The following is a 57,671-nucleotide window of genomic DNA, read 5'->3' as shown; positions in this document are numbered from 1 at the left end:
TTTGTTTGATTTGCCAGTTTATTGATCTCATTGTAAACCTCACTCATGCTATAGCCGCTTGAGATATTCGCACTAATTTGTGCGGTATTAACCCGATTGTATCTAAAGAGACTACTTTGTCTAACATCTGGGGTCACCTTGATTAAGTTTGACAATGGCACCATTAACCCTGAATCACTTGGCACATAGATCTTACTTAAGCTACCAAAGCTAGATAAATCTTTAAGATTCATTTGCACCAGAACTTGATAGCTTTTCTCATCGGTTTTAACATCAGTAATATGCTTACCACTCATCAAAATACTAAATGTATCGGCGATGTTTTGCGAGTCGACCCCAATATTTGCCGCTAATTTGCGTTGAAACTTCACATTATAAACAACATTATCAAACTTCAGACCATTGTTAACATTATTAAGTCCTGGGTAATTCATGAGTTTCTTGGTTAGGCTATCCGCCGCTTTAACCAAATGATCAATTGATCCGACATTATGCAAATAAATGATCACATCAGAGCCATCAGCATCAGGTCCAAAACTCACAGGATCTGGGATGTTCATACTGACTTTGATGCCAGGGATCTGCTGAGCCTCAGCGAGTAATTTGTCAATAACTGTCTGAGTTGGTACTTTACGTTTATCACCCCATGGTTGCATTGTGACAAAGTTATTGCCATTGCCTGAGAATACATATTCGGCATTGTTCAAAATATAAGGGTTATTATCATAAACACGCTGACTTAACATATTCATATAGTAATTGGTATAATCAAGTGCTGCACTAGGCGGAGAAGTAATTGTCGCCTCAAAATATCCAATATCCTCTTTGGGAATAAATGACTGAGGCACGACTTTAAACAACATAAAACACAAAACACCCAAAGCAACGAGTAATGCTACCACCCAATATTTTGCCTTTAACACAAAGTTTAATACTTTGGCATAAGCAGCATTTAACTTATCAAATGCATGATTAAGCATCAGCTCAATTTTAGTCTCTTTTTCCCGTGATTTAAGAATATAGGCACACATCATGGGGGACAAGGTCAATGCGACAAAACCTGAGATTAAAACGGACCCCGCTAAAGTAAACGCAAACTCTCTAAAAATAGTCGCACTAAAACCTGATAAAAAGCCAATCGGTGCGTAAACTGCTGCAAGTGTTAACGTCATCGCAATCACTGAAAATCCAATCTCCGCTGAGCCTTGTACGGCTGCATCAAAAGGCTTCTTGCCCATTTCAATATGTCTATGAACGTTCTCAAGCACAACAATGGCATCATCAACCACCAAACCAATCGCAAGAATAATTGCTAAAAGTGTGACAACATTGATACTAAACCCACATAGTAACATGACACCAAAGGCACCGATAACACAAACAGGGATGGTTAAGATCGGAATTAGTGCAGCACGGATACTACCCAAGAATACAAACACCACCAACATCACCAAAATAATTGCTTCAAGCAAGGTATCATAACCATCAACAATAGATTTTTGCAAAAAGGTTGATTGATCATAAACCACTTTGACTTCCATGCCTTTTGGTAGCTGCTTGGCAACGCGTTTGAGCTCTTCTTTGGCAAGGTTTGCCACCGTAATTGGGTTGGCGTTATCCGTCGGTCTTAGCTGCACACTTATGGCATTTTGCCCATTAATCAACATAGGCGAGTCGCTTAAACTGGCATTACCTAGATCCACTTTCGCAATGTCTTTTAAATAAACCGGCGCACTGCCACTATCTTTAACAACAAGGTTTTTAAATTGATCTGCGGTGGTCAAATCAGTATCTGAACTAATGGAGAAATTACGATACTTGCCGCGAACGCTACCACCTGAAAAGCTAATATTGTTACTATTTAAGGTGCTTTGCACATCCGAAACAGTAATACCAAGCGCTGCCATTTTTTGTGGGTTAAGCCAAATTCGCATCGCGTAATCACTGGCACCATAGACCCACACAGCCCCCATGCCTGGAATGGATTGAAAAATTGGAACAATATTCTTTTGCACATAGTCACGTATTTGTGCTGATGTTAGATTTTTATCTAACACACCTAAGTTAACCACAGGACGCTCAACGCCTCCTTGAGTGACACTGGGCGCATTAATATCAGCAGGCAGTTTTTGCGATATAATACTTGAGATATTATCACGCACCTGCCCCATGACATTAGTCATATCAGCATCATCGGCAAAGGTTAAGTTGATTTTGCTACTGCCATAAGAGCTTGATGAAGTCATCTTGACCAAACCATCAATATTGTACAGTGCATCTTCCACCGGTACTGTAACATCATTTTTCATCAATGTCGGCGAGGCACCTGAGTATGAAATTGAGACTTGTGCAATTTTCTGTTGAATCTTAGGGAAATAACGAATCTCAAGATAGCTAAAGCCAACGATACCTAAGACGATAATCATCAAACTTAGAACAACCGCAAAAACGGGTCTCTCAATACATATCTTAGAAAGCTTCATGCGTTACTTACTTCCATTATTACTATTATTACTATGAGTGTCTGTCTGATCGTTAATCCCAAAGCCACTTTTCGGATCAATATTGATATTTAATTCTTTTTGTAATTTATCAAAGCTTGGTGGTGGCAAATCAGAAATGCTAATTTTAGCGCCATCAGTAAGCTTAAACCCACCTATGGTCACTACTTTTTGCCCTTCTTTTAAGCCTTTTGTTATCTGCGTCCAGCCACTGCGCACCATACCAATATCTATTTGCACCATTTTAACCGTGTTATCAGGGTTGACCACATAGACAAAGGATCCTTGCTGATTCGTCTGAATCGCCATATCTGGTAATGCCAAAATCGCTTGTTTATCCTTTAGGATTTGTGAAACCGACATAAACATCCCAGGAGACAATAAATAATCATCATTATTGACCTCAGCTTCAATCTCAAGTGTGCCACTTTTGCTATCTACCGTTGGCGAGATATAGTTAACAACACCTTTGAATATTTTCTTTGGATACGTTTCAGTAGAAAGCTCAACCTCATTACCAATCGCCACTTTTGGCTTAAGGTCTGCCGGAATCGCAAAACGTATCTTTAATGGATTCTCCTGTGTCAACTGCACAACGGCCGTACCTGCTGCCACATACGCACCAACATCAAACTTATAAATCCCAAGCACGCCAGTAAATGGTGCTTGTAGTTTATCATGCGCGACAACCGTTTTTTGTTGATCAACATCGGCTTGTGCTTGCTGCAAATCCGCATATTTCTGGTCAATATCTTCTTTAGAAATCGCTCCTGATTGCTCCAATAACTTGACGCGCGAATAAGTTTGCTTAGCTAAATCTAGCTTTGCCTGTAATGAGCTTAAGGTTGCCATATCTTGCTGATCATCTAAAGCTGCAACCGTTTCACCTTTTAAGACCCTGTCACCGTTTTTAAAATATTTCTCTTTTAACTTACCACTATTATCAAAGCTTAAATCAACTTGTTTTAACGCATAGATATTACCCACTGCAGTAATCGTCTCTGGCACATTAATCTTCCTAACCTCACCGACATTAACCGCCGTAGGTTTGACCACTTGCTCCTTATCTGCTGCATAAGCAGACTGATGCAGACTCATCAATGGTACAGCTAAAGCCATCATCAACGTAGTGATCTTTACTGTTTTTACTGTTTTTGAAATGTGATATTTATTATTTTCATTGTTGTTGTTCATAGGCTCACTTGTCATGGAATGTGTTAAGTCATAAGCTAATTTGATTATAGCCACTGCTTTTATTATGTCTAATAAACTATGATCTTTTATTATCACCAAATTATAATCGATCTAAAATATACTCAATACGCTCTTCCTTGGTCATTGACTCATTAAGCACTGGTTTGATAAGCTCATGACGTTTTGCCAAACCAACTTGGTTCGCAATTTGAATATTAAGACCAGGACGTGCATTTAACTCAAGCATCAGTGGTCCATGATCTTTATCTAACACCAAGTCAACACCCAAATAACCCAAATTGGTCATATCATAACTGGCACTGGCAATCTCTAAACATTTCTGCCAATGTGGCACAGTAATCCCCTCAATCTCGTGTAAGGTATCTGGGTGGTGTGTGATAATTTCATTATGCCAAACCCCATGCAGTGTCAAACCAGTTTTTAAATCAACACCAGCACCAATTGCACCTTGATGTAGGTTTGCTTTGCCACTTGATTGTTGTGTTGGTAAACGCACCATTGCCATTACTGGAAAGCCTTTAATGAGAATAATGCGAATATCTGGTACTCCTTGGTAGGCAACCTTGGCAAAGGTTGGATCAAACTGAATCAAATACTCAATCATCGCTTTATCAGGACGGCCACCAAGTGAATATGCGCCACTTAATGTGGTTGAGGTATGGTAGCGCAACTGATCTAGCGTCATTAGTTTACCATTTGCCAAACGGTAACGATTATTAATAAAGTGCGTAATGACAAGAATGCCCTCACCACCGGCACCTTGTGCAGGCTTTATCACAAATTGATGACGATCGCCTAAAATCGATTGTAGATTTTTATTATCATGCTCTGAACCAATTACGCCATAAAGCTCAGGTACATTAATATCATGCTCAAGTGCTAAGGATTTGCTCTTGAGTTTATCATCAACCAATGGGTAGTATTTGCGATCATTATATGCTTGGATATAACCAACATTGCGATTATTAATCCCCAATACACCTGCTTGTTTTAGTGCACGCCATTTACTAATCCACCACATTTACTGCTCACCTTTGTCTGCTTTTCCTTGTTGCTGATCATTAATCTTCTGCGCCAATGCTTCAAAACGATAAAGCTCAGTCAAACGGTAGCCACGATAACGTCCAATCAATAACATCACAGCCATCACGACTAACAAAAGCCCGGGGAAAGTGAAAAACCAATACTCTAAATAAGCATTAAATATAAAGATATAACAGATCGTTGCAGCAAATAGACTACCAATGGCAATCTTAATTGCTTCAGTACCACCACGCTCTTCCCAAACGATCGATAAACGCTCTATCGACATGGTTAAAATAACCATTGGGAATAAGGTGATTGATAAACCTTGTGATAGTTCCATTTTATGCATTGCAATACTGATAAGCGCCATAATAAGCACAACAACACACAGAAGCATTCCAAGCCGTGGCACGACCAATAATTGCAATTTCTCAAAATAAGCTCTAAAGCTCAATCCTAAAATGACCACTAATGAAAATAAGATAATCCCCCATACTAGACTGGTATCCTTAAATGCTAAGGCAATCAATACCGGCATAAATGTACCCAATGTTGGCACACCAATAATAATCCGCAAAATCAAAATAATCAGCACACCAAAAGGCACCATCAAGATGATTTTATAAATTTCTTGTGTCTGCGCTGGTAGATTAAGTAACGAAAACTCATAAATATTTTGTTTTACCGTGTCGTTTTTAAGATCTAAATAACGCTCCATCGGGATGCTTTGTTGTGCTGCGATAAAAGATACAAGCTTAACTGTCCCGCCTTGGACATTGACAAAATCGCCATTGCCACTCCACCATGTCATCGCTTTGGTATTAGGGTTATCAATATACTCACCCGTGCTGACATCATATGTGTGCCAATCTTTACCGTAATAAACCTTAATCCACGCTGGCAAGTTTCTAAGATTTAATTTCCCTTCATACTCATAAGGAACCACATGGATAATTAGATTTGGTAAATTAAGCTCAGTTAACAAATAGTTAAGTAATCTTGCCCGTGCTTTTGCTGTTGGTTTACCGTTGGTCATCTCTTGCCAGAAATATAGATTACCATCATCATTGATAAAGTTGATGGCTTGTGCAATCAAGGTTGCTGAATCTGCAGATTTTTCTGCAATCCCTTTTGCCGTAGTTAACAACGTTAATAACCTTTTAGGTTCTAAAATATCTTTTATTTTCTTTTTCTCTTTTTCAAGATCAGGAATAGTGTTTGGTACACTTTGTGCATTACTTGCCACCGTCACATCATAAATTACCGTTTGCTTATGGTTCACCTCACTCTTAGAGAGCACTGCCATACGGTTATTTTTATCCTCTGAACGCAACACAATCTTACCAAAACCTGCTGCATTAATGCTTTCAGCTAGAACATCCGCCTTAACCAAGTTTGGCACCAACAAATTCACCTTAAGTGATGAATCCGTCGTATCTGGCGCAATCTGCAACTCTGCATTAAACTTCCACGTCATATTTTCACCATTTGGCCACCATGAAAGTCCGAGTTTAAAGTGCTGATAAAGACTAAAACCAATACCTGCCACCAACAAAATGATTAGTAATGTAAAAAATTGTTTATTAACCTTGCTCATTGCTTATCCATATCATTTGCATTGCCACTATTTGACGCTTTATCACTAATGTTATTCGCTTTCTGTAGTTTCTTTGATTTGTTATCAGAAACTTCCGTTACATCATTTCTTTGATCATTACTTATTGTTGCTTCTTTTGCTTCTTTCTCCTCTTGCTCTTTTGCCATCTTAGCAAATAACGCTTCACAGGCACTGCCATCCATCGTGAATTTTTGTGCAGGATCGATCACAGCACCTAATTGAATTAATGCTTTTCGCCCTAAAAGTACAGGGTAGTCAAAATGCGTTCTATCGGTTAAGTTAACCTCAATCGTATAGATTTTGCCATCAAAACAAACCGGCATTTCAACCACAGGCCGCTCATCATATTGATCTTTTGTATCTTCACCAGCACGGTTTTTAATCTTCATCTCACGCTTTAACGGCAGATCATAGGCTACCTTTTCGACTTTATCTTTATTGCGCTTGCCCTGCTCTATCGCCTCATGTGTGACATCAAAGCGTACATGCTTCTTACCATCTTTTTCATAGATGTGGATATTGGTGGCTGAAATCGATGAAACACCAGCTCCTGTATCTAACTTGGCATCTAAGAGTGTTTTGCTTGGTAAAATATACACATTTTCAACATAACCATAACCTGTTTTTATATTTGCCATCGCTGTACTCGTCATTAATATGATTGATAAAGCTAAGTGTTTGATGATCTTATTTGCCTTCATTTGTTTCCCTTTAAAGTTTTATTTACCTTTAGGCAGTAAATTGCTCTGTAGTATAGTTATAAACTTGTTATTATGCCAATGGATATGCTATTAACTATAAAGCCTAATTATAAAGCGCCCAATAACACCATATTTGTATTAATTGAACCTTAAGAATGATATAAATAACGTGGTTAAACCCCGAAAGAAAGCTTGATTCTTCGATGTCATCTATATATCTTTAACCCTATTTAATGAATATGACCAGATTGAGTCTTTAAGATGTCACCTGGTTAAATAACTTGACGAGCCGTAAGTGAAGTTATTTATAAAAAATTTTTAGTAGTAATTGATAATGAAGAAAAATAAAAATTTAGTCGATTTATTTTCTGGATGCGGTGGCCTTTCATATGGTTTTGAAATGGCAGGATTTAAAAGCATAATTGGTGTCGATATAGATGCTCCTGCTCTTAGAACGTTTGCGTATAATCACCCACATGCTAAAGCTTTGCAGCTAGATTTATCGGACCCTATAAGTATTGAAAAAATCATTTCAGAAATTGATGGGAGAGACGTTGAGGTAATTGTAGCAGGGCCACCCTGTCAAGGGTTTTCTTTAACAGGTACAAGAAATGAGAATGACAAAAGAAATAAACTTTTTTATTCGGTTTTTCAACTTGCAGAACTTATTAAGCCTAAATTTATTGTAATTGAAAATGTACCAGGAATTGCAAATCTTTATAAAGGAAGGGCTAGGCAAGCAATAATTAATGAGTTCAAACGGTTAGGTTACTCTTCATCTGAAAAGTTAATGTTTGCCCCTGACTACGGAATCCCTCAAATAAGAAAAAGAATGTTCTTTGTTGGAGTGCTAGGTGATACTACTTTTGAGTTTCCAAACCCCACTCATGATGAGGAGAGTTATGTTACTTGTAAACAGGCAATTAGTGACCTCCCTCCCTTGCAATTAGAGGTTGGAAGTGAAAAAGTTGCCTACACAATGCAACCCCAAAGCCAATATCAAGAAATAATGCGGAAAGACTCTGAATATCTTCATAATCACGTAGGTACTAGGCACTCTGATTTGGTAGTTTCTGTTATTAGGCAGGTTCCAGAAGGTGGAAATCATAAAGATTTGCCTCCCGGAATCGGAGATTCACGAAAATTTAATGAAGCTTGGACTAGGTATCATAGTAAAAAACCTTCAAAAACAATTGACACAGGCCATAGAAATCACTTTCACTATAAGTGGGATAGAGTTCCTACCGCTCGAGAAAATGCTCGCCTTCAGTCTTTCCCCGATAATTTCCATTTCTTAGGACCGAAGACTCAACAGTACAAACAAATTGGGAATGCTGTTCCTCCATTATTGGGTTTCGTATTAGGGAAACAAATACAAAAAATGGGAAAATGTTAATGTTTAGCACTATTGATCTATTTGCAGGCTGTGGAGGACTTACCGATGGTTTTAAACAGTCAAAAAAATTTGAACTAAAAGCTCTAGTTGAGTGGGACAAGCATGCAGTGCAAACATTAAGACATCGACTTGAAACTAAATGGTACTATCAAGATGTAGAATCAAAAGTGATTCATTTCGACATTCAGAGAACTGATGAGCTAATCAATGGATATAAAAATGATGTTGATTACGGAACTTCCATAGGATTAAATCGCCTTGTTCAAAACCAAAAAGTAGATGTTGTTATAGGCGGGCCTCCTTGTCAGGCTTACTCAGTAGCCGGACGAATTCGTGATGAAAAGGGAATGCATGAAGACTACCGAAATTTTTTATTTGAGTCCTATATTAAAGTAGTTAAACATTTCAGACCAAAGGCCTGTATTTTTGAAAATGTACAAGGCATGCTAAGTGCTTCGCCTGGCGGTGTCTCGATTATTGATAGAGTAACGGAAGCCTTTCATAACGCGGGTTATTATATTTCAACCAACTTACGAGAAAATGCACTTTTTGATACCGCTGACTTTGGGGTCCCTCAAAAAAGGCTAAGAGTTATTATTGTGGCTATTAGTAAGAGAGATTTTTCTGACTATAAAGAAAGAACAGAAAAATTCTATAAACAGCTAAACTCACTAAAATCAAAGACCATAAAAACTGTTTCGGATGCTATTTCTGATCTTCCCGGCTTATACCCTTTAGAAATTATGGAGAAGAGAAAGTCACATATAGCAGCTGAAAGCATTACTCATATCTCAAATCACGAACCTCGCTTTCATAATAAAAGGGATATAAATATTTTCAAATTATTAACCCAAGATATTTGTAATGGGATGAATGAATATATTAACAGTGAAGCATTAAAAAAACTTTATAAAGAACGAACTGGGAAAATGTCAACGGTTCATAAATACCATGTTTTGCGTTTGGATAAACCTAGTAATACAATTCCTGCTCATTTATATAAAGATGGCTTAAGACATATACACCCAGACCCACTTCAAGCACGCAGCATTACAGTTAGAGAAGCTGCAAGGTTACAAACATTTCCTGATGATTTCTTGTTTAAAAGCACCCAAGGGAATAACTATAAAATGATTGGTAACGCAGTCCCCCCATCATTTGCAAAGAAAATAGCATTAGCACTCAGCGAAATATTATAGAAAAGGACATTTTATGGCACAGCTAGTTTGGATTCACAAATTTAATGAGAATGAGTTAGGTCTTGGAAAAAGAGGGTCATTTTGTTTGGTACCAGTCGAAGCAAGAAAAATCTTTTTCCCAGATCAAGACTTTAAAGAAACTCCTGAAATTAACGGAAAAATATCCCTTCTGCTACAAGATGTAAACGAAAGTTGTGATGCTAGTTACACTAAACCACCTTCCAAGACAGAGCACAGGTTGTCACTATCTGGTTTTGCCAAGTATATTGGTGGTCGAGGCTCTAAAAAGTTGATAACCCCTGATGTAATTGGATGTTTTTATCGAAAAGGCAATAGCTTATGTTTTTCCACTGCTCAATCTGGAACTGTTTATGACCAATTACTAAAAGATTTCCCTACTAGAAAGAAGGATAACAATTTAATTACTGAGGTAGAGTTTGAGAGTAATTTAACCACAAAGAACACTTTGAAGACTAATTTATTAATGTCGCTACCAAAACCCTTCCTTCTTCTTGCTGGCATTTCCGGTACAGGCAAGACACGTTTTGTGCGCGAACAAGCTAACGCAACAGGCAATATTGCTGAAACCTATTGCTTGACCCCGGTTCGCCCTGATTGGCATGAGCCCAGTGATTTACTTGGATATATCTCGCGTTTAAACGGAGCTGCTGAGTATATTACCACCGATGTATTGCAGTTTATTGCCAAAGCATGGCGTGCCATTGTAGACAGCGGATTAACTATTGCAGCGCAAAATCAATGTCTGATGGTATCAGGTGATAGTGATGCCCTAAAACACGTACCACCCTATTGGCTATGTTTGGATGAAATGAACTTAGCCCCTGTTGAGCAATATTTCGCTGACTATTTATCGGTACTAGAAACCCGTGAGTGGCGTTGGATTAATGAGGATTTCACCTACAGGAGTGACGCACTATTAAAACCCACTACCATCAACCAAGTGGCTGACCAACACAAACTCCGCAATGAGCTAGGCTTTGCCGCCATTGAGTATGACGCATTATGGCAATTTATTTGCCAATATGGTTTAAGTCTTCCGTTTAATCTCATCGTGGCAGGCACGGTAAATATGGATGAAACGACTCATGGCTTTTCACGCAAAGTGATTGATCGTGCGCTAAGCTTTGATTTTGGTGCATTTTTCCCAAATAACTATGACGACTTTTTTGCGCCAACAAGTTGCAATAAACCTTTGAGTTACCCAGTTTGGTCACAGGCTAATAAAACAGATTTAGCTAATACCTGTGATGTTGATGGCTCAAAAACAATAGCATTTTTGACGGCTGTCAACTCAGCATTGAAAAACACGCCTTTTGAACTTGCTTTTCGTGCGCTTAATGAGCTATTACTTGCCGTTGTCAGCAACCGACCTGAGAAGGAATTAGCCCTCAAAGCCATTTGGGATGACTTTTTAATGTGCAAGGTATTGCCCCGTATTGAAGGTGATAGCGATAAACTAATGACAACAGATGGTGAAACCTTGCTATCTAAATTAAATACAATACTAGCTATTCAATTAGCACCTATCTGGGATGCTAATAAGGACAATGAGAATATGCGCCCTGATTTATATCGCGAGAATGTAGTAGCTGATAACGCAGCGGACGAAGACAAAGTACTGCGCATTCCATGTCGCTCAAATGCCAAGCTTAAGTGGATGGAAAATCGTTTAAAGAGCGCGACATTCACTAGTTTCTGGCCTTAATCATGTTTGACTTTATTGTATACATGCAAGGCCAACATCTAGCAACAGGAGTGCCAAAGAATGCCAGAATTAATACGATTACGAACGCCTGATTTTGAGCTCTCGATATGGACGAATGATATTAGCCATCGGCTTAAGGTTTACCAAAGTACTCTAGCAAATAGAGCAAGCTTAACACCAAATATAAGCGGTCATAACGATGATAAGATCAATGCTATTCACACGGGGAGTAACACTTTAGAACCAAGCTACGTATTGCGGTTTTCTCCAGCGATTGAGTTGGAAAGCCTCAACGTTTATCCAAACATTAAAGATGATCAAAACGACTCTATTAAACAGACAAATAATGCGACAGAAATTGTTAAGAAGTATGCCGAGCTAACATTAAACTCACCACTATTTTTTGAAAATACACACTATCAGTTTGAATGGGTGTTTTTGCGTGAAGTGACTGCTGCATATTTAACACATCGAAGCCAAAGTGTGAATGATGCATTTCAGCTAAAAGCAGCAAGAGGAAGCATACCCGCACGTCTAACTGGCACTATTAATACAGGCAATGATGTAGGCTGGCTACGTTTGCCGCTAACCTTTGAGTGTGATGGTAAATCCCACATTCAATATATTGCATTTGAAGTACTGCCGACTAAAATGCTATTGCATCAAGGTTTATGCGTTATGTACCAAGCTATTGATCAGGTTTACCCACTTTGGCGCTTTAGTTTAGTAGAAAAAACTGAGCAAGCTGCAGCCACTAGCAAGCAACGTGGACATTTTCCTTTAATGTGGCTTGCGAATTTTACAGCATTACGAGCGCGCTTTGAGCAAGGCTTAAATGTGATTTGCACAGCACCCCATAGCCGCCTATTGCCTACCATTAGCAACATCAAAGCTGCAAAATTAAAAGGACGATTACCACATAAATTAGCAACACAGGTAAAGCAAGATTTTGCCAATGGTCACCATGATAAACACTATCAAGTCGAAAAAAAGCAGTTAAGTGTAGACACGCCAGAAAACCGCTTTATTAAAATGGTAGCCAATCACAGCAAACGGCAATTAGCTAAATTTGAAGTTGAATTACGTGAAAGTAACCAAGCACCGGAGAGTCAACGTTTATCTGATTCTTTTTTAAATGAGCTGCATAGCTGGCAACAGCCACTGCAAAAAGTGTTACGCCAAAGTTTTTTAAAAGACGTAAGTCCATACACAGGTTTACGTTCTGAATCGTTAGTACTACAACAAAAAACCGGCTATAGCATGGTGTATCGTGTTTGGCAAGAGCTGAAGTTTTACTTAGATGTATTTGGCAATCACTCTAGCATTTCAATGAAATCAATAGCGGAGATTTATGAGGTTTGGTGCTTTTTGTGCCTTAAACAGATTTTAGAACAAGATCTTAACTTTGGACTCATTGAGAATGGGGCTGCCAAGCTAGAACAGAATAAATTTCTTGAATATCAATTTGAGGAGGATGGCTTTGCTGGTGCTTTTTCTTTTAAGCGTGCTGATGGTGTTACGGCAAGGCTAGCGCATGAGCCTCAATTTACAAAAAAAGGTCGCCCAATACGCTCATATTTGGTAAATCAAGAACCCGATATTGTTTTAGAAGTTACTCTCCCTAAAACAGCAAGTTCAAATGAAGAAAAGAAATTTATCTGGTTATTTGATGCTAAATACCGCATCAAAACCGATAAGAACCGCTTTGATAATCACGAAGATATTGATACTACTGACCATGTACCAGATGATGCTATTAACCAAATGCATCGTTATCGTGACGCATTAATACACTTATCTTACTCACCATCAACACCAAATCAACCAGTGAAAAAAAGCCGCCCTGTGCTTGGCGCTTTTGCATTATATCCAGGCTTTTTCGATCAAACCATAGAGCAAAATCCTTATGCCACTGCGATAGAAGAAATTGGAATCGGTGCATTTGCCCTATTACCTAGTCAAACTGAAAATGATTACTCCGGTCGCCAATGGTTATTGCAGTTTTTGCAAACACAAATTGGTACGCCAACAAAAGAGCAACCTGAGCAAGACAATGCCCTTATGTGCCCTATGGCAAGCATGGTTGAAAGGCTCTATGCTCAAGAAGCAGCGCGCATTCCATATTACGGTATGCGTCAAGTACTCTACCCAGACTTAACGATGACAGCGGCATTGGCTGGACAACATAGCCGTGACAAGGCCTACTTTGAAAGGTTCAAACAAGGATCAGCGCGGTGGTATCACTTGCGACAAAATACCTTTTCACAAAAATTTAAACAGCATATCGCTCAGGAAATCCGCTACTTAGCGCTAGCATCCACCTCTGAAACTCAGAGCTCAAGTAAAGAAATTGAAAGGCTTTGGCCAGTTAAGCACGTAACAGTATTGCCACGTTACCAGATGACGACAGAGCAAACTGGTAAATCATCTAACGCTACTGAGCTATATTATTTATTTGAACTTGGCAAGCCACTGACATTGCAAACCCTAGTGACCAATGTACCGCATCGCCCAATGATAAACTCAATGAAGCTTACCACTTTAACACGCTTGGAGAGCGTAACTAAGTTTGTCGAAGTGGAAAAAGTGTATGAAGAGGCGCTACTCAAGGAGACACCATGAAAATCTTTCATACATCAAGTTGGTATGTAAACCACGAGATAACCAATGGCATTTGCATTAATTGAACCTTAAGAATGGCAACAATATCGATTATGACGACAAATTATTACAGCGTTGAATGCATTTCACGGCATGAGATTGAGCCGATTAAAAAGTCTCGATTTATTGCTCACTTACTGCCTTTAAAAGAGCCTTCTGAGCTTCACAGTTTCCTGCAGCAACTTACCAAAGAATATACCAACGCCAATCATCACTGTTGGGCTTATCATCTCTTTGACAATCAGCAGATTCGTTTTAATGATGATGGCGAGCCTTCAGGTTCTGCTGGCAAGCCCATCCTTAACCACCTTCAAGGCAATAAACTTATTAATGCTGCCATTGTTGTGACACGAATTTTTGGTGGCACCAAGCTTGGCGTAGGCGGCTTAGTACGCGCCTATGGTCAAGCAGCCAGTGAAGTTATTAAAAATAGTCAGCTTGTGAGCTTCACACCAACCAAGAAACTTTCCCTGACCTATCAATACAGAGATACCGCATTAGTTGAGCAAGTACTACACACGCTTAAATTAACACCGATTGATTCGATTTTTGGTAATGACATTACCTTGCACTTCGATATTGCATTATCAAAATGGGATATCACTTATCAAGCACTACTAGAAATGACACAAGGACGAGTAATTATTCATCGATAAATCGCTTTGCATTTCCTCTTTTTTTCTCTACCATGTGACAAATCAATTGAGTTTGAAGCAGCTATGTTATACCCAACTTACGATATTCATAAGTCTTATGATGAAAATTACAACAATGGACCCATGTGTGATTTTACCATCCCCAAGCGCATTCAATTAAAGCCGATTAACTTGTGGGGATATCATATAAACTCACCGATTGGTGTGCCAGCGGGTCCCTTAATTAATGCCGAATATATTAAACTATATGCCCAATTAGGCTTTGATCTGCCGGTGTATAAAACTGTGCGCACACTTGAGCGCAAAGTACATCCGGCACCGAACTGTTTAATGGTTGATAGTCATAAGCAATTAACCATTGATGATATTGGTCAAAGCATTTACCCATTTGATCAAGCACCACAAACACTGCACGAGATTGCCATTACCAACTCTTTTGGTATTCCAAGTAAGTCAATTGCAATCTGGCAAGAAGATATTGCCAAAGCCAATGCGTTTATGGCACCTAATCAACTGATGATCGTCTCATGCGTTGGCACACCTCAGCCAGATCGCAGTTTTATCGATGACTTTGTTCTTTGCGCAGAAAAGGCCGTTGAAGCAGGTGCTAAAGCCATTGAGCTTAATTACTCATGCCCTAATGTTGTTTCTAAAGAAGGCAGTATTTATCAAGATGCTGAGCTTTCAAGCACCATTTCAAAAGCGGTAAAAAAAGCAATCAAGGATGTGCCGCTTATGATCAAGATGGGCTATATCAAAGAAGAAGCCAAAGCATATGATATCATCAAAGCCAATGCGCCTTTTGTTGATGGCATTGCGGCAATTAACACCATTTCAATGCAGGCCAGAAACAAAGATAATACACAAGCACTTCCTGGTGAGGGACGCTTAAATAGTGGCATTTGCGGCAGCATTATTAAAGACCTATCGCTTGAAATGACCAAGCGCATTCATAAGATACGCAAAGAAAATCACTTTGATTTTGTACTTTGTGGTGTGGGCGGCATTGTTTGCCCTGAAGATATTGATGACTATCTAAATGCAGGTGCTGATATTGCCATGAGTGCAACAGGTGCCATGTGGAATCCTTTATTGGCGCATGATTGGCAGCAGTTGCAGACAACAAAGTAGTCGCTAACTCACGCGCTTTTTTCTTTATTCTTCTGACTAAGACTAAATATCCACCCACAAACGCTCAGCTAACGCTTACACAATCAAGATGGGCAGCACTATGGTCATAGCCATTCTTCTTTATTTTTTCTTTTTCTTATTCAAACAATCGTTGCATTCGATATAGAGCACCGAGCTATGCTCAACAAGATTGCCGCCTAGCTCTTCTACCGCTTTGATTTGTCTTGCCTCAATCACATGATCAACAAATTCTTCAACTTTGTGACATTTAACACAGATCATATGATCGTGATGATCATCCGAATCAAGTTCATATACCGCTTGATCTCGCCCCAAATTTAAACGCTGTAACAATCCGGCAGATTCAAACTGTGCCAATACGCGATAAACCGTTGCAATACCGATATCTTCTTCTTTTTCTTTAACAATTCGATAAACATCATCCGCAGACAAGTGACGCTGTTCTGATTCTTCAAAAATACGTAATATTTTCAGTCGTTGCTGCGTGATCTTCAGTCCCGCCTGTTTTAAATCTTCTTTTCCTAATGACATTTGTATATAAGAACTCACTAAATTCGTCAATGCTAGACATTCTAACCTGATCATTTCGATAAATGAAGAAGTCACTCACGTAAAATTTGTAGTTGTTTATATATACCGCTCGTAAATCATTTTGCAGTGTTCAGTGCCGAAGAAGTTTTTGATGCTTTTGGGTGATTATATTGCAGGCAATAGCTAGGACTATTGTCAAAATAGAATCGCTCAAAAGGGCGTAAAATTCAATGGTAGAAATGCTGTGAAATGGTTTGTGGGCGGTATATATTACCAAACAAAAACAGTTGCTTTAAGCGTCTGCCCTCACCCGTGCAGCTTATGCTGCATGAGTTCTCCCACAAGGGAATAGGTTATTTGACGTTGGTTGAGCGTCAGTCGAAGCCATAATGCGTTCGATCTTAACTACAACCCTTCGACTATGCTAAGAGGATGGTTAATACTTTGCACTTTAGAGAAATCAAAGCATCATACTTGCTTTTTTGCATCGTGAATCATTACCATAAGTACCATCTTTAGATAAATTGATAAGACATTTATGCTGAACTACAGAGACTTACGCGAATTTTTAGATCACTTAGAGGAAATGGGTGAGCTAAAACGCATCAAACAAGAAGTATCACCCTTTCTAGAGATAACTGAGATCTCATCACGCGTACTTCGCAACAAAGGACCCGCGCTTTTATTTGAAAACCCAAAAAATCATGACGTGCCAGTATTAACCAACTTATTTGGCACTGAAAAACGCATTGCTTTGGCACTTGGTGCGGACGATGTTAGTCAACTGCGTGAAATTGGTAAACTTTTGGCTTACTTAAAAGAACCTGAGCCACCAAAGGGGCTTAAAGATGCTTGGGATAAAATGCCGATCTTAAAGCAAGTCTTAAAAATGTCACCTAAAGTCATTAAAAATGCACCATGCCGTGAGGTGAGCATCAATAAAGAAGAGATTGATTTTTATCAAATGCCCATACAAACCTGTTGGCCTGGGGATATTGCCCCACTTGTAACATGGGGCTTAACCATCACTAATAGCATTCGCAAAGAGCGTTTAAACCTAGGTATTTATCGCCAACAAGTCATTGGCAAGAACCGCCTTATTATGCGTTGGCTCCATCACCGAGGTGGCGCGCTTGATTACCAAGCTTGGTGCAAAGCCCATCCGCAAACACCTTTTCCGGTATGTGTGGCATTGGGTGCTGATCCCGCGACTACTTTAGGTGCGGTGACACCCATTCCTGATACGCTCTCTGAATATGCTTTTGCCGGATTATTGCGTGGTAGCAAAACCGAGCTCACCTCTTCAATACTTCATGGTGAAGATATTATGGTACCAGCGCATGCTGAGATTATTTTAGAGGGTTTCATATACCCTAATGATGTCGCTGAGGAAGGCCCCTTTGGTGATCACACTGGTTATTATAATGAGGTTGAAAAGTTTCCTGTATTCACAGTTGAGAAAATCACTCATCGCAAAAACCCAATTTATCACAGCACCTACACCGGACGCCCACCAGATGAGCCCGCTATTTTAGGTGTTGCCTTTAATGAGATATTCGTGCCCATTATTCAAAAGCAATTCCCTGAAATTGTTGATTTCTATTTGCCACCTGAAGGTTGTTCCTATCGCTTAGCAGTCGTTAGTATCAAAAAACAATACCCAGGACACGCCAAACGCGTGATGATGGGTGTTTGGTCATTTTTACGTCAATTCATGTATACCAAATTTGTGATTGTTGTTGATGATGATATCAATACGCGCTCGTGGGAAGATGTGATTTGGGCAATTACTACACGTATGGACCCAACAAGAGATACGACCTTAATTGATAATACACCGATTGATTATTTGGATTTTGCCTCGCCTATTGCTAGCCTAGGCTCAAAAATGGGATTAGATGCCACCAATAAACTCCCTGGTGAAACAACACGCGAATGGGGTGAGGTGATCACCATGCGTCAAGATATTATTGATAAAGTTGATGCTATTTGGAATGATTTACAGATTTAATTTATGCCTCAGTTATTTACTCTCTGAAACCAACACTCTAATTAGAGATTTTCTTAGGCTTTCTATCTTAAGTTTTTTTTGCTACCCTATGCGGACTTTGAGTTTACATTAAAAGTCTATGCCTATTTTGTTTCAGCGTATTTACGCATGGTTCGTACACTTATTTACCGCTAGTGGTGCTGTTTTCTCAGTACTAGCCTTAACCAGCTCAGCACAAGCTTATGCTGCTAAATTATTAGGGAATCATCTTGATTATATCCATTATTTAAAGCTTTCCTTTCTCTATGTCGTCATTGCGATTTTGATTGATGCTGCTGATGGCACATTAGCACGTCGTGTTGATATCAAAAAACTCGCCCCTTTAGATGGCGGGCTATTGGATAATATTATTGATTTCACCAATTATGCGGTTATCCCTGCTGTTTGGGTTTACATCACTGATGTCGTACCTGATGGCTTTAAAACACTCGCACTTATCTTGATCATGCTCGCTTCGTGCTATCAGTTTTGTCAACTTGATGCCAAAACCAAAGATCATTTCTTTAAAGGCTTTCCAAGCTATTGGAATCTGGCAATTTATTATCTGATTTATTTCCAGTTCTCAGGAATCACTAACCTTGTAATTATTGTTGCTCTAACGATTTTGACCTTTGTGCCGATTAAATACATTTACCCATCACGCATGAATTATCTAAGCAAACGTAAGTCCATTATTTCTTTGATGTTTATTTACACATTGATATGGGGTGCAGCAACGATTGCTTCAGCGCTTATTTGGCCAGCATCCAATGCCCTTTTGACTTGGACGATTGTCAGTTATATTTTGGTCTATTTTCTATTTAGCCTTTATCGCACGTTAAAGCCTTTAGACTAGCTGTAAATAAAAAGTATTGGGCGTATGCAATACGCCCCTACAAAAAACAATTACTCTGAATTAATCCCTGTAAAATATCGCACCTGTCGTATATACTCCCAACCAACTTAAAATATCACTTTATTACTCAAGCACATGCTTAAACATAATCGAATTATTATTGCGTTATCCGGTGCCACTGGCATTGAATATGCTGTCAGAATGCTCAAAGTTCTAAAATTGCAAGGCATTGAAACACATTTAATCATATCAAAGCCTGCTGAAATGACGCGTGAATACGAAACAGAGTATCGCTCACAAGAGATCAAATCCTTAGCGCATAGCTATTATGCCAATGCGGATATTGGCGCTAAAATTGCCAGTGGTTCCTACCCAACCGATGGTATGATCATCATTCCCTCATCGACCAAAACCTTGGCTGAAATCGCTAATGGCATAGGTGATTCGTTAATCGCACGTGCTGCAGATGTCGTGCTCAAAGAGCGACGTAAACTTATTATTTGCTTAAGAGAAACCCCCTTTAGCTTAATACACATTGAAAATATGCAAAAAGCAACATTAGCAGGTGCGATTATCATGCCACCTGTACCTGCTTTTTATCATAAACCGCAAGCACTTGATGACATTATCGATGACTTTGTTTACCGTACACTCGACGTTTTTGGGCTAAATTTACCACAAATGAAACAATGGCAAGGATAAAAGGATAAAAAACATGCATCAAAACCTTAAATATTTTTACAGTGCTTTTTTCATCACGATCGTCGGCATCATTGCTGCCATCATGCTTGAACCAACACATAAACTTTATGCACTTTATTTGATTTTGGTATTATCTCTTTTGGAGATTTCATTGAGTTTTGATAATGCAGTTGTTAATGCCAAAGTACTTGCCAAAATGCCTAAAAAATGGCAAAAAATATTTATCTGGATTGGTTTGCCAATTGCTGTATTTGGTATGCGCTTGATCTTCCCTATCCTTTTGGTTAGTGTAACGACAAGCTTATCTTTCCTTGATGTCTTTAAACTTGCCACCAATGATCCTGCTGCTTACCAACATGCCTTAGAGCTTGGTTTCCCTACGATTTGTGCGTTTGGTGGAGGTTTTCTGATCATGGTGTTTTTGAAGTTTTTCGTTGCTGAGAAGCATGAGCTACATTGGATTCCAGCGATTGAAGAGAATAGATTTATTAGTCTGATTCGTCACTACCCAGGGGGGTATATTATCTTTGCATTAATTATTGGCTTTATCGTTATTTACAATTCAGATAGCAATCAAGCTGGTACACTGGCACTTGCTTTTTTAATGGGCTTAATGGTGCATGAAGCATTAGGAATATTAAACCACGCCTTTGGTAGCAACATGACGGGCAAGGTTATGCAAAATGGTCTTATGGGCTTTTTATATCTTGAAGTATTAGACGCGTCTTTTAGCTTTGATGGTGTCATTGGTGCCTTTGCCATTTCAACAAATATCTTTATTATCATGATTGGTTTGGGAATTGGTGCGATGTATGTACGCTCACTCACCATTTTCTTTGTTGAGCATCAAACCTTAACAAAATTTCGCTATCTTGAGCACGGCGCACACTACGCCATTGGCTTTTTAGCGGTTGTGATGTTTATTAAAATCTATACTCATGTACCAGAATGGTTAACAGGAACGGTTGGTATTGGTTTAATTATTGTGGCATTTGTTCATTCAAATATTGCAAATAAACGCTCGAAATAACCTCTTGGTAATGAATCAAGAATAAGTTGCACTTTAATTTCCCCCTCTCCCGCGCAGCTTAATGCTACACGACCTCTCCCACAAGGGGCGAGGTGCTATCTGATGCAACTTATTCATACATCGTTACTTGCTTGCCTTCGACTTACGCTCAGGCAACGTGAGGAAGGCTGAGCGTAAGTCGAAGCCAAACACTCGTAGAGGAGTATTGCATACGCCCTTCTTCCAGCTCTAGCAGCACTGTCCAAAGACAACATCCAACTCGCGCACGGCTTTAACATCATCCACGCGTTTCACCGGTTGCGTTAATGGCGCTTCTTTCATTTTCTCAGGATTTGTTCGTGCTAGCTCACGAATTTCAATCATCGCATTAACAAACTGATCCATTTGCTCGCGCGTTTCTGTCTCAGTCGGCTCAATCAATAAACACTCAGGCACTAACAATGGAAAATACATCGTTGGCGCATGCATATCGTGATCCAAAAGCTGCTTAGCAAAATCATTGGCATTAACACCATAGGCTTTTTTCTCAGGTGCTAATGAGACGATAAACTCATGTGACGCACGACGATCAGGTAATGCAATAGTAAAGCCTGCCAACTTCAAACGTGCCATCATATAGTTAGCATTTAACGTGGCAATCTCTGAGGCTTTGGTTAAACCATTGCCACCTAATGTTTTAAGGTAAACATAAGCACGGATCAACACGCCAACATTACCCATAAAAGCATGCATCGCACCAATGGTTTGTGGAATTTCCTCTTTACCTTTAATGCGATAGATATCACCCTCTTTAACAATGGTTGGCACTGGCAGATAAGGTAATAAGCGTTTATTCACGGCAATAGGACCACCTCCTGGACCACCACCACCATGCGGTGTTGCAAAGGTTTTGTGAACATTCATATGCATTACATCAAAGCCCATCTTGCCTGGTTTGGCTTTACCCATAATCGCATTTAAATTCGCGCCATCATAATACAAAAGCCCGCCTGCCTCATGCACAAGCTTAGCCACCTGTTCGATATCACGTTCAAATACGCCCATCGTTGATGGGTTGGTTAGCATAATCCCTGCCGTATTAGGTCCTAGAACCTTCTTTAAAGCCTCAATATCAATGTCACCGGTTTTAAGTGATGTTGGAATCTCAATCACTTTGCACCCTGCCATCACCGCGGTTGCAGGGTTTGTACCATGTGCGGCATCTGGCACAATGATTTCATTGCGATGCGCTTCATTATTAGCAATATGATACGCTCTGATCATCTGCACACCGGCAAACTCACCTTGAGCCCCGGCACAAGGCACAAGCGACACACCATCCATACCAGTGACTTCGCTCAAGATTTCTTGCAACTCATACAGCATCTCCAACAAACCCTGCTGTGTCAACTCATCTTGATAAGGATGAATATTTAATACCGATGGGTTAAAGGCACACTTTAACGCGATACGTGGATTGTACTTCATCGTGCATGAACCCAATGGATAAAACTGCGTATCAATCGAGAAATTCTTTTGCGATAACTTGGTGAAATGACGTAAGACTTCAAGCTCACCTAATTCTGGTAATAAGGGCTTATCATCGCGCAAATGCTTTTGGTCAAAATGAATAGCATCTGACACTGCCCACTTTTGTGAATTTGCTCTACGGTTTTCCGCTGATTTTTCAAAACTAACTGTCATTGATTATACCTCTGCTGCACAGGTTGCTAGAACTTTTGTTAATACATCGACATAACGATTTAGGTCTGTCTCATTGTGCACTTCAGTGACACATACCAATAAGCTATTGACCTGTTGCGCATCAAATTGTCCAAGATCATAACCTAACTGAACCTGCTCTTTCGTCGCAAGCGCTTTAGCCTCTTTAGCTGAAATCGGCAAGTCCACAACCATTTCGTACATATAGTTATGTGTGAAACGAACTTTAACACCTGATATCTTTGATAGCTTCTCTATCAATCGATGCGTGTTTTGGTGCGATTGTAATGCCACTTCTTTTAAGCCAACAGCCCCCAACAGTGTCATATAAACTGTTGCTGCTGTGACAAGTAAGCCTTGATTTGAACAAATATTTGATGTCGCTTTCGCGCGTCTGATATGCTGTTCACGCGCTTGCAGTGTCAAACAAAAAGCCTCTTTACCATCAACATCAACTGTGCGTCCGACAATGCGCCCTGGCATTTGACGAGACAACTCTTCTTTCGTTGTAATAAAACCAAAATAAGGACCACCTCCACTTAAAGGCAAGCCTAAACTTTGACCATCGCCACAAGCAATATCGGCACCATCTTCCTCTTCTCCCCAATAGCCAGGTGCTTTTAACAAGCCTAGCGTCATTGGATTGACAAGACCGATAACCATTACTGAAGATTCATGCGCCCAATCGGTGATTGCATCAAACTCGGTAATCTGACCATAGAAGTTAACCTGTGGCACGATAACAGCAGCATAATCACCCACTTCAATTTCAGGTAAATCATTAATCTCAGTTTTACCAACGCTTGGATTTGGCGTTAAGAACTCAAGCTCAACCCCTTGGGCATGCGTCATTGACTTAATGACATCGACATACTGCGGGAAAATCGCATCAGTAATAAGCACTTTCTTGCTCTTGATTTTCTTATTGGCACGCACTGCCATCAATACGCTTTCAGCTAACGCTGTGGCACCATCGTACATCGAGGCATTAGAGATATCCATGCCCGTTAATGAAGCAATCATGGTTTGATATTCATAGATCACTTGCAATGTCCCTTGCGAGGCTTCTGCCTGATATGGGGTATATGAAGTATAAAACTCACCACGACTAATCACATCCGTGACAATCGCTGGCGTGTAATGCTGATAAGCACCCGCACCAATAAAGTTGGTTTGTGGGATATTTTTAGCGCACTTATCATTAAACAAACGATGCATTTGGCACTCATTTAAACCATCTGCCAAATTTAAATGGCTTTTACTTTTGATCGATTGGGGAATTTCATCAAACAAGTCTTCAACTTTTTTTGCTCCAATCGTATAAAGCATCATATCAATGTCACGCTCGGTATGCGGCACAAAAGGCATATAGGCTCCTTATATCATGATAAAAAATAAGTTGAATTTTAATCACCTCTCACCCGCGCAGCTTAATGCTGCACGACCTCTCCCACAAGGAGCGAGGTAATAAGTAGTGCAACTTATTTTTTCATTGTTATCATCTTACTTACAAGGGCGTATTCAATACGCCCCTGATTACACTTAAAAATTTATAATCATATTTTATCATTACAAACAAAAACGCCCGATGTCATCACAGCTCATCGGGCGTCTCTTTATATGTCAAACTTAAGCATCAAGCTCATCTGCATATTCTTCTGCAGATAATAAATCATCTAACTCAGTTGGGTCATCCATTTTAATTTTGAATAACCAGCCCTCATCATAACACCCCTCATTAACCATTGATGGTGAGTCAACCAGTGCCTCATTAACTTCAACAATTGTCCCTGATACTGGTGCATAAACATCCGATGCAGCTTTAACTGATTCAACAACACAGACATCGTCACCTACTTTTACTTCATCATCTAATTCAGGTAGCTCAACAAATACAAGCTCACCCGCACTTGATTGCGCGAAATCATCAATCCCACAAACGGCAATATCACCCTCAACACGCACCCACTCATGCGACTTGCTGTAGCGACATTCTTCTCTTATTTCTGCCATTTTTTTCTCCTTAGGTTTTATATGTCATTCATTAAGATATTAATTTCCAGTCACTGCCTTTTGGCATTCTTTATATACTTTTTCGCCTTTGCGTACAAAAGGAAACTGCACAATTTTAGCCGGTATTTGTTTATTGCGGATTTCAACAAATACATTCTCAGCATCTTTAGGAATACGTGCAAGCGCTATACTTTCTGATAGCGTTGGTGAGAAAGTGCCACTGGTGATAACCCCTGTTTTACTACTTCCTTCAACCACAACCTTTTGACCATGACGCAGTACACCGCGATCCAAAAGTACCAAGCCAACAAGCTTGCTATCAATCGCAGGTTTTTTATTTAGTAACGCCTCTTTACCGACAAAGTCTCGATCATCGGTTAATGATACTGTCCACATTAATGCTGACTCAATTGGTGTTGTCGTTTGATCCATATCTTGGGAATAAAGATTCATCCCCCCCTCTAAGCGTAATGTATCGCGTGAAGCTAAACCACAAGGAGTAACACCCTCTTCAATCAACTTATCCCAAAATGCAGCTACCTCATCTGCAGGCAGTGAGATTTCATAGCCATCTTCACCCGTATAACCAGTGCGTGCAATCATGCATTCACCATTTTTGTACATGGTAAATGGTTTTAGGTTTTTCACCTCTTCTGTAGCTAAGTTTGCTAATGCAACATCAGCTTTTTGACGCGCCTCTGGCCCTTGCACGGCAATAATTGCTAGATCATCACGCACATTAATCTTTACATCAAAGTTGCTTTTATGTTTATTCATCCACTGAACATCTGTTGTGCGATTACCCGCATTAATCACCAAACGAATAAAGTCATCCCTAAAATGATAAGCGATAAGATCATCAACGATGCCTGCCTCTTCGTTGAGCATGCAAGAATACAATGCCTTACCTTGTGGTATCTTATTAATATCATTGGCTAATAAAAATCGAATAAAGCGCTTTGCATCCTTGCCAACAATGTCAACCGTTAGCATATGGCTAACATCAAACATGCCGGCACTTTTGCGTACCGCATGATGCTCTTCAATCACGCCTTGATATTGAATAGGCATCTCCCAGCCAGCAAAGTCAACCATTCGTGCATTGTGTTGTAAATGCTTTTCATATAAAGGTGTTCTTAATCCCATGATAACCTCGTGTGGCTTAATCCTCTTACGTCGAGGGCTCATTATAGCCAAAAGAAAATAGTGAATAAATCGCTAATTGGCAGAAATTTACAGAATTTAAATTCCCCTCACCCGTTTCTTCATATTGTTTACTTCACTGGGTAAATACGCTAAGGTAGCCATCAATTTACTATAAATATATTTTACTTTACGATGATTCACTGGTTTCCAGGGCATATGCACAAGGCAACTAAAGAGCTGATGAAGCTTATGCCACAAATTGATATTGCAATTGAAGTTATTGACGCACGCGCACCTGAGGCAAGCGCCAATCCGGTATTGCATGAAGCAGCCAAAAGCAAACCGATTATTAAGATTCTCTCTAAATCTGATCTTGCGGACCCCAAAGTCACCAAACAATGGCTTCAATTTTATAATGGTAAGGCAATTGCCTTGGATATTGCACGCGATAAAAAAAGCGCGCAGAAGATCATTCAATTATGTAAAAAGCAGCTGCCCAATCGCGGCACGCTTTTAAAACCAATACGCGCAGTTATTTTTGGTATTCCTAATGTTGGCAAATCAACACTTATTAACAGTCTTGCCAAGCGTAAAATCGCACAAACGGGTAATGAGCCTGCCGTTACTAAAAGGCAGCAAAAAATTGAAATTGAGAAACATTTTTATCTTAATGACACACCAGGAATTATGTTTCCAAGCCCTAAGGATGAAGGGTGTGGCTTTAAGCTTGCTGCCATTGGTTCGATTCGTGATACCGCCATGGATTACCCAACAACCGCTTATTTTATGCTGCAACTATTAAAAGAAGATTACTCTGGGGTATTAAGTTCTCGTTATAAAATTACTGAAGACTCAGAAGATTTAGAACAGATGCTTACAGAGGTTGGCAGAACACTAGGACAGCAGCATATGCACCATATTGCCGAGAAACTTATCCAAGATTTCCGCCAAGGCAGAATAGGTAAAATAAGCTTAGAAACACCTGAGAATTATTTGAAATTTCAGGTGGCTGAAGACTGAATAAACTAAAAACAATAGCTAACGTCGTTCAGATTATGCGAAGGGTATTGTTGCTAAGTTCGAATACTCCGCCCTACTCAAACGATACAGTACATGACGACAAAGCGAATGATTAAGCGCCAATTTTGGGTGATCAAAGTCACCCTCAGGGTCGTAATGCAATCCCACCTTTTCCATCACGCGTCTTGACGCCTTATTGTGAATTGTTGTGAATGAAACTATTTCATTCAATCTTAAGTCACTAAAAGCATAAGTCATAACAGCTTGCGCAGCCTCTGTCGCATAACCTTTACCCCAATGCTCTAATGATAGACGCCACCCAATATCTATTGCCGGCACAAATGGTGCTTCAAACTCCTGCGGCACTCTGTTAAGCAAGCTAACGATTCCTATCATTTCGTGTGTAGATTTAAGCTCCAACATAAACATAGAGTAGCCATATTTCTGCTGATGAGTATGCATTTTCTGGATAAATTCAATGGTTTGCTCACGACTCATTACCGAAGGAAAGTATTCCATTACCACAGGATCTTGATTCATGAGTACAAGCGCATCAAGATCACAGTCTTCAAATGTGCGCAATATTAGTCTTTTTGTTTCCAATTTTACTCCAACACCTTATTTATTATGCTCATCAAATAAGAAAATTTTTGTCTTTATGAAATTATTTAATAACAGAGGACTCACCTGAAGCAAATACGCGTTCACTATCTCCAACTTTAAGTTTCAATTGACCTAATGCATTAACACCATTGGCAATACCCGTAATCACCTCTTTATTTAAAATATTTAAACCAATGGTTTTACCTTTTAAATAATCATACTCAGCATAATCCTCGATAAAAGCGCTAAAGTCCTTGTTTTCAAATCGCTCTAGCGTTGAGATCAATTCATTGCTAATACCGATAGCTAAGTCATTGCGATCAATATAATGGTTTAATTCACTTGCCAATGATGTCCAGTCTTGTGTGATATCATCGCGTTGCTGCATATTAACATTAACACCAATACCAATCACAATCTGGCTTTGCGCATTGGATTCCGCTTTAACTTCAATCAAAATACCTGAGAGTTTTTTGGCACTGATATAAATATCATTTGGCCATTTGATTTTAACATCCAATACTGGATATTTTTTCACTAAAGCTTTTGCAACACTCACTGCCACTGCCAAACTCAAGCCTGATAGCTCACTTAATTCTTTATGTAAGCTTACCTTTAATGAATAATATAGATTCTCAGCAAAAGGTGAGCGCCAAACACGATCAAAACGACCTTTGCCCTGGCGCTGCTCTTCTGCCATGCAAATATGATAATCGCTTTTAAGTGCCGAATTCTGTAAATAAGTATTGGTTGAATCAACAGTTGTTAAGCATTCAAGCGTTACATTTTCAACCGCAACAGCTGCTAGAATCTTTGCTTGATCAAGCATAATAAGCGGTGACTGTAACTTATAACCACGAACACGATCCGACTCGATCGCTATATGATAATCATTTTGCAGTTTTTGAATCGCTTTCCATACCGCAGCGCGTGTAATTCCAAGCGTATTACCGATGGTCGTGCCATCAGTATAATTCTCATGATCTAACTGCTTCAAAATCTCTAACGTTGTTGCATTCAATTATGATTACTCCATTGTGTGACTGCGTCTTTTATTGGCACATTCAGCAATATTGACAGTAAGGAAATAAAAACATGCTCCAAAGAGCATGCCTTGGTAGGTATAGCTATATTAAAAATTTAAAAGGTAATATTGTCGTAATTAGAGTTACTTCTTCTTAGGCGCATAAATATCAGTTGCTGTACCCTCATACACCTCTGTTGCCATCATCAATGTTTCAGACAAGGTTGGATGCGGGTGAATTGTTAATGAGATATCTTCAGCATCACAACCCATTTCAATGGCTAATGCTGCTTCAGCAATTAACTCACCGGCATTTGAGCCAACGATACCAGCACCGATGATGACATGGTTCTCATCATAGAGAACCTTCGTCATGCCTTCATTGCGACCAATACTAAGGGATCTGCCGCTAGCTGCCCATGGGAATACACCCTTGTCATATTTGATACCTTTTTCTTTAGCTTCTTTTTCAGTGACTCCAACCCATGCTACTTCAGGGTCAGTATAAGCCACTGCTGGAATGCATTTTGGCTCAAAGTAATGCTTCATACCAGAGATTACCTCAGCCGCAATACGCCCCTCAGGCACTGCTTTGTGTGCCAACATTGGCTGACCGACCACATCCCCTATCGCATAAATGTGTGGCACATTTGTTTTTAGCTGATTATTAACAGCGATAAAGCCGCGTTCATCAACGTTAACCCCTGCTTTCTCAGCATCGATCAATTTACCATTTGGTGTACGTCCAACTGCCAAAAGAATACGATCAAAACGCTCATCTTTGGCAGCTTTTTTACCTTCCATTGAAACGTAAAGACCATTTTTTTTCGCTTCAACTTTCGTCACTTTAGTCTCTAAGCGAATATCATAACGCTTAGACATCATTTTCTCATAAGGCTTAACGATATCTTTATCGGCAGCACCCATCAGTTGGTCCATAAACTCAACAACAGTAATCTCAGTGCCTAACTCGCTATAAACTTGCGCCATCTCAAGACCGATGATACCGCCACCGATAACGAGCATTTTCTTTGGCACTTCTTTCATTTCAAGCGCACCTGTTGAATCAATAATACGAGGATCTTCTGGAATAAATGGTAATTTAATTGAGCTAGAACCAACGGCAATAATCGCATTCTCAAACGCAATTTTCTTGATACCATCTTTTGTTTCAACCGCGATTTCATTCGCACCTGTAAACTTACCATAGCCTTGAACGATTTCAACTTTACGTTGTTTTGCTAAGCCCTTTAAACCACCTGTTAACTGACCAACGATCTTATCTTTATAACCTAAAATCTTATCTTTATTGAAAGTTAAGTTATCAAAACTAATCAAGCCATCTTTTTCTAAATGACGCGCTTCATTAATGACTTTAGCAACATGCAACAGCGCTTTTGATGGGATACATCCAACATTCAAGCACACACCACCAATAGAGTCATAACGCTCAACAAGCACGACCTTCTTACCTAAATCTGCCGCACGAAATGCTGCACTATAACCGCCAGGTCCACTACCTAAGACAACGACTTCTGTTTTAATATTGTTTACATCACTCATTTTTTTACCCTTTGTTTATAAAAGTATTTCTCTTAAATCTGCCAAAATTGCGCAATAACGTGTTAAGAACTGTGCTGCTAACGCGCCATCAATCACTCGATGATCGGTTGATAATGACAATGGTAACATGGTTCTTGGTGCAAATTCTTTACCATTCCACACTGGTTTAATTGCCGCCTTTGACACACCCATAATTGCCACTTCAGGCATATTAATAATTGGTGTAAATGCTGTTGTCCCCAAAACACCCAAGCTTGAAATGGTAAATGTCGCACCTTGCATATCATCAGGCTTTAACTTACCATCACGCCCTTTTTTGACTAGCTCCATAATCTCGCGTGAAATCTCAAAGATACCTTTTTGATCAGCATCTTTAATCACTGGCACAACCAAACCTTTTGGTGTGTCTGCAGCAAAGCCGATATTAAAGTATTTCTTAACAATTAAACTCTCTCCATCATTCGATAATGAGCTATTAAAACGTGGATATTCTTTTAATGCCACAGCTGCGGCTTTGATCAAGAATGACAAAGGTGTAACTTTAACCCCTGCTTTTTCAGCCACTGGCTTCTTGGCATTTCTAAAGGCTTCAAGATCAGTAATATCCGCATCATCATAGAAAGTAACATGCGGGATCTTAACCCAATTACGCGCTAAGTTCTTGGCACTTAATTTATTAATGCGTGACAGGCTTTCGACTTCAATCTCACCAAATTTGGCAAAATCAATTTGTGGATCAGGTAAAAGATCTAAACCACCACCACTTGATACATTGCCTGATTGAACGGCTTGCACGGCGTTTTTGATATAGTTTTCGCAATCTTCTTTGGTAATACGTCCTTTGCGACCTGTTGCCACAACGCGTGCTAGCTCAACACCTAAAATACGCGCCAAACGACGCACAGCAGGTGATGCATGAGCATTAGTATTATGTATGTTAGTTGTTTCAACTGCAGCAGCTGACCGAGTTTGAACCGTTGGAGGAGTATCTATTGCTGCTTCTTTGGTTTCTGGTTGTTTTGGCGCAGGTGCCACAGTTGCTGCACCTGTCACTTCAAGGGTTAACACCAAGTCGCCCTGCGATACTTTATCACCAATTTTGATTTTAACATCAACGACCTTACCTGACTCAGGTGATGGAATTTCCATTGACGCTTTATCGGTTTCAAGTGTTGCTAATGAGTCTTCAGCATTGATTTCGTCCCCTGGTTTGACATTAATCTCAATAACATCAACGCCTTTATAGTCCCCAATATCAGGAACGGTTACATCAATCACTTGTGTACTTTGCGCTTGTGATGGTGCAACGTCAGGTGCTGCGGGCTCTACTGATTGAGGTGGCTCAGATGAGGCAGCTGCATCAGTTTCAACAGATAGAACTAACGAGCCCTCTGAAACTTTATCGCCCACTTTGACATTAATCTCTTTAACAACACCTGCAAAAGGAGCTGGAACTTCCATTGACGCTTTGTCTGTTTCTAGGGTAACTAATGAGTCTTCCGCCTCAATCGTGTCCCCTACGTTGACATTCACCTCAATCACATCAACATCTTTATAGTCACCGATATCTGGTACTGTGACTTTTTGTATTGCCATGCAATTTTCCTCTTGTTTTTAATTTAATTTTAAAACGCTTAATTCTATTATTTACTCTAAATTATGCACTTTCATCAGTCCAACACCCCGCCTTTGTAAACTACCCACAGGCTGACGGGGTGTTTTAAGATTATAGTTTCTTTAAATTATGCAAATCCCTATTGGCATATGCAATATTGGGCGTATGCAATACGCCCCTACTCGTATTTAACATGCCTGATTAGGACTTACTGGATCAAGACGCTCAGGATCAATATTGTATTTCTTAATCGCATCTTTAACCACTTTAGCAGTCACCGCACCTTCGCGTAACAAGCCAGTTAGCGCGGCAATAACCACATGATAACGATCGACTTCAAAGAAGCTTCTTAAGTTCTCACGCGAATCAGAACGACCAAAGCCATCCGTACCTAAGGTAATATAATTTTGAGGCATAAACTCACGTAACTGCTCAGTGTAAAGCTTGATATAATCCGTTGATGCAATCACAGGACCCTTGCGGTCTTTTAAACATTTCTCAATATGAGTTTGTTGTGCCTTTTTATCAGGGTGAAGCATATTCCAACGTGCCACTTGTCGACTATCGCGATAAAGCTCATTCGCTGAAGTCATACTCCAAATATCACTTGTCACACCAAAATCTTTCTCTAATAGCTCAGCTGCTGCCTCAACTTCACGCAAAATGGTGCCTGAGCCCATTAACTGTACATGCTTTTTCGCATCGGCTTTTTTAGCACCTTTTAATAAGTATAAGCCCTTGATAATGCCTTCTTCAGAGCCTTCAGGCATCGCACCATGCACATAGTTTTCATTCATTACTGTGATATAATAAAAGACCTGCTCACCTTCAACATACATGCGACGCATACCATCCCAAAGGATAACAGCAAGCTCATACGCATACGTTGGATCATAAGAGATACATGATGGAATAAGACCTGCTTGAATATGACTATGCCCGTCTTCATGTTGAAGTCCTTCACCATTCAGTGTGGTGCGTCCGGCTGTTCCACCTAGCAAAAAGCCTTTGGCATGTGAATCCCCTGCTAACCATGCAAGGTCACCAATTCTCTGAAAACCAAACATAGAGTAATAAATATAAAATGGAATCATTGGCACACGATGAACACTATATGAAGTGGCTGCTGCTAACCATGAGCAAAAGCCGCCAGCTTCATTAATACCATCTTGGATGATTTGCCCATCTGTTGATTCCTTATAGTACATCACTTGCGCTTTATCTTCTGGCACATATTGCTGACCGCGATGGTTATAAATACCTAATTGACGGAATAAACCTTCCATACCAAACGTACGTGATTCATCCACGGTCACTGGCACCAAACGATCTTTTAGCTCTTTATGACGTGTTAGATTAACAAACATCCGTACAAATGCCGTTGTTGTTGAAAACTCACGATCACCACTTGCCTCTAAGAATAACTGACCAAAATCCTGATAATTTGGAATCGGTAAAGCCGTGTTATTTTCAAAACGCGCAGGCGCGTAACCATCTAATGCTTTACGTTGTGCATGTAAATAAGCATGCTCTTTAGAGCCTTCTTGGAATTTGAAAAACTCCATATTTTCAACTTGCTCATCCGTTGCCGGCACATCGAATCGATCACGAATATATTTTAGTGCTGCAGTATCAAGCTTTTTAACATTGTGCGCAATGTTCTTTGATTCACCCCACTCACCTAAACCATAACCTTTAATGGTCATTGGTAGAATAACCGTTGGCTTGCCTGTTGTATTATTAACAGCGCGCTGGTAAGCCGCATAAACCTTAATCGGATCATGCCCACCACGCATTAAGTTTTGCACATCTTCATCCGTGTAACCTTTGCCCATTTCCTCTAGCTCCGTATCGCCACCGAAAATGGTCTGGCGCAAATCTTGCCCACCATGTGAACGTGCAAACTGCATCTGACCATCATTCATCTGTGCTAAACGCTGTTGTAATTTACCATTGGTATCTTTGGCAAATAATGGCTCCCAATTACTACCCCATAACACTTTAATGACATTCCAACCGGCACCTGTGAAGATCTGAGCAAATTCCTCAACAATCTTACCATTTCCATCAACCAGACCATCTAAGCGCTGAAGATTACAGTTGATCACAAAAATTAGATTATCCAAGCCCTCACGTGCCGCACGATTAATCGCGCCTAATGACTCAGGTTCATCCATCTCGCCATCACCACAAAACGCCCATACACGGCGATTGCTCGTTGGAGCTAATTTACGTGCTTCTAGATACTTCATAAAGCGTGCTTGATAAATCGCTTGTAATGGACCAAGCCCCATTGAAACCGTTGGGAACTGCCAATAGGTTGGCTGCAAATATGGATGCGGGTAAGATGATAAACCTTTATCACCATTGAATGCTTGTTGGCGGAAGTTCTTTAACTGCTCTTCAGTTAATCGCCCTTCAAGGTAAGAACGCGCGTAAATCACAGGCGTTGTATGTCCTTGATAAAAAACCAAATCCCCTGCTTTTGTTTCACTTGGTGCATGGAAGAAGTGGTTAAACCCGACTTCATAAAGCGTCATAATTGAGGCACCCGAGCCGATATGCCCACCCAATGTCCCATCTTTTTTATTCGCTTTAGCAACCATAACCGCCGCATTCCAGCGATTAAGGTTCTCGATTTTTTGCTCAATTTCCAAATCTCCTGGATAACCGGGCTGATCAGCGACTTTAATCGTATTCATAAACGAAATACTTTTAGCAGGTGCATACGCACTATCAATACCAATTTCGCCAGCACGATCCAATAAACGGTTCACCAAAAAGCTAGCACGTTCGGCACCTTCACGTGTCACAACATCCTCTAATGCTTCTAGCCACTCTTGCGTTTCGGTTGTATCAATATCATGAAACCTTTCAGACATGTTGCCTCCATAGACAGTTAAAACTTAAAAAAGCTTAAAAAACAATTAAAGCTAAGTATTAAAAACGGCGACAATTATAAACCTAAGACTCCTGAAAATATAGGCGAATTAGCACTTTAGCGGAAAAGCTTGGATTCTTTGATCAAAACACAATCACAAAGTAATATCTTTTGTTCTAAACTCCTTAAAAAAGAGTGCAATCACAAAGGATAGCAACATTAAAACAGGAATTAAAATCATCATATATTGATAGGCCTGATGAAGACCGTGCGAGCCCTTAAAGAGCTGTAATAAGAAACCAGACAAAGGCTGCAATACCGCGCCACTTAATGGCAAAAACAGATTAATAAACGCAATGCCAACACCTAATTGCTTATCATGAACATGCCCTTTAATCATCGAGAAATTAAGCACATGCGCACTTTGCATTGCACCAAATAAAAAGCATAGCAAGTAGATGAGATATACATTTAAATCAACGTAAATGAGTAATAGCACAACGACAAATCCAACAACTGGCGCCCATATTAAGAAAACTTTGTCCTTATTTATGATTGTTGCTAATGTACCCCAGATTGGACTTGAGATAGCAACCGAAATAAAAATTAAACTACAAGCAAATGCCGCTTGCGCTTCGGTGATATGATGGACACTGCTTAAGTAGCTAATCCCCCATAAATCGGCAAAGACAACGGTTGTGCCATAGATGGTGAAAAAATATAATCCATTTAACAAAAGTTGGCGGTTTTTAACCATTTTACCTAGCGCTAAAATTTGCTGCCAAACCGTTTCCTGATGGACTAAATGACGCTTTTTATCCATTGATGGATGCTTACGCATAAAAAGTGCACTCACCAAAAACAATACCAAACTGATTATCGCGACCACAAAAAACACTTGTGAAATTGTATAATGATCCAAAAATAGCACCAAAGGCAATGCAGAAAGCGCACCGCCGGCATAGCAACTAAACTGAGTAAAGCCGACAAACATTGAAAACAATCGATCTGGCAACCATAGTGACAATGATTTTAATGCACACAAAATGCCAAATCCTCCGGCAAAGCCGGCGATGACACGTGCCAAGATCATCACAATGGGGTTATGACTTAGTGAGAACATAAACATCGCCATGGTAAACAAAAACGTACTACAAACCATGATGCGCTTGACGCCAAATCGGTCCACCAATAGTCCTGCTGGAATCTGCGAGATAACATATGATAAGTAAAATGCCGAACCTAAAATAGCAATCGTTGATGAGTCAAAACCATAATCATCACGTAATGATAATGCCAAAGCATTGGTTGATGAACGCACAAAATATTCAAAGCCATAAAAAAGCGCACAAATACTCCAAATAAATAGCCCAAGTGCGGTTAGTTTTTTGACGGTGTTGTTTACGGTATCAGCATGATTGGAATGCACGTTATCCCCTTCTATCTTCTAAATCTTAAATAATAAAATGATATACTTTCGTGAAATCACCCATATTTACAATCCATAGTAAGGTTGTTTTATTCGACTTAATGTCAACTGGTGTCTCTTTTAATGCAATATCTAGCGTATATTTTCCTGGCGTATATTGCTGCTCAAATAGTTGAATATTATTAGGCAACAAAAGCCAACTGCGCTCATCGGCTTGTGCGGTCATAAAGCTATAAATGGACCCTGCCAACAAACCCCAACCACCTGCTTGATTACTCGCCTCATAAGTTGCCAGTGATTTCACAACCAAACGAATTACTTCACGGGTAATAATCGCAGGGTACTGTTCAGTTAATGACTTCATTGCCATTTGTGTGGTATTCACCAACAATGAAGTCTGTCCTTTGTCGATAATTTTTTTATCTTGCGTGATATATAAGTCTTTTGCGGGCAATAAAGTATATTTTGAAGGATAGTAGGCTACTGCAACTTCTTGCAAACCAAGCTTCCCTAAAAACAGTGGCAGTTTAAATGCCTGTCGTGGAGTGACAAAACCTTGCTCATAAAGCACAACCAAACGCCCTTTACCAGATTCATAAGCATTACCACCATTAAAGCCGCGCTCAATCTCTTTATAAGTCCTCAAGACATAAGGGTTATCCGGCAAAAGTCTTTTGGCATCTTTAATCGAGACAAAGGCATTATTGTAATTATCATCAAATGCTTGGTATAAAATACTCGCCAAATAATAACCAAAGCCATTTTCATAGGCATTACTGGCATCTTTGACTGCACTAAACATCTGATTGATTTCAGTTGATTTGTTAAGCCCTAGTTTATCCTCGCTAATTCCTGCTTTACTTGTGTCTTTTTGGTATTTATTTTGCAAGTCTCCTGCCATTAACTTTTGCTGATATGTCCAATATTGCGCATTACTTAATTGACGAATAGCGACTAATGCGCCACTTAGATCATTCTCAGATAAATAATTTAATGCTTGATACGGATATAAAAATGTCATTGCATAATCAGGCGTTGAAAATGGTAGCTCACGATCATTGGTGAGTACCGCGCCCATATTCTCTAACATTTTAGATACTTGAACTTTCGCTGCCATTTTACTCGTTGCCACGGTTTGAATGACTGCTTGATAATCTTTTTTAGACTCGGCGACATTACCATTTAGTTGCGCTAAGCGCGCCTGCTCTAACAAGTATAAGTTATCAGTTGTCGATTTATCACCAAACTCTTCAACAAATGCTTTTTGCGCTTCAGACACATTACCACTTGCAGCATCTGCCTTTACTTGCTTCATTTTTTCGGGGTAGGACGCTGAAAAAGTCGCACACCCTGATAACATTAACGCACTAATACACAATAGACTTAATGTGCTATTTTTAATTATTTCTGCCATTACCTTAATCCAAACTCACTACTTTGCAGGATAAACTTGTAAACCCCTGACAACCTTACTAGCCTGACCTGAGATCACTTTTGCTATTGCATATTTGGGTGTCACACTCGTCACTTCAAGCTCAGCAAGCTTTTTACCTTGTATTGGAATATGCTCCCCCGTACTTGGATCAATGACCGCATCCGCTTTAGCATGGACTTCAAATTTTTGACCAACCTGCACACGATCACCACCTTGATTAAGATAAATATCACCACCCTGAACGGTTAATATCGTCAATGGGTAAATTAACCCAATCACTTCATTAGCAATTTTTTGTCCTGCTTTGTCAAACAAAGACTGTGCGATCGCATTTACCGCTGTGTCTTCTGAGTTCATCTCTTTTGCAACATCCGATGATGGCAAATAAACTTTAACACTATCTGACCATTTAATCGCCATCGTTGCCGTTTCAATGACGCGATAGTTAATGACCAAACCAACATGCCATGTTTTGAAAGCCTCACCATAAAATTCTTTTTTGGTTTGATAAAAATCAAAGCTTGCAATATCACCAACCACCATAAAATCAGCACCAATCAACTGCTTAATACGCGCTTTTTCAGCTGGCTTAGCATGCCCTGATTCTAACACGGACATTTCATCCTTATATGCGCCAAAATCTTCAGCACTACGACTGACCACATTAAACTTGCGTGACTGGACAAACTGATTTTGCAATGCCTCTTGAATCATTGGTTTTACTTGCTCTAAACCGATTAGGCCATTAATTGATCCAGGCATGAAATGAAAAGGTGTTAACGCAATCGAGTAAAGCTTGAGTTTCTCACGCTCATCAACACTTTGATATTCACTCATTTTGACAACAACCGTTAGCTGCCATACACCATCAACCTCTTTGCTATCAATCACATCATAACCATTGATTAAGCCTTTGGTTGCGGTTTTAATACTCGATTCATAGCTTTTTGATAGCTTAACATCTGCCTTTAAATCACCATAATCACTGCTTTTAGCATCAATATTCGCATCAAAGGTTTTATTAATCGACTGCTCAATTGATGACACATCGACACCGTTGACCTGTGATACTGCTTGCACTAAGGCGCTTTTTAAAGCCTTGTCATAAGTCTTACCAACACCTGTGACATTTTTTGATACTTCCGTCACCTGTGCAAAAAGCGCAGCAGGAAGCAATGAAAGTGCTAATATCGTTTTTTTAATCATTATCGATTCTCACTTAAAACTGATGTAAATAAGGATTGTCTTCACTCTCGCTCACAATCGCTTTACTGTTTTCTTTATTTTGTTTATTTGCCACGTTTGTATTATTAGCATGGTGTTTTTGCTGTGCTTGATTATATGCATTTACATTAAAATCTTTAACGCTCTGCGCCAAATGCATACTTGTTGGCGACCATGCAAGCACAACACCATAGACAGCATCATTGTTGCCTTTTTGTGTATAACGCCATGTTTTTGCCACTTGAACACCTGATAGTGAGGTGCTTGCCGTGTTTTCAATTTCACTATCAAGTATATTAATTAGGTTGTTTGTTGATTTAATGTTTTCTTTACCCGTAATGAGATTTCTAAATACATATTCCGCACTTTCTCTACCTAATTTTGTTAACTGACTGGTCGTCATTGATGAATTTAAGAAATTAGCATAGTTTGCTTCAGCAACTGCACGTGCTTGCGCTACTGCGATATCCAAAGAGTTAGCTGAACCACGACGTTGATAACCAAATTGTGCATAAGATAACTAGAACTACCAGCCAAAAGAGCTGCGCTTTTGTACTTTGCGAATCTGTTTTTGATCTTGCCAAACAATAATGCCTGTTTTTAGATCGATCATTTTTAACGTAATCAAATAAAATAAAGAGTGCTGATCACTATTCATCGATTGCATATCGGCAATGCTGCCATAAATCATATATTGTGCACCGATTTGTTGGCCCATTTTTGTCGCTGTTGCTTGATCGACCATACCAGATTCCGATTGATAATCCATTTGTTCTTTCATTTGCTTGACTTGCGACATATCAGTGAACTGGAATTTACCACTATTGATAATCTCAGTTGACACGGTATTCGCTAGCATGCCTGTATTAATATGCTCTGCGGTTTCATTCTTAATCGTACTAAAGAATACAACCGGTTGCTTACCACCCGCTGTAATGCGTGCAATCGCTGGAGATGCGAGCATGCCACCAACCATTTTCTGCGTTGTCGTTTGCAAATCTGTTGAGTTGAAATTAATCGATGTCGTATCGACACCCTGTGGATCTACATAGCTAACATTATTGCCAGAACTTGCACAGCCTGCGAGTAAACCAACAGATAATAATGCCGGTAGCATATAAATTGATTTGGTTTTTAACTTTTCTTTCATATTCATCGTATTCACTCCATAATCCTTAGAATCCAAAATTCAACCGAGATTCTATTGAAAAAAAATCTCACTTTCAAATTTTATTTATTCTACACACAGCTAATTTTTATTTTTTGATCATAAACGTTACAATTAAGCATCAAAGTTACACAAACCATTGGCTTTTAACGTAATCGTTGAACATTGCTGCCATAATTTTTCATTGGTAATTTTTCCTGTTTTGTCAGCATAAGTATAATGCCCATTTTTAGTTAAACCACAGACTTTAGCACATTGCAATGCTTCCTGTTGATCAATACGGTACCAATATTGCGTGCGCCCAAACAATGAGAAACCAACATAACCACGCACATAGAGCTTTTTGCCATTTTCTTGTGTTTGAATCTTGCAACTATAGACTTTGCCACTGGATGGATCCAAGATTGAACCATCTTCATATAACGCTCCATCTGATCCATCTTTGTCACCATCCTTGTCAAAACTCCACATCATTTTCAAGCCTTGCACTTGATTGTTTGGATAGCTTGAATAGTCAAACTTATACCCATTTTCATCACCCTTGCCACAGTTTTTGCACGAGACATCAGGCACTTGTTTTTTGTCATCAACAATATTAACAAAAGGCACAATAATCTTACCTTCAAGCTTGCCATCTTTACCTTTGTAAACTTGTAAAATTGACTGTGCTTGTTTGCCATCATCGGTATACTGCAACCAATAACCAACGGGTGAATACAGATTGTGCGCTTTATGCATTCTAGCAATTGTTTGATCATTATACGACTTCACTGAAGCTTGATCAGTTGAAGCTTGTGATAACCCGATACTGGTAATTACAGACATTGAAGCGAGTAATGCTATATATTTTCCTTTCATCTTGTTTCCTTTGTTTTTATTAATGTTTTATTTTAAAAGAGCGTTCTGACGTGCTCATAACTACGTATTGTTTCATCCGCTGTTATTAATATTGCACCATAAATACTTGCAGTTGCAATAATCATACGATCAGCAGGATCTTTATGGTAATCAAAATTTGGTAAAGATGTCGAAGTCATTGCTATCTCATTGGTAACGGGGACAAACTCAACACAATCTATCATTTGCACTGTTTCAAGCCATTTTCTAATATCAATACGTAAACTTAACCTTCCTTTGTTAATTAGCATACAAATTTCCCACGCTGTAATCGACGATAATAGAATTCGACTTTTCTCTTGCTGAGCCTTATTAATAGCGTTTACTGCTTTAGTGCTTAGCTTATCGTTACCATCAACCCACCAAACTAAAATATGCGTATCCAAGACAATATCCATTTACGCCAGATCCCAATCATTATCTGCCACCGGCTTAGTTGGATTTTCAAATTTCATTACGGAGTCTTTCAACACATCCAAAGGCATTTTCTTTTTTATTAATGAGACCATTAATGACGGTTTACCATGATTTGTGATAATAAATGGCTGCCCTGTTCTTTCTATTGTACGGAAACACTCTAAAGCATGTGTTTTAAAATTTGATTTAGAAATCTGCTTACTCATAAAAATGACCACCTATAATGACTATATCCATATTTTAGCCTCAAAACAGAGCAATGCAAACATTAATAGTTAGACTCCGCGCGATAAAAGTTAAAGCATTAATAACAGTAACGCAAGATAAACACTATTGACACTAGTCGTTTCTTAAAAATTTCGCTAACATACTGTCAGTTTATTAAATACTTAATACCGCTACTTAGAACATACAATTGGATAATAGAATGCAACAAACTTATGATTTCACCCAATTAGAAAAGCAAATCCAAGCCTTCTGGCAAGATAATCAATCTTTTAAAGCCGTCAAAAATACTAGCAAAGAAAAATTTTATAGCTTATCAATGCTACCCTATCCAAGTGGCACATTACATATGGGGCACGTGCGTAATTATACCCTAGGTGATGTCGTTAGCCGCTATCAACGCATGCTTGGTAAAAATGTATTGCAACCAATGGGTTGGGATGCCTTTGGTTTGCCCGCTGAAAATGCTGCTATCAAACATCAAAAAGCACCTGCTGATTGGACATATAGCAATGTTGCTTATATGAAAAAGCAGTTACAATCTTTAGGCTTTGGTTATGACTGGGATCGCGAGCTTGCAACATGTGATGATAGTTATTACAAGTGGGAACAGTGGTTTTTTATTGAGCTTTACAACAAAGGCTTAGTCTATCGCAAAAACTCAGTAGTTAACTGGGATCCCGTTGATCAGACTGTTCTTGCCAATGAACAAGTTGTTGATGGTCGTGGGTGGCGCTCAGGTGCACTCGTTGAGAAAAAAGAAATCCCTCAATGGTTTGTTAAAATCACCGACTATGCCGATGAGCTTTTACAAGATCTAGACAAACTAAAGGGTTGGCCTGATGCGGTTAAAATCATGCAGACTAATTGGATTGGCAAATCTAAAGGTACAACGGTAACATTTGATGTCAACGGCACTAAACTTGATGTTTTCACCACACGCCCTGATACCTTAATGGGTGTCACTTATTTAGCAATTTCTGCTGAGCACCCGCTTGCGTTACAAGCTGCTGAAGATAGTACTGAGATTGCTGAGTTTATTAAACAATGCCAGCAAACTTCAACTATGGAAGCAGATCTTGCCACACAAGAAAAACTTGGCATTAAAACACCTTTTTATGCAACACATCCCATCACTGGTGATAAGGTTGAAGTCTGGATTGCCAACTTTGTCTTAATGAGTTATGGCACAGGAGCTGTGATGTCAGTACCTGCGCACGATGAGCGTGATTGGGAATTTGCACATAAATACAACATTCCATTAAAACAAGTCATCAAAACGACTGAGGGTAACACTGACCTTAGCAAAGGTGCGATTACTGAAAAAGGCACTTTGATTAATTCAGGTCAATTTGATGGTCTTGATTTTGATACTGCTTTCAGCAAAATTGCCGAGTATTTAATTACTAATAACAAAGGCGAGATCACCACCAATTTTAGAATTCGCGACTGGGGTGTTTCGCGCCAACGCTACTGGGGCTGCCCTATTCCAATGATTCATTGTGAAAGCTGTGGCATCGTCCCTGAAAAGGAAGAAAACCTACCTGTTAAGCTACCTCAAGATGTCACATTAACAGGAGCTACCTCACCTCTTAAAATAATGCCTGAGTTTTACGAAACAACCTGCCCACAATGTGGCAGCAAAGCCACGCGTGAAACAGACACCTTTGACACTTTTATGGAGTCTTCATGGTATTACGCACGCTACACCTGCCCAACAGCTGATAAGATGCTTGATGATGAAGCCAACTACTGGCTGCCTGTCGATCAGTATATTGGTGGTATTGAGCATGCGATTATGCATCTGTTATATGCGCGCTTTTTCCATAAACTGATGCGTGACGCTGGTCTTGTAACTAGTAGTGAGCCATTCAATAACTTATTAACACAAGGTATGGTGCTAAAAGATGGTGCTAAAATGTCAAAGTCAAAAGGTAACACAGTTGACCCGCAAGCTTTGATTGAACAATATGGTGCTGATACTGTGCGTTTATTTAGTATGTTCGCAGCTCCTCCTGAGCAATCACTTGAGTGGTCTGATTCAGGCGTGGAAGGCGCGCACAGATTCTTAAAGAAAATATGGAGCTACATTCATAGCCATCATGACAAGGTTGACCCTCAACACACCTTGAGCCTTAATAACTTAAGTAACGATGATAAAAAGGTACGCTTTGAAATCTATAGCGTATTAAAACAAGCGCTCTTTGATTTTGATAAGATGCAGTTTAATACAGTTGTTTCAGCATGTATGAAGATTTTTAATAGTTTACAAAATGCCACAAACAACGCTGTTATTACCGAAGGCGTGAGTATTTTGCTACGTTTATTAGCACCATTTACCCCACACATTGCACAAGCTTTGTGGTCAGAGCTTCACTTTGGTGATGATATTTTAAATGCAGGATTCCCGCAAATTGATAACCAAGCGCTTATCAGTGACAACTTTACTCTAGTGGTACAAGTCAATGGCAAGTTGCGTACCAAGATGGATGTCTCAAGCACACTTACTGCCAAAGAAATCGAGGCTATGGTTATTGCCGATGAAGTGGTCAGCAAATTTCTTGAAGGCAAGACAATTAAAAAAGCCATTTACGTGCCGAAAAAATTAATGAATCTAGTGATTGGAGCCTAATGAATGATGCATTATTTACGCTTTAAAACCGTTAATCTTAAATTACTGGTTATCGCATTGTTTGTTACTTTGCTTTATGGCTGCGGCTTTCACTTACGCGGTTGGAACGAGGGCATGCCTAAGTTTATGCAAAAAGTATATATCAGCTACAATGGTAACGAATTTGGCTTTATCAATGCATTAAACTCCATTGTCACCTCAACAGGTGCTGATATTGTGACTTCCGCCAAAGAGGCTAATATTATCATTCACATTAAGTCTGCTGCACAAAGTAGTCGCCTAGTCGGCATCACCGGTGGCGCTTCTTCCAATGACTACATCATGAGTTATGCCGTCAGTTATGATATTTTAAATAACAAAAACCAAATTATCCTCAAAGATCAAACCAACTCCGCACAGCAAACGTATACCACAAATGCAACACAACAGCTAAGTAATAACTCACAACAACAGCAAATCTACAACAGCCTGCAATCACAAGTAGCAAGTAATATTATTATGCAGATGCAAAGTATTACTGAAGCACATTATAACAAAACTGATCTAAATCAGACTGAGAACTCAAGGTAATTGAATTAGTGCTGCAACCCTTGATATATGAGCTTAAGCTCATCAGCACTCAAACCCGTTAGCTCAGCAACGCTTTCAATGGCATACCCCTTCGCAAGCATGCTTTTTACCGAGTTTAGCCTCTCTTCGTAGCGACCTTGTTGCACGGCTTTGCTTTAATGCAAGCATTGTTGTTGATTTACGTCACTAGATCAAGGTGATTTTAGTTATCACTGGAAAACTACCTTGTATCAATCGCAAAAACTATGTGATACGCCACCAGAAAAGCATTAGCGAGCTCATAAAGGTGGTCAGTCGATAAATAAAAGAATGATGCACTTAAAACGAATACGCAATCGTTGTTGATGTCACGGTATTAACGCGTTTCTTATTGGAGCTTGCCCAACTACTGCCGTCAATTTGGAAACTCAATTGCAAAATAAGGTTCTTATAAATTTCCGTCGATAAGGTGCTATTTGTTTGATAAGTTGTTGCATCTTGTGGTGTATAGTTCACCAAAAAACTTTGTTTAAAATTTGATGTGTCGCTAAAGTTCCAGACATAGTTCAATGTGCTTTGTACACCCACAGCATTTGATGTCTCACCTGTGTCTTTTACTTTTGATTGCGTTAAACTTGGACCAAGTGTGGTGTTAAGCGACATATTATCAATGCTAAATATTTGTCGCTTGTAACCGACAGACTCGGTTAAAACATAGCTGTACGTATCTAATTGATCATTCAAATAATTCAAACTTGCATAGACACCATTATTCTTCGTGAAATCCCAAGAGGTAGTTAACAATGCCTTAAATTTATTTGTTTTAACACCATCGCCGTTTGGCATATCATCGCGATTGTATAAGTAACTCATCACCAATGTATTTTGCCATGGGATAATTGGATTATAACTGATATTAGCATTCGCATTATAATTGGTTGCTGCAGAGTTGCCCGTGACAAGGCTGCCACCTAAACCAAAGCTAGTACCTTTCCAAGGGTCTGCAACTGCTATGTTTGGCTTCTTCTGCGATACCGCATCATCATTGGCAATGCCTTCTGGCAGATTTAGACTATTAAGTGAAGACGTAGGTTGCGTTTGTGATGTTGATACAGTGTCGGCATTTGATTCAGATGATTGCTTTGACTGAACTGCTGTTTTTTTCTGCTCTTGCAGTGAATCACCCCAAGGACTAAGCACTGCGTCACTGGCAACGGGTACTTTGGAATCCGCAACAGAACTATCTGTGTTTTGTGTCACTGCACTTGTTTTTGTGCTTTGTGCTTTATCACTTTGATTAGCTTTAGGGTTATCAGCATCAGCAATTGCCTGATAATGTTTGGCTAAATCTTCATAGCTTTGCGCTAATGCACGATATTTTTGTGCCATAGTTTGCGCATCGTCAGAACTCATTGCATAAACTGCTGTTACGTTAAGTGTTCCTATCAATACAGCTAAAGCAGTTAGCCTTTTTGTCATCGTTCACTCCAATTGTTTTATTTGTTTTATTTATTGTTTTACTTTTTATTCACTCTTGATTTTTAAGCGTCTCTGCATTTTGCTGATCTTGCTGGCTATCAGTACTTTGTATATCTTCATCATCAACAGCCGTCTGGTCATTGGTTGATGATAACGCTTTATTGCCTTCAAAACTTCGCTTATCTTTACCATCATTATTTGTTGTATCAACTGATTTATTCGATGGCTTATCATTATCGCTAGTATCTGCTGACTGCGCTGCTGTAGCACTTGTCTTTGTTGCATTAGAAGTTTCAGTGGACTTTGCGACAGTCGCAGTATCATCCTTTGGCAAGTATAAAGGTCCCATTTGCCCACAGCCCATTAGCAAGGTTGCAGGAATAAGTAATGTAAATAATTTTGTAGATCTTTTTGTCATAATCCGCTTGGCGCTATGTAAATATTCGTTAAAATAATTCCCAACATAATAAGAAACATTATGCATGAAGCCAATTAGAATTATGGTTTTTCTGCGTTAATTTTGACATCTTTTACGAAGGAATATGTGTGTGATTAAAAAACTCTTACTTAGTATTATCAGCATTATTGTACTTTTGGTCATATTATTTTCTATCTGGCTAGTCTTTATTTTCAACCCCAATGACTATAAAAACTGGATTAATAGCAAAATAAACAATGACCCCAATATCCATATTATGCTTAATGGACCGCTAGATCTCTCACTAAAATCAATGCAGCTTCATGCTAAAGAGGTTGCGATTAATGCGCAAAATGGCACCTTCACAAGCCATTGGCAAGATGCAACGATTAAAATCAATCCACTTGATTTTTTTATCCACCCGAGCAACCCTTTTGAGTCTTTGACACTACAAAACGGTGAGATCAATGCCGCACATCAACAGTTTAAAGCACCTCTTTTGAATATCATTGAAAAACATCAACGCTATAGCGTGAGCACTGAGTTAACCAACGATGTCAAGCAGCTAAATATTCAATTAACATTAACCCCTCACCCTAACAGCACTGAAATCACGGACTTAAGCATACAAACCACGCTTAATCACCTGCCCGTTTGTCTTAAAGTGCCCAGTATTTATCTAAACAATAATAATATGCTCAACAATATTGATAATATTCGCTTGAAAATCAATGATCAGCTACTCATGGGTAATATGAGTCAAATCATACTCAAACCTAAGCTTTCATTTAGAGGGCAATTCACTGCACCCTACCTTGCATTAGCTCAAATAATTAATCTTAATGGTTTCAAATTAAATTTAACTTCTTTTGCACTTAGTTTTGAGCTTTTACATAATGACTTAACAGCAAAAGCTGACATTAGCATCAATGCTCAAAGTGCTCATCTTATCGGTATTGATCTTAATGCGATTGCTTCTTCAACGCATGGTTTATTAAGCGCTGTTGATCAAGGTGATGGTATTGGTAGCGCCTTTCAAACATTGAAGTCTCAACTACTACCGCTTCTTGCTAAAGACAAACTCATTTCTGATCCAAATAAAAGCACGCAATTAAAACAACTTAGCATTCACAGCAATGTTGATAATAATCAACTTAAGACAACTTCGATCAATTGGCAAGCCCCAGAATTTACGGTCACAGGTTATGGACAAGCGAACTTAAGCACACACGAGTTAAACTACCCACTTTCAATTCATATCAAAGGCACGCCAAGCTTGACTATCCCATATAATCTAAACTATCAAAACAAGCAATTTACTGCTGCGATTAATCAAGCTCAACTGCAAAAAAACTTACAACCCATTATTGAAAAGGCGCTTACAAATGCCTTAAATAATAAACTCGGCTCGTTCTTTAGGTAAGTGCATGAATATAGATCTTGCAGACTTAAAAGGCATTGGTAAATCAACATTAGCAAAGCTTAATAAAGCCAACATTCACACGATATGGGATTTGTTACTTCACTTACCCAAAGACTATCAAGATCGACGCACCATCACACCGATTGGACATACTGTCTCAGGACAAAAACAACAAATCTCTGGCGTTATTCGCCAAGTGAATATCAACAACTTTGGCAAAAAGCATCTTAATTGCTACTTCTCTGATGATAGTGGCATGTGCAAAATGCATTTATTTAAATTTTACCCCAATCAGACTAAGCTACTGCAAAAAGGTAAAATCATTCGCTGCTTTGGTGAGATTAACCACACTCATCATGGCATTGAGGTCATTCACCCTGAATGGCAAATTATCAACGATCAAAATGAAGCCTTAAGTGGAGAAATTACTGCCATTTATCCAACGATTGAAGGGGTAAGCTCGACAGTTATCCATAAACTAATAAAGCAAATCAAATCATCTATATCTTTTAAAGAACTGTTACCTACTGAGATCTTGCAAGCTCATGGATTTATGGATATTAATAACGCTTTAATGGAGATTCATTTCCCACAAAAGAGTGACTTTGAGCAGTCCATTAAGCGCGTCACGCACGCTCGTTATCGCTTAGCGATTGAGGAAATGCTGGCACATAATCTTAATGCAAAAAAAGTGCGCCTAACCAATCAATCAACACCGTTTGCAAAGATAAAAATCAAACCTAAATTACTTGATAAGTTTATCAGTCAGTTGCCTTTTGCTCCAACCAAAGCCCAAGAGCGTGTTATTGCTGAGATTTTTGCTGATTTAACCAAGTCCAAGCCATGCTCACGTCTTGTGCAAGGTGATGTCGGTTCAGGGAAAACCGTTGTTGCAAGTGCTTGCTTAATTCAAGCTGCTGCTAATAACTTACAATCAGTGATGATGGCACCCACAGAGATTTTGGCAGAGCAACATTATCATAATCTAAGCAACTGGCTTAGCGCTTTTGATATTCCTGTTGTCTTTATCGCTCAAAAATTAACGGCAAAAGAACGCAAAAGCGCACTTGAGATAATACAGACACAACACAATTGCGTTATTGTTGGCACCCATGCAGTATTTCAACAAAGCATTGATTATCCTAGGCTTGGATTGGTGATTATTGATGAGCAACATCGTTTTGGTGTTGAACAACGCTTAGCATTAATTGATAAATCAAGAAGCAACAACTGGCAGCCCCATCAAATTGTGATGACGGCAACCCCTATTCCACGCACATTGGCGATGACGGTATATGGTGATCTTGATCTATCAATCATTGATGAGCTGCCACCTAATCGCAAACCAATCACCACCAGTGTGTTAAATCAAAATAAAAAACAAACACTAATCAATAAACTTGAAGCACATATCAATGCCGATGGACAAGCCTACTGGGTGTGTCCTTTAATTGAATCATCCGAAGTATTAGTCACACTGCAAGATGCTGAGTCACTCTTTGAAACAATCAAAGAAATGTTGCCAAGCGCACGCATTGGTCTTATTCACGGCAAGATGAAGGCTCAGGAAAAAGCACTCATCATGCAGCAGTTTAAAGCGCATGAGCTAGATATATTGGTCGCAACCACCGTGATTGAAGTCGGTGTTGATGTGCCTAATGCCAATATTATGATTATCGATAATGCTGAGCGTTTGGGTTTATCTCAACTGCATCAATTGCGTGGTCGTGTTGGACGTGGACACAAAGAAAGTAACTGTATTTTACTTTACCAATCACCTTTATCACTCACCGCTAAGAAGCGTTTAGAGCTTATGCGCCAAACTCAAGATGGTTTTATCATTGCTGAGGAAGACCTTAAACTCAGAGGCCCCGGAGATATCTTTGGTAAAAACCAAACCGGTGATATCCAATTTAAAGTTGCAGATTTAAGTCAACATCAAAATCTATTTGATGAAATTACCTCTATCGCGGATACGCTTATACAGCATCATCCTCAGACCATTGAGCCAATTATAGAACGCTGGCTAACTAAGGCTGATGAGTATATCAAAGCGTAATTAACGAAACGCATGCCATATATGATCAGCAAGTTTAGGGCTAATGCCTTTGACCTTTGCAATCTCATCAATTGAGGCACGTGATAACTCTTGCCATCCACCAAAGTGCCTCAAAAGTGCTTGTCGGCGTTTGCTTCCCACCCCTTCAATTGACTCAAGTACGGACTCGGTTTGGCGTTTTGCCAGTTTTTTGCGCTGCGCTTTGATGGCAAAGTCATGTGCTGCATCACGAATCTGTCTTAACAACAAAAAGGCTAAGTCATACTCTGGCAAATGATATATCTCATTATCAAAACCTTGAAAAATATCCTCTTTACCACTGATTCGCTCAACACCTTTGCCAAGACTCAAGAGTTTAATATTATGCTGCTGATTATATTGCATCAGTACTTCTTCTGCTTTTTTAATCTGCCCCTTGCCACCATCGATAATCATAACATCTGGCAGATTATTTGCCTCTATTCCTGATTCAACGCGTCTTGTGACTGCTTGCGCAATGGCTGCATAATCATCTCCTCCTGTAACACCCTCAATATTATAACGCCGGTGTGCAGATTTTAATGCGCCATTTTGGTCAAAGACAACACACGAAGCCACCGTTGCCTCACCTTGGTGATGACTAATATCAAAGCATTCAATACGTTTAATTTCTGGGATATCAAGCCACTTTGCTAAAGCATCAAACCGTTTGACAAAATGCTGCTTAGATTGCAAATTCATCTGTAATTTTTGACGTGCGTTGATTAAAGCAAGCTTCTGCCATTTGGCATTATCAGCTATAGCCTCTTTAATCCATTTAATTTGTCGCTCAGCCTTTTGCGCAATACTTATAAGTAGTGACTCTGATACCTTAACTTCCTTAGGCAAAATAACTTCTTCAGGCCAAATTGTTCGCGGTTCTGCCAAATAGTAATGTGATAAAAAAGCCTCTAAAATATCCGTCAACGTACTGCCATGTTGACTAATAAACCAATGTTTATCATCAGCCACTTTACCCTGTTCAATACTAACCAATGTAATACACACCTTATCGGCTTCTTGTAAAACACCCAACACATGCAAACGCTTATTATTCAATTTATCCAGAAACTGCTGTTGCTGCAGCTTGGTCAATAGTGCCAATTGATCACGTAACTGCGCGGCAAGCTCAAAGTTTTCTTCATTAGCAGCATCTTGCATTTTTTGTGAGATTTCTTCCAATACTGAAGTAAGCTTACCACTCATGAATTTTGCCAGAAGATCAACTTGTATCTTATAGTCTTCAATACTAATTTTATTCACACAAGGGCCACTGCAACGCTTAATCTGGTATTGCAAACAAGGGCGTGAGCGATGGTTAAAATAACTATCCTCACATTGCCTAATGGGAAAAAGCTTTTGCAGTAAAATCAACATTTCTTTCATTGACGATAATGAGACAAAAGGTCCAAAAAACTGCCCTGCCTTGCGCGGCTTACCACGAAAACCAGACAACCTTGGAAATACATGGTCACTTAAATGCAAATAAGGATAACTTTTATCATCTTTGAATAGGATATTATATTTAGGCTTATGCTTTTTAATTAGCGCACTTTCTAATAAAAAGGCATCATAATCACTAGGTGTTACCGTAACATCAATAAATGCCACCTGCTCAACTAATGTCTGTGTTTTGATATCTTTAGCGCCCTTTTTAAAGTAACTATTCACACGTTTATTGAGATTTTTGGCTTTGCCAATATATAAAATCGTCTGCGCTTTATCATACATACGATAAACGCCTGGATGTGTTGTTAAATGTTTTAAAAAAGAATCTAGATCAAATGTCTGTGTGACATTTTCAGAGCCATCTGAGTGAAACATAGTTTTTTATGGACAGAAGCAAATTAAAAAGTATTATTCTTTGTTACTTTCAAGGTCAATCAGTTTATGTCTAATCGCCATATGCGTTAACTCAACATCACTGTCAATATTTAGTTTTTCAAACAAACGATAGCGATAACTATTAACCGTCTTTGGACTTAAACAAAGCTGATCCGCCACTTCATTAACCTTCTGACCACTTGTGATCATGATTAACACCTGCATTTCACGCTCTGATAACACATCAAATGGTGAATCATCATCATGCGTTAAGTGCTTTAAGGCAAGTTGTTGTGCAACCTCAGGTGATAAATAGCGCCTTCCGGCATACACTGTCTTAATCGCTTGAATCATTTCATCAATGCTAACGCCTTTGGTCATATAACCAGAAGCGCCTGCTTGTAATACACGTGTTGGATAAGGTTCTTCACCATAAACAGTCACAATTAAAATTTTAATCTGCGGATAGGTCTTGGCAATGCGTTTTGTCGCCTCCAAACCGCCCATACCAGGCATTTTAACATCCATCAAAATGACATCAGGTAACAGTTTAGAAGTTAGCGTAATTGCCTCCTCACCACTGGCTGCTTCACCAACAATCTCAATATTATTGACATCACTGAGCAACTTCTTGATCCCTAGTCTTACCAAATCATGATCATCAACCAAAAGCACTCTTATCATTACCTTGCTCCCATGTTTTAGGTCACCTCCTAAGAAAATATGCCTATCTACTTTGTGCTTTAGCTTAAACGCTTTACGTCAAAAACTTAAAGCCTACATTGGTTAACATGCACATTCACTTGTGAGACTTTGACCATAGTATAGCGCAAAATTGCCAATGTTGCTGTAGCAATTTGAGCTTATTTTACTTGTATTTCTATCTTTTGTTTGTAAGATAAAGCATTTGTAAGATGACAGTCGCACTCAATGATTACAAACAGTAATGATTTACAACGCATTATACCGCTATTGATGGCGGAACCAATGATCGCACTAGATACTGAGTTTTATTGGCGTAATACCTATTATCCTGAGTTATGTCTTATTCAAATCGCAACAACCAGCCATACCTATTTGATCGATGCTTTATCAGCTGAGATTAACTTGCAACTACTTAATCCGTTGTTTGCAAATAAGCACACACTTAAAATCATGCATGCGGCTGAGAATGATATCAAGATTTTAAGGCATTGCTTAGATTGTGAGTTTAATGGCATATTCGATACACAAATTGCCATGGCATTTCTAGGACATGATCATCAATTGTCACTTAGTAACACGCTAACTCATTTAGGATTTGACGATTTAAATAAGGATGAAAAAATGTCAGACTGGCGTAAGCGTCCTTTATCTAGCGCGCAAATAGCCTATGCCACCTCTGATGTTATCTCTTTAATTCAATGTCAAAAGTTACTAACAGATAAGCTTAAAAAAACACCATGGTCGAAGGCGTTTGAAGAGGAAATGAAGTTTATCCAAAAGGCACATTTCAATAACACACAAGATGCTCCCTTAAAATTCAAACATCATCTTGCACGCTTAAATGTGTCTGCCCGCACACATTTAATTCAATTAGCAATTTGGCGCGAAGAGTATGCACAAAGTCGAAACTGGGTAACGCGTTATGTGCTTTCAGATCAAGAGCTTGTCAACCTAGCTAAGTTAAATCCTCTAAATCTGCAAACTATTACTGAAAAACACATTCTATCACATAAGAAAGTACAACGTTTTGGCGCTGAACTTATCCAAATATTACATACAGCAGATACTCAATATGATATGAGCCTGATTGAACGCGCACGAATTAAAATCAATAAAGAGCTCTTACAATTGTGCTTCGAATACCTTGCTGAAATTGCTGAAAAACAGCATTTGCCAATGGCTCTGATCTCATCAAAACAAGAACTTAAACATTTCCTCTATCAAAAGCTTATAAATCCTAATCACATGGGTGCCAACAAATTAAATAATGGCTGGCGCTTAGAGTATTTTGGTCAAACAATTGGTGATTATGCACACACACAATGTTCAATATTAGGACTTCCTTATCATAAAAACCTTGACGAATCAAAATGATATTCTACGCTTAGAAGTGCCTCGCATGATTTACCAACTAAGGAGAATACTTATGAAAAAATCGTCTTTTTTGTTACTTGTCCCAACAAGCTTACTTTTGATTGGTGCTAGCGCCCATGCTGCCACAGATAGCAAAGCATCAACGCCTAATATTCAGTTAAACTGTAATGGTTCAGTGCTAAACTTAGGACTAAGTCAAGCTGAAGTGATTAAAGCTTGTGGTGAAGCTAGCGATGCCAGAAACTTTTCGGATTCTAATAGGCTATATTATAAAACACCTGAAGCAGATGCTTCTATTGAAAACAAAACTAAACTTAAATTTGTTAACGACAAATTAGTTGAAATTTCTTATGAGCGCGAAAACAAAAAGTTTGATGATTAACAAACTTATAAAACTAACCCTATACGTTTAGCAACCGTTTTATAGTGACCAATCACATCACCGAGATCTTGGCGAAAACGATCTTTATCAAACACTTCTTTTGTTTCTTTATCCCACAATCTACAGCCATCTGGACTAAACTCATCCCCTAGCAGGATCGCATTTTTAAAACGTCCAAACTCAAGCTTATAGTCAACCAATAACAATCCTGCTTCATCAAAAACACCAGATAAAATATCATTCACTTTGAAGGTAGCTTCGCGCATAAAGTCAATTTCTAACGCAGTTGCCCAGTTAAAGCTTAAAATATGCGATGTATTAATCATTGGATCACCTAACGCATCATCCTTTAAAAAGAATTCAAACACCGGTTTATCAAACTTCATGCCTTTTTCAAGACCTAAGCGTTTGCAAATTCCACCGGCAGCGTAATTACGCACTACACACTCAACGGGGATCATTTCAAGGCGCTTCATCAGACTTTCATTATCACTTAATGTTTTGACAAAATGGGTTTTCACACCCTCTTCTTCAAGCTTTTGCATAATGAAAGCATTAAAAAGATTATTAACACGCCCCTTATCCTTCAGCGCTTCTTTTTTAACACCATTAAACGCTGTGGCATCATCACGGTACTCAATAATAACATGATCGGCATCATCACTCTGATAAACAGACTTAGCTTTTCCTTGGTAAATCAACTCTTTAACCATTTTCATTATCCTTTTAGCTATTTAAGTGGGATATGTGATGCAATCGTAGATAAAATCGGCTTTGCCTTATCCACGGGGATTAATACTTGTTTGGTATCAAACAATGATACTCTTAACTGTTTTTGCTCTTCTCTGAAGAAGTTACGCCAATTACTCATATCACTAAATATCGACCCATTTTGCGTGTATGGATACAGATACAACAAGTAGCTTTGCCCCTTATTGTCTTCAAATAAAATTGTCTGCTCTTTAGCATCATAGGCAACGTATTTATAGCCTGCTGCTTTTAATGCATTTTCCAAGGTCTTTCTTGCTAATGCTTCATCACCAACAAAGACAATAGAGACAACTTTATCCTTAGTATAAAGCTGGAACTTCAAGCCGTTCTCACTATTAATAAACCCGAATTGTGCATTGACTAAAGTTTCTTCAGTGACTTTTTGACCTTCTATTGTTTTTTGGATCTGCTCGACGATGCTACTTGCCTCTTTAGTAACCGCAGGTTTTTCGTCCATATTAAACAAGGATAACTCCGCACGTCTAAATTCATTTTTAACATGGCCGATAAACACATAGTAAGATTCACCTGAGGCTTTATCTTTAACGATAAAACGACTATTGTCTTTATCTGTTTTTTCAAGTGACACATTAGGCCGTTTATCTTCTAACGCAGACTCTACAATCATCCATGTCACTGCGTGTGGTTCGTAAATGACTAATTTAGCTTGGTTATCTTTGTCATAGCTTAACTTCGTTGTGACAACATAAAGCTGTTTTTGCTCAACCGCACTGACATCATAGTTGGATGCAAAATTAGGTGGCAACATCGCATTTTGCGCCTGAGACAGTTGATTCTTAGTAAAGCTTGTTTGCCCTTTAGGAATCACCAATGCCGGATGAATGTTAGGATCTGTTGAAACCGATTTTGGTACTTCCAATGGTTTGTTTTGTTCAACGGATTGACGCGCGTAATCAAAATCACGGTTACGGAAGAAATTACTGGTTGATGCGCACCCTGCCAAGGTACTGATACTTAAGATTGCAAGTGTACATGCAGTGATTTTATTAAATTTCATGACTACTTTACTTGGAAAAAGGTAAATGCATTATACACAAGCAAAGCCTAAATACGCACAGGATTTTAGCGCAAAAGTCCTAGTTATTTAAAAAACTAATATCCCTATTAGAAATACTAATTTCCACAACTGATCAAAAAACGGTAAATTTCTCCCTGCAACACAAACACACGGAGAAAAAAATGAAACAACTAAGTTTATTAATTGCAAGTTCTTTATTCATATCAACGAGCGCTTTTGCTGCAACCAATGTAACGTCTGACGATGTTGCAAAAGCAGTTACACACGTCAATGATGTAAGCTTTTCAGATCAACAAGGCACTGAAAACATTCAACAACTTAAAAAATTAGTTCAAAATGCCAAAGCAAACAACTACATTGCTGCTGTTGTCAACACGGCCAATTTAGTTTCAATCACAGCACCACAATACAATGCCTTTAATACATCTCAAGATCTACTTAACATGTCAGATGATCTTGCTGGCTTTAGCAACGCATTAAAAGCAGTTGTTAATAATTATCCAATGCTTGATAAGATGGATCAAGCGCTAACGCAAGCACATACTGAACTACAAGCAGCTTGGGATCATCGTGTTACTTTCCTAAATGGTGAATCAGGGGAGCAAAAAGCTTATGAGTTTAATTATTTATTAAATTACCTGACCGTCAATGGCGTTAATGTGATCCAAAAAGGCAAAAGCATTGATGAAACCAAAGACTTTTATGTCAAGCTAAACACCTTAGGTTATAGCATTCCAATGGATGCATTCAATAGCTACTATCAAGCGCGCAACATGGCCGTTGAAGCAGTCTACGCTATCAACAAAGACATGGTCGTCTCTGCGTTACAAAACGTACAAACTAATGCGAAAGTGCAACAATTATCTGAAGCAACTAACGACATCAATGTCGCTATTAATGATTTCTTAAACTTAAGCTACAGCTTTAAGTTCTTAGGCAAAACCATTGAGATTAAATTAATTCCTAATCAAGTAAAAGACATGGTACACAATGGCTTACAAAAATCTGGCTTTAATGATACTAAAAATGCGCTTAACTTTCTTTTAAGCACAACAGCAGAAGGTCAAACAAATATTCCATTAGCATCAGATTACAATAACATTAAAGACACTCAGGATAATAACGTGTTTGCACGCTTAATGATGACCTTATCAACGATGCTTGCGCAAAACATTAATAACAATATGCAAGATCCACAATTCCATATTACTAATGAGCAAGCTTATTATGTAATCACTTATCAACTTGCCGAACTGGTTAATAAAAATCTCGCATAAGCGACAACATTCACTGAAAACTTAAAACATCCTTCGACATTTGATCTGTTTTTCAGTATAAAAGGCACATTAAAAAAATGAAAAAAATGCGCTAGTGATAAACTTATGACCAGACAACGAAATATACTTGCCGCTTGGATTTGCTTTCTTGGCGGCTTTTTTGTGCTCTATCAATTCCTACTGCAAGGCTCAACCAGTTTAATGGTGCCAGTATTAATGCGTGATTTATGCATTAACCTCACTGAGATCGGCTTTTTATCTTCTGCTTTTTTTTACCCTTATATTCTTTTGCAAATTCCATCTGGTTTTATCATTGATAAATTCGGACCTAAGAAAACCTTATTTATTGGCACGCTTATCT

General features: G+C 39.1%; 48 protein-coding genes (2 of these 48 cut by a window edge). 19 read left to right on the top strand and 29 right to left on the bottom strand.

What is annotated here, in order from left to right:
- From IE867_RS00510 to IE867_RS00490, 5 genes are all read right to left on the bottom strand, one after another.
- Nucleotides 1-2,483: the 5' portion of an efflux RND transporter permease subunit gene (locus tag IE867_RS00510; protein ID WP_192482819.1), read on the bottom strand. It extends 598 nt beyond the left edge of the window; 2,483 of the gene's 3,081 nt are visible here — the first part of the coding sequence; it begins with the start codon at nucleotides 2,481-2,483; the stop codon falls past the left edge of the window.
- Nucleotides 2,484-2,486: 3 nt separating this feature from the next.
- Nucleotides 2,487-3,695, bottom strand: a complete 1,209-nt coding sequence (locus tag IE867_RS00505; protein ID WP_192482818.1) for an efflux RND transporter periplasmic adaptor subunit — start codon at nucleotides 3,693-3,695, stop codon at nucleotides 2,487-2,489.
- Nucleotides 3,696-3,795: 100 nt separating this feature from the next.
- Nucleotides 3,796-4,737 (bottom strand): alpha-L-glutamate ligase-like protein, encoded by a 942-nt coding sequence (locus tag IE867_RS00500; protein ID WP_192482817.1) that lies wholly within the window; start codon nucleotides 4,735-4,737, stop codon nucleotides 3,796-3,798.
- Nucleotides 4,738-6,339, bottom strand: coding sequence for a UUP1 family membrane protein (locus IE867_RS00495; RefSeq protein ID WP_192482816.1), 1,602 nt, complete (start codon nucleotides 6,337-6,339; stop codon nucleotides 4,738-4,740).
- Entirely contained in the window at nucleotides 6,336-7,061 is a 726-nt protein-coding gene (locus IE867_RS00490; RefSeq protein ID WP_192482815.1) for an ATP-dependent zinc protease family protein, read from the bottom strand. Before IE867_RS00490 ends, IE867_RS00495 begins: the two co-directional genes overlap by 4 nt.
- 334 nt (nucleotides 7,062-7,395) lie before the next feature.
- Here IE867_RS00490 and IE867_RS00485 point away from each other — a divergent pair, with 334 nt between their 5' ends.
- From IE867_RS00485 to IE867_RS00460, 6 genes are all read left to right on the top strand, one after another.
- On the top strand, nucleotides 7,396-8,457 hold the full coding sequence (locus IE867_RS00485; RefSeq protein WP_192482814.1) for a DNA cytosine methyltransferase: 1,062 nt from the start codon (nucleotides 7,396-7,398) through the stop codon (nucleotides 8,455-8,457).
- Nucleotides 8,457-9,656, top strand: a complete 1,200-nt coding sequence (locus IE867_RS00480; RefSeq protein WP_203249591.1) for a DNA cytosine methyltransferase — start codon at nucleotides 8,457-8,459, stop codon at nucleotides 9,654-9,656. The genes IE867_RS00485 and IE867_RS00480 overlap by 1 nt, the downstream gene beginning before the upstream one ends.
- A 13-nt stretch (nucleotides 9,657-9,669) precedes the next feature.
- Nucleotides 9,670-11,382 (top strand): McrB family protein, encoded by a 1,713-nt coding sequence (locus IE867_RS00475; RefSeq protein ID WP_192482812.1) that lies wholly within the window; start codon nucleotides 9,670-9,672, stop codon nucleotides 11,380-11,382.
- Between the two features lie 60 nt (nucleotides 11,383-11,442).
- Entirely contained in the window at nucleotides 11,443-14,004 is a 2,562-nt protein-coding gene (locus IE867_RS00470) for a DUF2357 domain-containing protein (RefSeq protein WP_192482811.1), read from the top strand.
- A 74-nt stretch (nucleotides 14,005-14,078) separates the two neighbouring features.
- Nucleotides 14,079-14,699 carry an IMPACT family protein gene (locus IE867_RS00465; protein ID WP_192482810.1) on the top strand — a complete coding sequence of 207 codons (621 nt, stop codon included), beginning with the start codon at nucleotides 14,079-14,081 and terminating at the stop codon, nucleotides 14,697-14,699.
- A 63-nt stretch (nucleotides 14,700-14,762) separates the two neighbouring features.
- Nucleotides 14,763-15,830, top strand: a complete 1,068-nt coding sequence (locus IE867_RS00460) for a beta/alpha barrel domain-containing protein (RefSeq protein ID WP_192482809.1) — start codon at nucleotides 14,763-14,765, stop codon at nucleotides 15,828-15,830.
- Nucleotides 15,831-15,950: 120 nt separating this feature from the next.
- Here IE867_RS00460 and IE867_RS00455 read toward each other — a convergent pair whose 3' ends face one another.
- Nucleotides 15,951-16,382 (bottom strand): Fur family transcriptional regulator, encoded by a 432-nt coding sequence (locus tag IE867_RS00455; RefSeq protein ID WP_192482808.1) that lies wholly within the window; start codon nucleotides 16,380-16,382, stop codon nucleotides 15,951-15,953.
- Between the two features lie 541 nt (nucleotides 16,383-16,923).
- Between IE867_RS00455 and ubiD the strand changes: the two genes are divergently transcribed.
- From ubiD to IE867_RS00435, 4 genes are all read left to right on the top strand, one after another.
- Nucleotides 16,924-18,393, top strand: a complete 1,470-nt coding sequence (gene ubiD, locus IE867_RS00450; protein WP_192482963.1) for a 4-hydroxy-3-polyprenylbenzoate decarboxylase — start codon at nucleotides 16,924-16,926, stop codon at nucleotides 18,391-18,393.
- A 118-nt stretch (nucleotides 18,394-18,511) separates the two neighbouring features.
- Nucleotides 18,512-19,267 carry a CDP-alcohol phosphatidyltransferase family protein gene (locus IE867_RS00445; protein WP_192482807.1) on the top strand — a complete coding sequence of 252 codons (756 nt, stop codon included), beginning with the start codon at nucleotides 18,512-18,514 and terminating at the stop codon, nucleotides 19,265-19,267.
- Nucleotides 19,268-19,402: 135 nt separating this feature from the next.
- Nucleotides 19,403-19,969 carry a UbiX family flavin prenyltransferase gene (locus IE867_RS00440; RefSeq protein WP_192482806.1) on the top strand — a complete coding sequence of 189 codons (567 nt, stop codon included), beginning with the start codon at nucleotides 19,403-19,405 and terminating at the stop codon, nucleotides 19,967-19,969.
- Nucleotides 19,970-19,982: 13 nt separating this feature from the next.
- Nucleotides 19,983-20,999, top strand: a complete 1,017-nt coding sequence (locus IE867_RS00435) for a DUF475 domain-containing protein (RefSeq protein ID WP_192482805.1) — start codon at nucleotides 19,983-19,985, stop codon at nucleotides 20,997-20,999.
- A 228-nt stretch (nucleotides 21,000-21,227) separates the two neighbouring features.
- On the opposite strand, the gene gcvPB is transcribed toward IE867_RS00435, so the two are convergent.
- From gcvPB to gcvT, 4 genes are all read right to left on the bottom strand, one after another.
- Nucleotides 21,228-22,682 carry an aminomethyl-transferring glycine dehydrogenase subunit GcvPB gene (gene gcvPB, locus IE867_RS00430; protein ID WP_192482804.1) on the bottom strand — a complete coding sequence of 485 codons (1,455 nt, stop codon included), beginning with the start codon at nucleotides 22,680-22,682 and terminating at the stop codon, nucleotides 21,228-21,230.
- Nucleotides 22,683-22,685: 3 nt separating this feature from the next.
- Nucleotides 22,686-24,068, bottom strand: coding sequence for an aminomethyl-transferring glycine dehydrogenase subunit GcvPA (gene gcvPA / locus IE867_RS00425; protein ID WP_192482803.1), 1,383 nt, complete (start codon nucleotides 24,066-24,068; stop codon nucleotides 22,686-22,688).
- Between the two features lie 261 nt (nucleotides 24,069-24,329).
- The gene (gene gcvH, locus IE867_RS00420; RefSeq protein ID WP_192482802.1) at nucleotides 24,330-24,713 is read right to left on the bottom strand and encodes a glycine cleavage system protein GcvH; all 384 of its coding nucleotides are present in this window, start codon (nucleotides 24,711-24,713) and stop codon (nucleotides 24,330-24,332) included.
- Between the two features lie 39 nt (nucleotides 24,714-24,752).
- Nucleotides 24,753-25,859 carry a glycine cleavage system aminomethyltransferase GcvT gene (gene gcvT, locus IE867_RS00415; RefSeq protein WP_192482801.1) on the bottom strand — a complete coding sequence of 369 codons (1,107 nt, stop codon included), beginning with the start codon at nucleotides 25,857-25,859 and terminating at the stop codon, nucleotides 24,753-24,755.
- A 192-nt stretch (nucleotides 25,860-26,051) separates the two neighbouring features.
- Here gcvT and ylqF point away from each other — a divergent pair, with 192 nt between their 5' ends.
- Nucleotides 26,052-26,879, top strand: a complete 828-nt coding sequence (gene ylqF, locus IE867_RS00410) for a ribosome biogenesis GTPase YlqF (protein WP_192482800.1) — start codon at nucleotides 26,052-26,054, stop codon at nucleotides 26,877-26,879.
- A 33-nt stretch (nucleotides 26,880-26,912) separates the two neighbouring features.
- Here ylqF and IE867_RS00405 read toward each other — a convergent pair whose 3' ends face one another.
- The 13 genes from IE867_RS00405 to IE867_RS00345 form a co-directional block, all read right to left on the bottom strand.
- Nucleotides 26,913-27,482, bottom strand: coding sequence for a GNAT family N-acetyltransferase (locus IE867_RS00405; RefSeq protein ID WP_192482799.1), 570 nt, complete (start codon nucleotides 27,480-27,482; stop codon nucleotides 26,913-26,915).
- A 61-nt stretch (nucleotides 27,483-27,543) separates the two neighbouring features.
- Nucleotides 27,544-28,503 (bottom strand): biotin--[acetyl-CoA-carboxylase] ligase, encoded by a 960-nt coding sequence (locus tag IE867_RS00400; RefSeq protein WP_192482798.1) that lies wholly within the window; start codon nucleotides 28,501-28,503, stop codon nucleotides 27,544-27,546.
- 147 nt (nucleotides 28,504-28,650) lie between these two features.
- Nucleotides 28,651-30,069 (bottom strand): dihydrolipoyl dehydrogenase, encoded by a 1,419-nt coding sequence (lpdA, locus tag IE867_RS00395; RefSeq protein ID WP_192482797.1) that lies wholly within the window; start codon nucleotides 30,067-30,069, stop codon nucleotides 28,651-28,653.
- Nucleotides 30,070-30,084: 15 nt separating this feature from the next.
- Nucleotides 30,085-31,665, bottom strand: coding sequence for a dihydrolipoyllysine-residue acetyltransferase (aceF, locus tag IE867_RS00390; RefSeq protein ID WP_192482796.1), 1,581 nt, complete (start codon nucleotides 31,663-31,665; stop codon nucleotides 30,085-30,087).
- Between the two features lie 207 nt (nucleotides 31,666-31,872).
- A complete protein-coding gene (gene aceE / locus IE867_RS00385; RefSeq protein ID WP_192482795.1) occupies nucleotides 31,873-34,566 on the bottom strand; it encodes a pyruvate dehydrogenase (acetyl-transferring), homodimeric type in 2,694 nt (897 codons plus the stop codon).
- Between the two features lie 153 nt (nucleotides 34,567-34,719).
- On the bottom strand, nucleotides 34,720-35,994 hold the full coding sequence (locus IE867_RS00380; RefSeq protein WP_192482794.1) for an MFS transporter: 1,275 nt from the start codon (nucleotides 35,992-35,994) through the stop codon (nucleotides 34,720-34,722).
- Nucleotides 35,995-36,019: 25 nt separating this feature from the next.
- Nucleotides 36,020-37,408, bottom strand: a complete 1,389-nt coding sequence (locus tag IE867_RS00375) for a COG3014 family protein (protein ID WP_192482793.1) — start codon at nucleotides 37,406-37,408, stop codon at nucleotides 36,020-36,022.
- A gap of 18 nt (nucleotides 37,409-37,426) precedes the next feature.
- Nucleotides 37,427-38,635, bottom strand: a complete 1,209-nt coding sequence (locus tag IE867_RS00370) for a CsgG/HfaB family protein (RefSeq protein WP_192482792.1) — start codon at nucleotides 38,633-38,635, stop codon at nucleotides 37,427-37,429.
- 13 nt (nucleotides 38,636-38,648) lie between these two features.
- Nucleotides 38,649-39,125, bottom strand: a complete 477-nt coding sequence (locus tag IE867_RS00365; RefSeq protein WP_192482791.1) for a hypothetical protein — start codon at nucleotides 39,123-39,125, stop codon at nucleotides 38,649-38,651.
- A gap of 54 nt (nucleotides 39,126-39,179) precedes the next feature.
- A complete protein-coding gene (gene lpoB / locus IE867_RS00360; protein WP_404826244.1) occupies nucleotides 39,180-39,803 on the bottom strand; it encodes a penicillin-binding protein activator LpoB in 624 nt (207 codons plus the stop codon).
- 132 nt (nucleotides 39,804-39,935) lie between these two features.
- On the bottom strand, nucleotides 39,936-40,679 hold the full coding sequence (locus tag IE867_RS00355; protein WP_192482789.1) for a DUF2147 domain-containing protein: 744 nt from the start codon (nucleotides 40,677-40,679) through the stop codon (nucleotides 39,936-39,938).
- Between the two features lie 32 nt (nucleotides 40,680-40,711).
- On the bottom strand, nucleotides 40,712-41,116 hold the full coding sequence (locus IE867_RS00350; protein ID WP_117001991.1) for a type II toxin-antitoxin system VapC family toxin: 405 nt from the start codon (nucleotides 41,114-41,116) through the stop codon (nucleotides 40,712-40,714).
- Nucleotides 41,117-41,341: a type II toxin-antitoxin system Phd/YefM family antitoxin gene (locus IE867_RS00345; protein ID WP_192482788.1), complete on the bottom strand. Its 225-nt coding sequence runs from the start codon at nucleotides 41,339-41,341 to the stop codon at nucleotides 41,117-41,119.
- Between the two features lie 221 nt (nucleotides 41,342-41,562).
- Between IE867_RS00345 and leuS the strand changes: the two genes are divergently transcribed.
- Nucleotides 41,563-43,992 carry a leucine--tRNA ligase gene (gene leuS / locus IE867_RS00340; protein ID WP_192482787.1) on the top strand — a complete coding sequence of 810 codons (2,430 nt, stop codon included), beginning with the start codon at nucleotides 41,563-41,565 and terminating at the stop codon, nucleotides 43,990-43,992.
- A 3-nt stretch (nucleotides 43,993-43,995) separates the two neighbouring features.
- Nucleotides 43,996-44,562 carry an LPS-assembly lipoprotein LptE gene (locus IE867_RS00335; protein ID WP_192482786.1) on the top strand — a complete coding sequence of 189 codons (567 nt, stop codon included), beginning with the start codon at nucleotides 43,996-43,998 and terminating at the stop codon, nucleotides 44,560-44,562.
- A gap of 318 nt (nucleotides 44,563-44,880) precedes the next feature.
- Here the strand turns inward: IE867_RS00335 and IE867_RS00330 are convergent, their stop codons facing one another.
- Nucleotides 44,881-46,020 carry a DUF481 domain-containing protein gene (locus tag IE867_RS00330; protein ID WP_192482785.1) on the bottom strand — a complete coding sequence of 380 codons (1,140 nt, stop codon included), beginning with the start codon at nucleotides 46,018-46,020 and terminating at the stop codon, nucleotides 44,881-44,883.
- 49 nt (nucleotides 46,021-46,069) lie between these two features.
- Nucleotides 46,070-46,438 (bottom strand): LPS translocon maturation chaperone LptM, encoded by a 369-nt coding sequence (lptM, locus tag IE867_RS00325; RefSeq protein WP_192482784.1) that lies wholly within the window; start codon nucleotides 46,436-46,438, stop codon nucleotides 46,070-46,072.
- Between the two features lie 130 nt (nucleotides 46,439-46,568).
- Between lptM and IE867_RS00320 the strand changes: the two genes are divergently transcribed.
- Nucleotides 46,569-47,861 carry a hypothetical protein gene (locus IE867_RS00320; RefSeq protein ID WP_192482783.1) on the top strand — a complete coding sequence of 431 codons (1,293 nt, stop codon included), beginning with the start codon at nucleotides 46,569-46,571 and terminating at the stop codon, nucleotides 47,859-47,861.
- Nucleotides 47,862-47,865: 4 nt separating this feature from the next.
- The gene (recG, locus tag IE867_RS00315; protein WP_192482782.1) at nucleotides 47,866-49,920 is read left to right on the top strand and encodes an ATP-dependent DNA helicase RecG; all 2,055 of its coding nucleotides are present in this window, start codon (nucleotides 47,866-47,868) and stop codon (nucleotides 49,918-49,920) included.
- Here recG and uvrC read toward each other — a convergent pair whose 3' ends face one another.
- On the bottom strand, nucleotides 49,921-51,762 hold the full coding sequence (gene uvrC, locus IE867_RS00310; protein ID WP_192482781.1) for an excinuclease ABC subunit UvrC: 1,842 nt from the start codon (nucleotides 51,760-51,762) through the stop codon (nucleotides 49,921-49,923).
- A 33-nt stretch (nucleotides 51,763-51,795) separates the two neighbouring features.
- Nucleotides 51,796-52,446 (bottom strand): UvrY/SirA/GacA family response regulator transcription factor, encoded by a 651-nt coding sequence (gene uvrY / locus IE867_RS00305; protein WP_192482780.1) that lies wholly within the window; start codon nucleotides 52,444-52,446, stop codon nucleotides 51,796-51,798.
- A 246-nt stretch (nucleotides 52,447-52,692) separates the two neighbouring features.
- On the opposite strand from uvrY, the gene IE867_RS00300 reads away from it, so the two are divergent.
- Entirely contained in the window at nucleotides 52,693-53,841 is a 1,149-nt protein-coding gene (locus IE867_RS00300) for a ribonuclease D (protein WP_192482779.1), read from the top strand.
- A gap of 52 nt (nucleotides 53,842-53,893) precedes the next feature.
- Nucleotides 53,894-54,223, top strand: coding sequence for a DUF2845 domain-containing protein (locus IE867_RS00295; RefSeq protein ID WP_192482778.1), 330 nt, complete (start codon nucleotides 53,894-53,896; stop codon nucleotides 54,221-54,223).
- 5 nt (nucleotides 54,224-54,228) lie between these two features.
- Here the strand turns inward: IE867_RS00295 and purC are convergent, their stop codons facing one another.
- Together purC and IE867_RS00285 are read right to left on the bottom strand one after the other, a co-directional pair.
- The gene (purC, locus tag IE867_RS00290) at nucleotides 54,229-54,936 is read right to left on the bottom strand and encodes a phosphoribosylaminoimidazolesuccinocarboxamide synthase (protein WP_192482777.1); all 708 of its coding nucleotides are present in this window, start codon (nucleotides 54,934-54,936) and stop codon (nucleotides 54,229-54,231) included.
- A 17-nt stretch (nucleotides 54,937-54,953) separates the two neighbouring features.
- Nucleotides 54,954-56,012 (bottom strand): hypothetical protein, encoded by a 1,059-nt coding sequence (locus IE867_RS00285; RefSeq protein WP_192482776.1) that lies wholly within the window; start codon nucleotides 56,010-56,012, stop codon nucleotides 54,954-54,956.
- 182 nt (nucleotides 56,013-56,194) lie between these two features.
- Between IE867_RS00285 and IE867_RS00280 the strand changes: the two genes are divergently transcribed.
- On the top strand, nucleotides 56,195-57,310 hold the full coding sequence (locus tag IE867_RS00280) for a hypothetical protein (protein ID WP_192482775.1): 1,116 nt from the start codon (nucleotides 56,195-56,197) through the stop codon (nucleotides 57,308-57,310).
- A gap of 105 nt (nucleotides 57,311-57,415) precedes the next feature.
- Nucleotides 57,416-57,671, top strand: partial view of an MFS transporter gene (locus IE867_RS00275; protein WP_192482774.1) — the 5' portion only. It continues 986 nt past the right edge of the window; 256 of the gene's 1,242 nt are visible here — the first part of the coding sequence; the start codon lies at nucleotides 57,416-57,418; the stop codon falls past the right edge of the window.

Origin of the sequence: Cysteiniphilum marinum (assembly GCF_014857925.1) — a bacterium.
In the GTDB taxonomy this organism is placed as follows: domain Bacteria; phylum Pseudomonadota; class Gammaproteobacteria; order Francisellales; family Francisellaceae; genus Caedibacter; species Caedibacter marinus.
The sequence above is the reverse complement of the archived record's forward strand: the minus strand, read 5'-3'. Positions and strand labels throughout refer to the sequence as shown.

Coding starts and splice junctions, on each gene's coding strand:
- IE867_RS00285 (WP_192482776.1), bottom strand. CDS start 56,012: ATGAAATTTAATAAAATCACTGCATGTACACTTGCAATCTTAAGTATC.
- IE867_RS00345 (WP_192482788.1), bottom strand. CDS start 41,341: ATGAGTAAGCAGATTTCTAAATCAAATTTTAAAACACATGCTTTAGAG.
- IE867_RS00460 (WP_192482809.1), top strand. CDS start 14,763: ATGTTATACCCAACTTACGATATTCATAAGTCTTATGATGAAAATTAC.
- aceE (WP_192482795.1), bottom strand. CDS start 34,566: ATGTCTGAAAGGTTTCATGATATTGATACAACCGAAACGCAAGAGTGG.
- IE867_RS00370 (WP_192482792.1), bottom strand. CDS start 38,635: ATGATTAAAAAAACGATATTAGCACTTTCATTGCTTCCTGCTGCGCTT.
- IE867_RS00300 (WP_192482779.1), top strand. CDS start 52,693: ATGATTACAAACAGTAATGATTTACAACGCATTATACCGCTATTGATG.
- IE867_RS00490 (WP_192482815.1), bottom strand. CDS start 7,061: ATGAAGGCAAATAAGATCATCAAACACTTAGCTTTATCAATCATATTA.
- purC (WP_192482777.1), bottom strand. CDS start 54,936: ATGGTTAAAGAGTTGATTTACCAAGGAAAAGCTAAGTCTGTTTATCAG.
- IE867_RS00485 (WP_192482814.1), top strand. CDS start 7,396: ATGAAGAAAAATAAAAATTTAGTCGATTTATTTTCTGGATGCGGTGGC.
- IE867_RS00440 (WP_192482806.1), top strand. CDS start 19,403: ATGCTTAAACATAATCGAATTATTATTGCGTTATCCGGTGCCACTGGC.
- gcvH (WP_192482802.1), bottom strand. CDS start 24,713: ATGGCAGAAATAAGAGAAGAATGTCGCTACAGCAAGTCGCATGAGTGG.
- uvrY (WP_192482780.1), bottom strand. CDS start 52,446: ATGATAAGAGTGCTTTTGGTTGATGATCATGATTTGGTAAGACTAGGG.
- IE867_RS00465 (WP_192482810.1), top strand. CDS start 14,079: ATGGCAACAATATCGATTATGACGACAAATTATTACAGCGTTGAATGC.
- aceF (WP_192482796.1), bottom strand. CDS start 31,665: ATGGCAATACAAAAAGTCACAGTACCAGATATCGGTGACTATAAAGAT.
- IE867_RS00495 (WP_192482816.1), bottom strand. CDS start 6,339: ATGAGCAAGGTTAATAAACAATTTTTTACATTACTAATCATTTTGTTG.
- recG (WP_192482782.1), top strand. CDS start 47,866: ATGAATATAGATCTTGCAGACTTAAAAGGCATTGGTAAATCAACATTA.
- IE867_RS00335 (WP_192482786.1), top strand. CDS start 43,996: ATGATGCATTATTTACGCTTTAAAACCGTTAATCTTAAATTACTGGTT.
- uvrC (WP_192482781.1), bottom strand. CDS start 51,762: ATGTTTCACTCAGATGGCTCTGAAAATGTCACACAGACATTTGATCTA.
- IE867_RS00435 (WP_192482805.1), top strand. CDS start 19,983: ATGCATCAAAACCTTAAATATTTTTACAGTGCTTTTTTCATCACGATC.
- IE867_RS00280 (WP_192482775.1), top strand. CDS start 56,195: ATGAAACAACTAAGTTTATTAATTGCAAGTTCTTTATTCATATCAACG.
- IE867_RS00455 (WP_192482808.1), bottom strand. CDS start 16,382: ATGTCATTAGGAAAAGAAGATTTAAAACAGGCGGGACTGAAGATCACG.
- IE867_RS00505 (WP_192482818.1), bottom strand. CDS start 3,695: ATGAACAACAACAATGAAAATAATAAATATCACATTTCAAAAACAGTA.
- ylqF (WP_192482800.1), top strand. CDS start 26,052: ATGATTCACTGGTTTCCAGGGCATATGCACAAGGCAACTAAAGAGCTG.
- IE867_RS00475 (WP_192482812.1), top strand. CDS start 9,670: ATGGCACAGCTAGTTTGGATTCACAAATTTAATGAGAATGAGTTAGGT.
- gcvPA (WP_192482803.1), bottom strand. CDS start 24,068: ATGCCTTTTGTGCCGCATACCGAGCGTGACATTGATATGATGCTTTAT.
- gcvT (WP_192482801.1), bottom strand. CDS start 25,859: ATGGGATTAAGAACACCTTTATATGAAAAGCATTTACAACACAATGCA.
- lpoB (WP_404826244.1), bottom strand. CDS start 39,803: ATGAAAGAAAAGTTAAAAACCAAATCAATTTATATGCTACCGGCATTA.
- IE867_RS00480 (WP_203249591.1), top strand. CDS start 8,457: ATGTTTAGCACTATTGATCTATTTGCAGGCTGTGGAGGACTTACCGAT.
- lptM (WP_192482784.1), bottom strand. CDS start 46,438: ATGACAAAAAGATCTACAAAATTATTTACATTACTTATTCCTGCAACC.
- IE867_RS00470 (WP_192482811.1), top strand. CDS start 11,443: ATGCCAGAATTAATACGATTACGAACGCCTGATTTTGAGCTCTCGATA.
- IE867_RS00350 (WP_117001991.1), bottom strand. CDS start 41,116: ATGGATATTGTCTTGGATACGCATATTTTAGTTTGGTGGGTTGATGGT.
- gcvPB (WP_192482804.1), bottom strand. CDS start 22,682: ATGACAGTTAGTTTTGAAAAATCAGCGGAAAACCGTAGAGCAAATTCA.
- IE867_RS00375 (WP_192482793.1), bottom strand. CDS start 37,408: ATGGCAGAAATAATTAAAAATAGCACATTAAGTCTATTGTGTATTAGT.
- leuS (WP_192482787.1), top strand. CDS start 41,563: ATGCAACAAACTTATGATTTCACCCAATTAGAAAAGCAAATCCAAGCC.
- lpdA (WP_192482797.1), bottom strand. CDS start 30,069: ATGAGTGATGTAAACAATATTAAAACAGAAGTCGTTGTCTTAGGTAGT.
- IE867_RS00500 (WP_192482817.1), bottom strand. CDS start 4,737: ATGTGGTGGATTAGTAAATGGCGTGCACTAAAACAAGCAGGTGTATTG.
- IE867_RS00330 (WP_192482785.1), bottom strand. CDS start 46,020: ATGACAAAAAGGCTAACTGCTTTAGCTGTATTGATAGGAACACTTAAC.
- IE867_RS00295 (WP_192482778.1), top strand. CDS start 53,894: ATGAAAAAATCGTCTTTTTTGTTACTTGTCCCAACAAGCTTACTTTTG.
- IE867_RS00355 (WP_192482789.1), bottom strand. CDS start 40,679: ATGAAAGGAAAATATATAGCATTACTCGCTTCAATGTCTGTAATTACC.
- IE867_RS00445 (WP_192482807.1), top strand. CDS start 18,512: ATGCCTATTTTGTTTCAGCGTATTTACGCATGGTTCGTACACTTATTT.